Source organism: Streptomyces sp. OfavH-34-F (genome assembly GCF_022347745.1).
Taxonomy (GTDB): Bacteria; Actinomycetota; Actinomycetes; order Streptomycetales; family Streptomycetaceae; genus Streptomyces.
On the sequence record NZ_JAKRGC010000023.1, the window covers coordinates 1 to 41,589 of the forward strand.

The 41,589-nt window shown below is 69.5% G+C and carries 42 protein-coding genes; 33 read left to right on the plus strand and 9 right to left on the minus strand.

Annotation, left to right across the window (positions count from 1 at the left end):
- Positions 1–140: 140 nt before the first annotated feature.
- From rplP to truA, 23 genes are all read left to right on the plus strand, one after another.
- A complete protein-coding gene (gene rplP / locus MHW47_RS06830) occupies positions 141–560 on the plus strand; it encodes a 50S ribosomal protein L16 (protein ID WP_018101222.1) in 420 nt (139 codons plus the stop codon).
- On the plus strand, positions 560–784 hold the full coding sequence (rpmC, locus tag MHW47_RS06835; RefSeq protein ID WP_014047786.1) for a 50S ribosomal protein L29: 225 nt from the start codon (positions 560–562) through the stop codon (positions 782–784). Before rplP ends, rpmC begins: the two co-directional genes overlap by 1 nt.
- Positions 784–1,071: a 30S ribosomal protein S17 gene (gene rpsQ, locus MHW47_RS06840; protein WP_239221736.1), complete on the plus strand. Its 288-nt coding sequence runs from the start codon at positions 784–786 to the stop codon at positions 1,069–1,071. Before rpmC ends, rpsQ begins: the two co-directional genes overlap by 1 nt.
- Positions 1,072–1,171: 100 nt before the next feature.
- The gene (gene rplN, locus MHW47_RS06845) at positions 1,172–1,540 is read left to right on the plus strand and encodes a 50S ribosomal protein L14 (RefSeq protein ID WP_003966950.1); all 369 of its coding nucleotides are present in this window, start codon (positions 1,172–1,174) and stop codon (positions 1,538–1,540) included.
- A 2-nt stretch (positions 1,541–1,542) separates the two neighbouring features.
- The gene (gene rplX, locus MHW47_RS06850; protein ID WP_073786786.1) at positions 1,543–1,866 is read left to right on the plus strand and encodes a 50S ribosomal protein L24; all 324 of its coding nucleotides are present in this window, start codon (positions 1,543–1,545) and stop codon (positions 1,864–1,866) included.
- Positions 1,866–2,423: a 50S ribosomal protein L5 gene (gene rplE / locus MHW47_RS06855; protein WP_018101220.1), complete on the plus strand. Its 558-nt coding sequence runs from the start codon at positions 1,866–1,868 to the stop codon at positions 2,421–2,423. The genes rplX and rplE overlap by 1 nt, the downstream gene beginning before the upstream one ends.
- 2 nt (positions 2,424–2,425) lie before the next feature.
- Complete coding sequence (locus tag MHW47_RS06860) at positions 2,426–2,611, plus strand: type Z 30S ribosomal protein S14 (RefSeq protein WP_003948630.1); 186 nt, start codon at positions 2,426–2,428, stop codon at positions 2,609–2,611.
- Positions 2,612–2,835: 224 nt separating this feature from the next.
- Positions 2,836–3,234, plus strand: coding sequence for a 30S ribosomal protein S8 (gene rpsH, locus MHW47_RS06865; RefSeq protein ID WP_143621227.1), 399 nt, complete (start codon positions 2,836–2,838; stop codon positions 3,232–3,234).
- Between the two features lie 21 nt (positions 3,235–3,255).
- Complete coding sequence (gene rplF, locus MHW47_RS06870) at positions 3,256–3,795, plus strand: 50S ribosomal protein L6 (protein ID WP_143621230.1); 540 nt, start codon at positions 3,256–3,258, stop codon at positions 3,793–3,795.
- A 2-nt stretch (positions 3,796–3,797) separates the two neighbouring features.
- Entirely contained in the window at positions 3,798–4,181 is a 384-nt protein-coding gene (rplR, locus tag MHW47_RS06875) for a 50S ribosomal protein L18 (RefSeq protein WP_143621233.1), read from the plus strand.
- 46 nt (positions 4,182–4,227) lie between these two features.
- Positions 4,228–4,833 carry a 30S ribosomal protein S5 gene (gene rpsE, locus MHW47_RS06880; protein ID WP_239221737.1) on the plus strand — a complete coding sequence of 202 codons (606 nt, stop codon included), beginning with the start codon at positions 4,228–4,230 and terminating at the stop codon, positions 4,831–4,833.
- Complete coding sequence (gene rpmD / locus MHW47_RS06885; protein WP_003966943.1) at positions 4,833–5,015, plus strand: 50S ribosomal protein L30; 183 nt, start codon at positions 4,833–4,835, stop codon at positions 5,013–5,015. Before rpsE ends, rpmD begins: the two co-directional genes overlap by 1 nt.
- Before the next feature lies 1 nt (position 5,016).
- Positions 5,017–5,472, plus strand: coding sequence for a 50S ribosomal protein L15 (rplO, locus tag MHW47_RS06890; RefSeq protein WP_018101215.1), 456 nt, complete (start codon positions 5,017–5,019; stop codon positions 5,470–5,472).
- 224 nt (positions 5,473–5,696) lie between these two features.
- Positions 5,697–7,016 carry a preprotein translocase subunit SecY gene (secY, locus tag MHW47_RS06895; protein WP_239221738.1) on the plus strand — a complete coding sequence of 440 codons (1,320 nt, stop codon included), beginning with the start codon at positions 5,697–5,699 and terminating at the stop codon, positions 7,014–7,016.
- Entirely contained in the window at positions 7,016–7,675 is a 660-nt protein-coding gene (locus MHW47_RS06900) for an adenylate kinase (protein WP_239221739.1), read from the plus strand. The genes secY and MHW47_RS06900 overlap by 1 nt, the downstream gene beginning before the upstream one ends.
- Before the next feature lie 123 nt (positions 7,676–7,798).
- Complete coding sequence (gene map, locus MHW47_RS06905) at positions 7,799–8,635, plus strand: type I methionyl aminopeptidase (RefSeq protein ID WP_239221740.1); 837 nt, start codon at positions 7,799–7,801, stop codon at positions 8,633–8,635.
- A 177-nt stretch (positions 8,636–8,812) separates the two neighbouring features.
- A complete protein-coding gene (infA, locus tag MHW47_RS06910) occupies positions 8,813–9,034 on the plus strand; it encodes a translation initiation factor IF-1 (RefSeq protein ID WP_003956442.1) in 222 nt (73 codons plus the stop codon).
- A gap of 59 nt (positions 9,035–9,093) precedes the next feature.
- Positions 9,094–9,207 (plus strand): 50S ribosomal protein L36, encoded by a 114-nt coding sequence (gene rpmJ / locus MHW47_RS06915; RefSeq protein WP_003956441.1) that lies wholly within the window; start codon positions 9,094–9,096, stop codon positions 9,205–9,207.
- Between the two features lie 194 nt (positions 9,208–9,401).
- A complete protein-coding gene (gene rpsM / locus MHW47_RS06920; RefSeq protein ID WP_018519286.1) occupies positions 9,402–9,782 on the plus strand; it encodes a 30S ribosomal protein S13 in 381 nt (126 codons plus the stop codon).
- A 105-nt stretch (positions 9,783–9,887) separates the two neighbouring features.
- Positions 9,888–10,292, plus strand: coding sequence for a 30S ribosomal protein S11 (rpsK, locus tag MHW47_RS06925; RefSeq protein ID WP_003948617.1), 405 nt, complete (start codon positions 9,888–9,890; stop codon positions 10,290–10,292).
- Positions 10,293–10,430: 138 nt separating this feature from the next.
- Positions 10,431–11,453: a DNA-directed RNA polymerase subunit alpha gene (locus MHW47_RS06930; RefSeq protein ID WP_024755423.1), complete on the plus strand. Its 1,023-nt coding sequence runs from the start codon at positions 10,431–10,433 to the stop codon at positions 11,451–11,453.
- Positions 11,454–11,587: 134 nt separating this feature from the next.
- A complete protein-coding gene (gene rplQ, locus MHW47_RS06935; protein ID WP_073964429.1) occupies positions 11,588–12,064 on the plus strand; it encodes a 50S ribosomal protein L17 in 477 nt (158 codons plus the stop codon).
- 94 nt (positions 12,065–12,158) lie between these two features.
- Entirely contained in the window at positions 12,159–13,013 is an 855-nt protein-coding gene (gene truA / locus MHW47_RS06940) for a tRNA pseudouridine(38-40) synthase TruA (protein ID WP_239221741.1), read from the plus strand.
- A gap of 10 nt (positions 13,014–13,023) precedes the next feature.
- On the opposite strand, the gene MHW47_RS06945 is transcribed toward truA, so the two are convergent.
- The gene (locus MHW47_RS06945; RefSeq protein ID WP_239221742.1) at positions 13,024–13,890 is read right to left on the minus strand and encodes a hypothetical protein; all 867 of its coding nucleotides are present in this window, start codon (positions 13,888–13,890) and stop codon (positions 13,024–13,026) included.
- Positions 13,891–13,948: 58 nt separating this feature from the next.
- On the opposite strand from MHW47_RS06945, the gene MHW47_RS06950 reads away from it, so the two are divergent.
- The 4 genes from MHW47_RS06950 (at position 13,949) to glmM (ending at position 18,361) form a co-directional block, all read left to right on the plus strand.
- Complete coding sequence (locus tag MHW47_RS06950; RefSeq protein WP_239221757.1) at positions 13,949–15,577, plus strand: ABC-F family ATP-binding cassette domain-containing protein; 1,629 nt, start codon at positions 13,949–13,951, stop codon at positions 15,575–15,577.
- A gap of 248 nt (positions 15,578–15,825) precedes the next feature.
- The gene (rplM, locus tag MHW47_RS06955) at positions 15,826–16,269 is read left to right on the plus strand and encodes a 50S ribosomal protein L13 (protein WP_018101206.1); all 444 of its coding nucleotides are present in this window, start codon (positions 15,826–15,828) and stop codon (positions 16,267–16,269) included.
- 44 nt (positions 16,270–16,313) lie between these two features.
- On the plus strand, positions 16,314–16,838 hold the full coding sequence (rpsI, locus tag MHW47_RS06960; protein ID WP_239221743.1) for a 30S ribosomal protein S9: 525 nt from the start codon (positions 16,314–16,316) through the stop codon (positions 16,836–16,838).
- Between the two features lie 164 nt (positions 16,839–17,002).
- On the plus strand, positions 17,003–18,361 hold the full coding sequence (glmM, locus tag MHW47_RS06965; RefSeq protein ID WP_239221744.1) for a phosphoglucosamine mutase: 1,359 nt from the start codon (positions 17,003–17,005) through the stop codon (positions 18,359–18,361).
- Positions 18,362–18,443: 82 nt separating this feature from the next.
- Here the strand turns inward: glmM and MHW47_RS06970 are convergent, their stop codons facing one another.
- The 4 genes from MHW47_RS06970 to MHW47_RS06985 form a co-directional block, all read right to left on the minus strand.
- A complete protein-coding gene (locus tag MHW47_RS06970) occupies positions 18,444–20,000 on the minus strand; it encodes a PH domain-containing protein (protein WP_239221745.1) in 1,557 nt (518 codons plus the stop codon).
- Between the two features lie 80 nt (positions 20,001–20,080).
- The gene (locus tag MHW47_RS06975; RefSeq protein ID WP_239221746.1) at positions 20,081–21,055 is read right to left on the minus strand and encodes a DUF389 domain-containing protein; all 975 of its coding nucleotides are present in this window, start codon (positions 21,053–21,055) and stop codon (positions 20,081–20,083) included.
- 31 nt (positions 21,056–21,086) lie between these two features.
- Positions 21,087–22,082 carry a type I pantothenate kinase gene (coaA, locus tag MHW47_RS06980; RefSeq protein WP_239221747.1) on the minus strand — a complete coding sequence of 332 codons (996 nt, stop codon included), beginning with the start codon at positions 22,080–22,082 and terminating at the stop codon, positions 21,087–21,089.
- 63 nt (positions 22,083–22,145) lie between these two features.
- Positions 22,146–25,313: an FG-GAP-like repeat-containing protein gene (locus MHW47_RS06985; protein ID WP_239221748.1), complete on the minus strand. Its 3,168-nt coding sequence runs from the start codon at positions 25,311–25,313 to the stop codon at positions 22,146–22,148.
- A 610-nt stretch (positions 25,314–25,923) separates the two neighbouring features.
- Here MHW47_RS06985 and MHW47_RS06990 point away from each other — a divergent pair.
- The 3 genes from MHW47_RS06990 (at position 25,924) to MHW47_RS07000 (ending at position 35,458) form a co-directional block, all read left to right on the plus strand.
- On the plus strand, positions 25,924–33,108 hold the full coding sequence (locus tag MHW47_RS06990; protein WP_239221758.1) for a ricin-type beta-trefoil lectin domain protein: 7,185 nt from the start codon (positions 25,924–25,926) through the stop codon (positions 33,106–33,108).
- Positions 33,109–33,326: 218 nt separating this feature from the next.
- Positions 33,327–33,701, plus strand: a complete 375-nt coding sequence (locus tag MHW47_RS06995) for a hypothetical protein (protein WP_239221749.1) — start codon at positions 33,327–33,329, stop codon at positions 33,699–33,701.
- 896 nt (positions 33,702–34,597) lie between these two features.
- Positions 34,598–35,458, plus strand: a complete 861-nt coding sequence (locus tag MHW47_RS07000; RefSeq protein WP_239221750.1) for a hypothetical protein — start codon at positions 34,598–34,600, stop codon at positions 35,456–35,458.
- A 64-nt stretch (positions 35,459–35,522) separates the two neighbouring features.
- Here MHW47_RS07000 and argG read toward each other — a convergent pair whose 3' ends face one another.
- Positions 35,523–36,968, minus strand: a complete 1,446-nt coding sequence (gene argG, locus MHW47_RS07005; RefSeq protein ID WP_239221751.1) for an argininosuccinate synthase — start codon at positions 36,966–36,968, stop codon at positions 35,523–35,525.
- 154 nt (positions 36,969–37,122) lie between these two features.
- On the opposite strand from argG, the gene MHW47_RS07010 reads away from it, so the two are divergent.
- Entirely contained in the window at positions 37,123–37,596 is a 474-nt protein-coding gene (locus MHW47_RS07010; protein ID WP_239221752.1) for a DUF4396 domain-containing protein, read from the plus strand.
- Positions 37,597–37,609: 13 nt separating this feature from the next.
- Here the strand turns inward: MHW47_RS07010 and MHW47_RS07015 are convergent, their stop codons facing one another.
- Entirely contained in the window at positions 37,610–38,254 is a 645-nt protein-coding gene (locus MHW47_RS07015; RefSeq protein ID WP_239221753.1) for a dihydrofolate reductase family protein, read from the minus strand.
- Between the two features lie 106 nt (positions 38,255–38,360).
- On the opposite strand from MHW47_RS07015, the gene MHW47_RS07020 reads away from it, so the two are divergent.
- Complete coding sequence (locus MHW47_RS07020; protein WP_239221754.1) at positions 38,361–39,044, plus strand: IMP cyclohydrolase; 684 nt, start codon at positions 38,361–38,363, stop codon at positions 39,042–39,044.
- A 31-nt stretch (positions 39,045–39,075) separates the two neighbouring features.
- Here the strand turns inward: MHW47_RS07020 and MHW47_RS07025 are convergent, their stop codons facing one another.
- Both MHW47_RS07025 and MHW47_RS07030 read right to left on the minus strand, forming a co-directional pair.
- Positions 39,076–39,948: an MBL fold metallo-hydrolase gene (locus MHW47_RS07025; protein WP_239221755.1), complete on the minus strand. Its 873-nt coding sequence runs from the start codon at positions 39,946–39,948 to the stop codon at positions 39,076–39,078.
- Positions 39,945–41,114, minus strand: coding sequence for an indoleamine 2,3-dioxygenase (locus tag MHW47_RS07030; protein ID WP_239221756.1), 1,170 nt, complete (start codon positions 41,112–41,114; stop codon positions 39,945–39,947). The genes MHW47_RS07025 and MHW47_RS07030 overlap by 4 nt, the downstream gene beginning before the upstream one ends.
- Positions 41,115–41,247: 133 nt before the next feature.
- Between MHW47_RS07030 and MHW47_RS07035 the strand changes: the two genes are divergently transcribed.
- Positions 41,248–41,589 (plus strand): GntR family transcriptional regulator (locus MHW47_RS07035; protein WP_374230058.1); only part of this gene is annotated, 342 nt, incomplete at its 3' end.

Consider the following 41,589-nt stretch of genomic DNA (forward strand, 5'->3'; position numbering starts at 1 on the left):
GGCCGCGGTGGCCGCGGTGGCGAGCGTGGCGGCCGCGGCCGCAAGCCGCAGCAGTCGGCTCCGGCCGCCGAGGCCCCCAAGGCCGAGGCGACCGCCGCTGCTCCGGCTGCTGAGAGCACCGGAACGGAGGCCTGACCGAAATGCTGATCCCCCGTAGGGTCAAGCACCGCAAGCAGCACCACCCGAAGCGCAGCGGTATGTCCAAGGGTGGCACGCAGGTTGCGTTCGGCGAGTACGGCATCCAGGCGCTGACCCCGGCCTACGTGACGAACCGTCAGATCGAGTCCGCTCGTATCGCCATGACGCGTCACATCAAGCGTGGCGGCAAGGTCTGGATCAACATCTACCCGGACCGTCCCCTGACGAAGAAGCCGGCCGAGACCCGCATGGGTTCCGGTAAGGGTTCGCCGGAGTGGTGGATCGCCAACGTCAAGCCCGGACGCGTCATGTTCGAGCTGTCGTACCCCAACGAGAAGATCGCCCGTGAGGCGCTGACCCGTGCGGCCCACAAGCTGCCGATGAAGTGCCGGATCGTCAAGCGCGAGGCAGGTGAAGCGTGATGTCGGCCGGTACCAAGGCGTCCGAGCTGCGCGAGCTGGGCAACGAGGAGCTCCTCAACAAGCTCCGCGAGGCCAAGGAAGAGCTGTTCAACCTCCGTTTCCAGGCGGCGACGGGCCAGCTCGAGAACCACGGTCGGCTCAAGTCCGTCCGTAAGGACATCGCCCGGATCTACACCCTGATGCGCGAGCGCGAGCTGGGCATCGAAACGGTGGAGAGCGTCTGATGAGCGAGAACACTGTGACTGAGAGCAAGACCGCCGAGCGCGGCTTCCGCAAGACCCGTGAGGGCCTCGTCGTCAGCGACAAGATGGACAAGACCGTCGTCGTCGCCGTCGAGGACCGCGTGAAGCACGCCCTGTACGGCAAGGTCATCCGCCGTACGAACAAGCTCAAGGCCCACGACGAGCAGAACTCCGCCGGTGTCGGCGACCGCGTCCTCCTCATGGAGACCCGGCCGCTGTCCGCCACCAAGCGGTGGCGCATCGTCGAGATCCTCGAGAAGGCCAAGTAATTCCTGAGGGGACTTTCCCTCAGGTCAGTTCCGCCAGGCTCGGCAGGGGTTCCCGTGACGGGGCCCCTGCCGGGAACCGGCAGACGATCAGGAGATAGACGTGATCCAGCAGGAGTCGCGACTGCGTGTCGCCGACAACACGGGTGCGAAGGAAATTCTCACCATCCGTGTTCTCGGTGGCTCGGGTCGCCGCTACGCGGGCATCGGTGACGTCATCGTCGCCACCGTCAAGGACGCGATCCCCGGTGGCAACGTGAAGAAGGGTGACGTCGTCAAGGCCGTCATCGTTCGCACCGTCAAGGAGCGTCGTCGCCAGGATGGCTCGTACATCCGCTTCGACGAGAACGCCGCCGTCATTCTGAAGAACGACGGCGACCCCCGCGGCACCCGTATCTTCGGCCCGGTGGGCCGTGAGCTGCGCGAGAAGAAGTTCATGAAGATCATCTCGCTCGCGCCGGAGGTGCTGTAAGCATGAAGATCAAGAAGGGTGACCTGGTCCAGGTCATCACCGGCAAGGACAAGGGCAAGCAGGGCAAGGTCATCGTGGCCTACCCCGCTCAGGACCGCGTCCTCGTCGAGGGTGTCAACCGGGTCAAGAAGCACACCAAGGCCGGCCAGACCGCTCGCGGTTCGCAGACCGGTGGCATTGTGACGACCGAGGCCCCGATCCACGTCAGCAACGTGCAGCTGGTTGTTGAGAAGGACGGCAAGAAGGTCGTTACTCGCGTCGGCTACCGCTTTGACGACGAGGGCAACAAGATCCGTGTTGCCAAGCGCACCGGTGAGGACATCTGATGACTACCACCACCGCGCCGCGTCTCAAGACGCGCTACCGCGAGGAAATCGCCGGCAAGCTGCGTGAGGAGTTCTCCTACGAGAACGTCATGCAGATCCCCGGTCTCGTCAAGATCGTGGTCAACATGGGTGTGGGCGACGCCGCCCGCGACTCCAAGCTGATCGACGGTGCCGTCAAGGACCTCACCACGATCACCGGTCAGAAGCCGGCCGTCACCAAGGCCCGCAAGTCGATCGCGCAGTTCAAGCTGCGCGAGGGGCAGCCGATCGGCTGCCACGTCACCCTCCGCGGTGACCGCATGTGGGAGTTCCTGGACCGTACGCTGTCGCTCGCGCTGCCGCGTATCCGTGACTTCCGCGGCCTGTCGCCGAAGCAGTTCGACGGCCGTGGCAACTACACCTTCGGTCTCACGGAGCAGGTCATGTTCCACGAGATCGACCAGGACAAGATCGACCGGGTCCGGGGCATGGACATCACCGTGGTCACCACGGCGACCAACGACGACGAGGGTCGTGCCCTCCTTCGTCACCTCGGCTTCCCGTTCAAGGAGAACTGACCGTGGCGAAGAAGGCTCTGATCGCTAAGGCCGCCCGTAAGCCGAAGTTCGGCGTCCGCGGGTACACCCGCTGCCAGCGCTGCGGCCGGCCCCACTCCGTCTACCGCAAGTTCGGCCTGTGCCGCGTGTGCCTTCGTGAGATGGCTCACCGTGGCGAGCTGCCGGGCGTGACCAAGAGCTCCTGGTAATTCTCCTTCGCCCTTTGGGCGTTGGGAATCACCGGAGACTCTCGGTAAGCAGCTGGACGGCAGGAGCCCGGCCCCGCATGCCGTAGGCTTGCAGGGTTGGGCGCCTGCCGCCCATGACCGACTTACTACGCCGTAGGTCCCCGCACCGCACCCGTCCCGCCTCTGAGCGGGGAGAGGGATGGCGCATACAGGAAACCCCGGCGAGAGAGGCCGAAGGCCAACTCATGACCATGACTGATCCCATCGCAGACATGCTCACGCGTCTGCGCAACGCGAACTCGGCGTATCACGACGACGTCACGATGCCGCACAGCAAGATCAAGTCGCACATCGCGGAGATCCTCCAGCAGGAGGGCTTCATCACCGGCTGGAAGGTCGAGGACGCCGAGGTCGGCAAGAACCTCGTCCTCCAGCTCAAGTTCGGCCCGAACCGCGAGCGCTCGATCGCCGGCATCAAGCGCATCTCGAAGCCGGGTCTGCGTGTCTACGCAAAGTCCACCAACCTGCCGAAGGTCCTCGGCGGCCTGGGCGTGGCGATCATCTCCACGTCCCACGGTCTCCTGACCGGCCAGCAGGCTCAGAAGAAGGGCGTAGGTGGGGAAGTCCTCGCCTACGTCTGGTAGTCGGGAACGGAGGAACAGCTCATGTCGCGAATCGGCAAGCTCCCCATCCAGGTTCCCGCCGGTGTGGACGTCACCATCGATGGCCGTACGGTCAACGTGAAGGGCCCCAAGGGCACCCTCACGCACACCGTCGCGGCGCCCATCGAGGTCACCAAGGGTGAGGACGGCGTCCTGAACGTCGTCCGCCCGAACGACGAGCGTCAGAACAAGGCCCTGCACGGCCTGTCCCGCACGCTGGTGGCGAACATGATCACCGGTGTGACCCAGGGATACATCAAGGCGCTCGAGATCAGCGGTGTCGGTTACCGCGTCCAGGCGAAGGGCTCCAACCTGGAGTTCGCCCTGGGCTACAGCCACCCGATCCTGATCGAGGCCCCGGAGGGCATCACCTTCAAGGTGGAGACCCCCACGAAGTTCACCGTCGAGGGCATCGACAAGCAGAAGGTCGGCGAGACCGCGGCCAAGATCCGCAAGCTGCGGAAGCCTGACCCGTACAAGGCCAAGGGCGTCAAGTACGCCGGCGAGGTCATCCGCCGCAAGGTCGGAAAGGCTGGTAAGTAGCCATGGCATACGGCGTGAAGATCGCCAAGGGCGACGCGTACAAGCGCGCGGCTCGCAAGCGGCGCCACATCCGCGTCCGCAAGCACATCTCCGGTTCGCCGGAGCGTCCGCGCCTGGTCGTGACCCGTTCCAACCGTCACATGGTGGCCCAGGTCATCGACGACATCGCGGGCCACACGCTCGCGTCGGCGTCGACCCTGGACGCTTCCATCCGTGGCGGCGAGGGCGACAAGAGCAGCCAGGCCAAGCAGGTCGGCGCCCTGGTCGCGGAGCGTGCCAAGGCCGCAGGCGTCGAGGCCGTCGTGTTTGACCGCGGTGGTAACCAGTACGCCGGGCGGATTGCCGCTCTGGCTGACGCCGCCCGTGAAGCCGGGCTGAAGTTCTAGCCCCGGTTCCTACGCACAGCGGACGTAACAGAGAGAGGTAAATCCAATGGCTGGACCCCAGCGCCGCGGAAGCGGTGCCGGTGGCGGCGAGCGGCGGGACCGGAAGGGCCGTGACGGCGGCGCTGCCGCCGCCGAGAAGACCGCGTACGTCGAGCGCGTCGTCGCGATCAACCGAGTCGCCAAGGTTGTGAAGGGTGGTCGTCGCTTCAGCTTCACCGCGCTGGTCGTGGTGGGCGACGGTGACGGCACCGTAGGTGTCGGTTACGGCAAGGCCAAGGAAGTTCCCGCGGCCATCGCCAAGGGCGTGGAAGAGGCCAAGAAGAACTTCTTCAAGGTCCCGCGCATCCAGGGCACCATCCCTCACCCGATCCAGGGTGAGAAGGCCGCGGGCGTCGTCCTGCTCAAGCCGGCTTCCCCCGGTACCGGTGTGATCGCCGGTGGCCCGGTGCGTGCCGTCCTCGAGTGCGCCGGCGTCCACGACATCCTGTCGAAGTCGCTCGGGTCCTCGAACCCGATCAACATCGTGCACGCGACCGTGGAGGCCCTTCGTGGCCTGCAGCGTCCCGAGGAGATCGCGGCCCGCCGCGGTCTGCCCCTCGAGGACGTCGCCCCCGCGGCCCTGCTTCGTGCGCGTGCGGGAGCGGGTGCGTAATGGCTCGCCTCAAGATCACGCAGACGAAGTCGTACATCGGCAGCAAGCAGAACCACCGCGACACCCTGCGTTCGCTCGGGCTCAAGCGCCTGAACGACTCGGTTGTCAAGGAGGACCGTCCCGAGTTCCGCGGCATGGTGCACACCGTCCGCCACCTCGTGACGGTTGAGGAGGTCGACTGACATGGCGGAGAACAAGCCGCTGAAGGCCCATGACCTCCGGCCCGCCCCGGGCGCCAAGACCGCCAAGACCCGTGTGGGTCGTGGTGAGGCGTCCAAGGGTAAGACCGCCGGTCGTGGCACCAAGGGCACCAAGGCCCGTTACCAGGTTCCGCAGCGCTTCGAGGGTGGGCAGATGCCCCTCCACATGCGTCTGCCGAAGCTCAAGGGCTTCAAGAACCCGTTCCGCACGGAGTACCAGGTCGTGAACCTGGACAAGCTCGCGACGCTCTACCCCGAGGGTGGAGAGGTCACGGTGGCCGACCTGGTCGCCAAGGGCGCCGTGCGCAACAACCACCTCGTCAAGGTCCTCGGACAGGGCGAGATCTCCGTGGCGCTGCAGGTTTCGGTTGACGCCGTCTCCGGCTCCGCCAAGGAGAAGATCACCGCCGCCGGCGGTACCGTCACCGAGCTCGTCTGAGACAACTCGGACACATCGGTGTACTGAACATCCGACCGGGGATGCCCTCTCAAATGGGGCATCCCCGGTTGGTCGTTCCTAGGGGGGCAGGTACGCCGGTAAGGTGGCGTCCGTTGCTGTGGTAACCCCTGGGCGCCCGCCGCCCGGGGACTTTGATTGTTACGTATCCGTCGATCCTCAAGACCGTCACCTCTACGCTCTGCGCGGGGGTCGCAGGAGGCACCGTGCTCACCGGCTTCGCCCGGGCGTTCAAGACGCCCGACCTGCGCAAGAAGCTGCTCTTCACACTCGGCATCGTCGTGCTCTACCGGCTCGGGGCCCACATCCCCGTACCGGGCGTGAGTTACGAGAACGTCCAGACCTGTGTCGATCAGGCAAGCAAGGGCAACAACAGCCTCTTCGGCCTCGTGAACATGTTCAGCGGTGGTGCGCTGCTGCAGATCACGATCTTCGCGCTCGGCATCATGCCCTACATCACGGCCAGCATCATTCTCCAGCTGCTGACCGTGGTCATCCCCCGACTCGAGGCGCTCAAGAAGGAGGGGCAGACCGGCCAGGCCAAGATCACGCAGTACACGCGTTATCTGACGGTCGCGCTCGCCATCCTCCAGGGCACCGGCCTGGTCGCCACCGCCCGCAGCGGCGCGCTGTTCAGCGGCTGCCCGGTCGCCGACCAGATCGTCCCGAACGACTCGCTCTTCACGACCATCGTCATGGTCATCACCATGACCGCGGGCACCGCCGTCGTGATGTGGCTCGGTGAGGTCATCACCGACCGCGGCATCGGCAACGGCATGTCGATCCTGATGTTCATCTCGATCGCCGCCACCTTCCCGTCCGCCCTGTGGGCCATCAAGACGAGCGGCAAGCTCGCGGACGGCTGGATCGAGTTCGCCACGGTCATCCTCGTCGGCTTCGTGATGGTCGCCCTCGTGGTCTTCGTCGAGCAGGCCCAGCGCCGTGTCCCCGTGCAGTACGCGAAGCGCATGATCGGGCGCCGCTCGTACGGCGGTACCTCCACGTACATCCCGCTCAAGGTGAACCAGGCGGGTGTGATCCCCGTCATCTTCGCCTCGTCGCTGCTCTACATCCCGGCGCTCATCGTCCAGTTCTCGAACTCCACGTCGGGCTGGGCCATCTGGATCCAGGACCACCTGGTCAAGGGCAATCACCCGTACTACATCACCCTGTACTTCCTCCTGATCGTCTTCTTCGCGTTCTTCTACGTGGCGATTTCCTTCAACCCCGAGGAAGTGGCCGACAACATGAAGAAGTATGGTGGCTTCATTCCGGGTATCCGGGCTGGTCGACCTACTGCCGAGTACCTGAGCTACGTGCTCAACAGGATCACTTGGCCGGGCTCGCTGTACCTGGGGCTGATCGCTCTTGTGCCGACGATGGCGTTGGCCGGATTCAACGGCGCGGACCAGAACTTCCCGTTCGGCGGGACGAGCATCCTCATCATCGTGGGTGTGGGTCTGGAGACCGTGAAGCAGATTGAGAGTCAGCTCCAGCAGCGCAATTACGAAGGGTTCCTCCGCTGATGCGAATCGTCCTCGTCGGCCCGCCGGGTGCCGGCAAGGGAACGCAGGCCGCGTACCTTGCCAAGAACCTGTCGATTCCGCACATCTCCACGGGCGACCTCTTCCGCGCCAACATCAGCCAGGGCACCGACCTTGGCAAGCAGGCCCGCGCCTACATGGACGCCGGGCAGCTGGTGCCGGACGAGGTGACGATCGGGATGGCCAAGGACCGCATGTCCCAGCCGGACGCGGTCAACGGCTTCCTGCTCGACGGCTTCCCGCGCAACGTGGGACAGGCCGAGGCCCTGGACGTGATGCTCAAGGACGAGGGCGTGAAGCTGGACGCCGTGCTCGACCTGGAGGTCCCCGAGGACGAGGTCGTGAAGCGGATCGCGGGTCGCCGCATCTGCCGCAACGACAGCGCGCACGTGTTCCACGCCACGTACAACCCGCCGAAGACCGAGGGCGTCTGCGACGCCTGCGGCGGCGAGCTGTACCAGCGTGAGGACGACAGCGAGGAGACGGTGCGCACCCGGCTGGAGGTCTACCACACGCAGACCGAGCCGATCATCGACTACTACCGGTCCCAGGACCTGGTGGTCACCATCTCCGCGCTCGGCAAGGTCACCGACGTGACCGACCGGGCCATGGAGGCGCTCAAGAAGTCCGCGGAGGACTGAGACCGCCCCTCCCCGCAGTACGAGTCGGCCGCGGCGTCCTCGGACGCCGCGGCCGACTGCGTGCCGCCGCGTATCGTGGAACATCCGTCCCCCGTCACCGCCCTACCGGAAAGGCGCCGCAGCATGGTGCAGATCAAGACCCCCGAGCAGATCGCCAAGATGCGCGAGGCGGGGCTGGTGGTCGCTGCCATCCACGCGGCGACCCGCGAGGCCGCGGTGCCCGGCGCCACCACCCGCGATCTGGACCAGGTCGCCCGCAAGGTGATCGCCGACCACGGGGCGAAGTCGAACTTCCTGGGGTACGGCGGGTTCCCCGCGACCATCTGCACCTCGGTGAACGAGGTCGTCGTCCACGGCATCCCGGACGACAAGACGGTCCTCAAGGACGGCGACATCATCTCCATCGACGCCGGCGCCATCGTCGACGGCTGGCACGGGGACGCCGCGTACACGGCCTTCGTCGGCACCGGACACGCCCCGGAGCTGGTCGAGCTGTCCCGGGTGACCGAGGAGTCCATGTGGGCCGGGATCGCCGCGATGAAGGTCAACAACCGGCTGGTGGACATCTCGAAGGCGATCGAGTCCTACATTCGCCGCCAGCCCCGCCCCGCCACCGGCAAGTACGGGATCATCGAGGACTACGGCGGGCACGGCATCGGCACCGAGATGCACATGGACCCGCACCTGCTGAACTACGTCTCCCGCAAGCGCGGCAAGGGCATCAAGCTGGTGCCCGGCGTCTGCCTGGCGATCGAGCCCATGGTGTCCCTCGGCACGGCCCGCACGGAGGTGCTGGAGGACGAGTGGACGGTCATCACGACGGACGGCACCTGGTCCTCGCACTGGGAGCACTCGATCGCGCTGACGGAGGAGGGCCCGCTGGTCCTCACCGCCCCGGACTGCGGCCGCGAGAGGCTCGCGCAGTACGGGGTCCAGGCGGCGCCGGACCCCCTCGGCTGAGCGGCCGCACGATCCGTTCCGGCCGGGATGTCTAAGGATCTCCTCCGCTGGGCAAACTTGACGGATTCGCCTTTGGCAGTCCGCTGACGTAGACTGACTCGTCGGCTCTCGTGCATCCGTGTGTCCGCATGCGGCGGAGCGAGAGACGATCAAGGTAGCCGATTCGAAAGGCGAAGCGTGGCCAAGAAGCAAGGTGCCATCGAAATTGAGGGCACCGTGATCGAGTCCCTCCCGAACGCCATGTTCAAGGTGGAGCTCCAGAACGGTCACAAGGTCCTCGCGCACATCAGCGGCAAGATGCGTATGCACTACATCCGCATCCTCCCGGATGACCGGGTCGTCGTGGAGCTGTCTCCGTACGACCTGACGCGTGGCCGGATCGTCTACCGCTACAAGTAGATCTTGCCGCCGCCCGCCTCCGTGCGGCGTCGGCACTGACCCGGAGAACCTGACATCCCATGAAGGTCAAGCCGAGCGTCAAGAAGATCTGCGACAAGTGCAAGGTGATCCGCCGTCACGGCCGGGTCATGGTCATCTGCGACAACCTGCGCCACAAGCAGCGCCAGGGCTGACGCACGACCCCCTGCATCTCGCAGTTCTTCGCGCGACGCACGTAATACGTACATACGCAGAGCCCGTCCAAGCCACGGCTGACGGCACCTCCGGCGGGGGCCGGGGACCCGGACGTACCACCTCTCCCAGCGAGGGGTCGGCGGTCGGGAGTGGTTCTGCGGAAGACCCCCGACTTAACAACTGGAGCCATTGAATGGCACGCGTTTCAGGTGTTGACATCCCGCGCGAAAAGCGCGTGGAGGTTGCCCTCACCTACGTCTTCGGCATCGGGCGCACCCGGTCCAAGGAGATCCTCGCCACCACCGGCGTGAACCCGAACACCCGCGTTCGCGACCTGGCCGAAGAGGACCTGGTCAAGATCCGCGAGTACGTGGACGCCAACCTCCGCACCGAGGGTGACCTCCGCCGCGAGATCCAGGCCGACATCCGCCGCAAGGTCGAGATCGGCTGCTACCAGGGTCTGCGTCACCGCCGTGGCCTCCCGGTCCACGGTCAGCGCACCAGCACCAACGCCCGTACCCGCAAGGGTCCGCGTCGCGCGATCGCCGGCAAGAAGAAGCCGGGCAAGAAGTAGTCCTCAGCGGACGCACTGCGAGCGACCGGAACTCCGGGCCTCAGCAGCAACCAGCGGTCTTCGCTGTAGGACCGATCACCTCCCCTCTCCATCTGGAGTCAAGACATGCCCCCCAAGGGTCGTCAGGGCGCAGCCAAGAAGGTGCGCCGCAAGGAAAAGAAGAACGTTGCTCACGGCCACGCGCACATCAAGAGCACGTTCAACAACACGATCGTCTCGATCACGGACCCCACGGGCAACGTGATCTCCTGGGCCTCCGCCGGCCACGTCGGCTTCAAGGGCTCGCGCAAGTCCACCCCCTTCGCCGCGCAGATGGCCGCCGAGTCGGCCGCCCGCCGCGCGCAGGAGCACGGCATGCGCAAGGTCGACGTCTTCGTGAAGGGTCCGGGCTCCGGCCGCGAGACCGCGATCCGCTCCCTCCAGGCCACCGGCCTCGAGGTCGGCTCGATCCAGGACGTCACCCCGACGCCGCACAACGGCTGCCGTCCGCCGAAGCGTCGCCGCGTCTGATCCGTCACGGCCGGTGACGGCCGTACGGCAGGAGCGTGGGTACGGGCGGTATGCCCCCTGCGGGGGTGTACCGCCCGTATCCTTGTTTCATCTGTCGGGTGTCAAATAGTGGGCGCCCACGACTGAAGGATTCACATCATGCTGATCGCTCAGCGCCCGTCGCTGACCGAAGAGGTCGTCGACGAGTTCCGTTCGCGGTTCGTCATCGAGCCGCTGGAGCCCGGCTTCGGCTACACGCTCGGCAACTCCCTGCGCCGCACGCTCCTCTCCTCGATCCCGGGTGCCGCCGTCACGAGCATCCGCATCGACGGTGTCCTGCACGAGTTCACCACCGTGCCGGGCGTCAAGGAGGACGTCACCGACCTCATCCTCAACATCAAGCAGCTGGTCGTCTCCTCGGAGCACGACGAGCCGGTCGTGATGTACCTGCGCAAGCAGGGCCCCGGCCTGGTCACCGCCGCGGACATCGCCCCGCCGGCCGGTGTCGAGGTGCACAACCCGGACCTCGTCCTCGCCACGCTGAACGGCAAGGGCAAGCTGGAGATGGAGCTGACCGTCGAGCGCGGTCGCGGCTACGTCTCCGCCGTCCAGAACAAGCAGGCGGGCCAGGAGATCGGCCGCATCCCGGTCGACTCCATCTACTCGCCGGTGCTCAAGGTCACGTACAAGGTCGAGGCGACCCGTGTCGAGCAGCGCACCGACTTCGACAAGCTGATCGTCGACGTCGAGACCAAGCAGGCCATGCGTCCGCGCGACGCCATGGCGTCGGCCGGCAAGACCCTGGTCGAGCTGTTCGGTCTGGCCCGCGAGCTCAACATCGACGCCGAGGGCATCGACATGGGCCCGTCGCCGACGGACGCCGCGCTCGCGGCGGACCTGGCGCTGCCGATCGAGGAGCTGGAGCTCACGGTCCGCTCGTACAACTGCCTCAAGCGCGAGGGCATCCACTCGGTGGGCGAGCTGGTGGCCCGCTCCGAGGCGGACCTGCTCGACATCCGCAACTTCGGTGCGAAGTCGATCGACGAGGTCAAGGCGAAGCTGGCCGGTATGGGCCTGGCGCTCAAGGACTCGCCTCCCGGCTTCGACCCGACCGCCGCCGCCGACGCCTTCGGCGCCGACGACGACGCGGACGCCGGTTTCGTGGAGACCGAGCAGTACTGAGTCGCCCTCCGGCCGGGGCGCCCTTCCGGGGGCCCCGGTCCGGCGACAGCACACACACTTCCGCGCGGCGGCCGCCGCGCGGGAACTGACACCGGTACCTGATACGGCCGGTGCAGCACACAAGGAGAAAACCCATGCCGAAGCCCGCCAAGGGTGCCCGTCTGGGCGGCAGCGCCGCGCACGAGAAGCTTCTTCTCAACAACCTCGCGAAGTCGCTGTTCGAGCACGGCCGCATCACCACGACCGAGGCCAAGGCGCGCCGCCTGCGTCCGGTCGCGGAGCGCTTCATCACCAAGGCGAAGAAGGGCGACATCCACAACCGTCGCCTGGTGCTGCAGTCGATCACGGACAAGGGCGTCGTCCACACGCTCTTCACCGAGATCGCCCCGCGGTACGAGAACCGCCCCGGTGGTTACACCCGCATCACCAAGATCGGCAACCGTCGTGGCGACAACGCCCCGATGGCCGTCATCGAGCTGGTCGAGGCGCTGACCGTGGCGCAGCAGGCCACCGGTGAGGCCGAGGCCGCCACCAAGCGTGCGGTCAAGGAAGACGCGGCCAAGAAGGACGAGACCCCGGTCGAGTCCGTCGAGGACGCGAAGGACGCCTGAGCGTTCCGGAACCACTGAACGGGTCCGCACCACCCTCCGGGGCGGTGCGGACCCGTTCGGCTTGTGCGGTACGCCGAGAGAGAGGGATGCGCTGGTGAGCGACGAGGTGGAGCCCGGGTTCGTCCGGGTGCGGCTGGACCTGGCCTACGACGGCAAGGACTTCTCCGGCTGGGCGAAGCAGACCGCCCGGCGCACGGTCCAGGGCGAGATCGAGGACGCGCTGCGGACCGTGACCCGCTCCCCGCGCACCTACGACCTGACGGTGGCGGGCCGCACCGACGCCGGAGTGCACGCCCGCGGCCAGGTCGCCCATGTGGACCTGCCGGCCGAGGTGTGGGCCGAGCACGAGGAGAAGCTGCTGCGCCGGCTCGCCGGACGGATGGCGCCCGACGTCCGCGTCTGGCGGATCGCCGCGGCCCCGGCCGGGTTCAACGCCCGGTTCTCCGCCCTGTGGCGCCGGTACGCCTACCGCGTCTGCGACCGGCCCGGCGGGGTGGACCCGCTGCTGCGCGGCCACGTCCTGTGGCACGACCGCCCGCTCGACGTGGGCGCGATGAACGCCGCCGCCGCCCGGATGACCGGGGAGCACGACTTCGCCGCGTACTGCAAGAAGCGCGAGGGCGCGACGACCATCCGGACGCTCCAGCGGCTGCACTGGGTGCGCGACGGGGCGAGCGGGATCATCACGGGCACCGTGCAGGCGGACGCCTTCTGCCACAACATGGTGCGCGCCCTCGTCGGGGCGATGCTCTTCGTGGGCGACGGCCGCCGCCCCGACCCCTGGCCGGCCGAGGTGCTGGCGGCCGGGGTGCGCGACCCCGGCGTCCACGTGGTGCGCCCGCACGGGCTGACCCTGGAGGAGGTCGCGTACCCGGAGGACGGGCTGCTGGCCGCGCGGGCGGTGGAGGCCCGCAACGTGCGCAGCCTGCCGGGGGCCGGCTGCTGCTGAGCGCGGCCCCCTACGTGGTGGTGAGGTTCGCGGCGGCCGACGCCTGGACCTCGCCCCGGTGGCGGATCTGCCGGAACGTGTGGTCCGTGAGGTCGTCGCCGGTGCGGTACACGTCCTGGTCGGCCTTGGTGACGTCGCGGCCGTCCGTGAAGCCGCCGACCGTGAAGTACGCGTACCGGCCGTACGCATTCGCGGTGCGGCGGCAGATCACGCCGTCGCGGCAGAACACCGGGACGCCGGACCCGCTGAGCGAGGCCAGCCCGCCGCTCGCCTGCCGGGCGGTCCGCTTGGCCTGCGCCTCGGTGTCGAAGACCGCGATGCCCACGGTGACCGCCACCCCGTCCTTGCTGTACGTGGCCCGCAGGACCTGGTCGCAGCCGTTGGTCCGGAGGATCGAGCCGAGCGCGCCCTGCGTGGTGGCGGCGCAGTCCTCGGTGCGGTGGGTGGCGCCCCGGGTGTACGTGCGGCCGTTGGAGGTCAGCTTCGGGCCGGGGAAGAACGCCTGGACGTTGATCGGCAGCCGGTCCTTCGTCGCGTCGGAGACGTAGTCCCGGGGGTCCGGCGGGGGCGGCGGTGCCACGGAGGAGAAGGACGGCTCGGGCGCGGGGATCTCGCTGGGCAGGTCGCTCGCGGTCGGCAGTTCGCTCGCGTGCTTCCCGGCGGTGGCGTCGGAGTCGTTGCCGTTGGCCGCGACGACCGCCAGCGCCACGGCCGCGGCGACGGCCGCGGTGGCCACCGCGCCCCCGCCGATCAGCAGCCACTTGCGCCGCCTGGCCCGGGCCGCGGACGCGTCGGCCAGCGCCTCCCAGTCGGGAGTCCCGCCGTTCCCCGGCCCGCCCGGCCCCCAAGGAGAGGGCCCCCCATCCCCAAAGCTCATGCCGCGCATTTTAGACGCCCCGTAATCCGGTTGGGCCAACCCCGTGGTGCCCGTGACAATGCTGTGCATGGGACATCTCGAAGCGGGCCACCTTGAGTACTACCTTCCGGACGGGCGGGTGCTGCTCGGCGACGCCTCGTTCCGGGTGGCCGACGGGGCCGTCGTCGCGCTGGTGGGCGCGAACGGCGCCGGCAAGACCACGCTCCTGCGGCTGCTCGCCGGGGAGCTCCAGCCGCACGGCGGCTCCGTCTCGGTGAGCGGCGGGCTCGGCGTGATGCGGCAGTTCGTCGGCTCGGTGCGCGACGAGCGCACGGTCCGCGACCTGCTGGTCTCCGTCGCCCAGCCCCGCATCCGGGAGGCCGCGCTCGCCGTGGACCGCGCCGAGGAGCGCATCCTCACCGTGGACGACGAGGCCGCGCAGATGGCGTACGCGCAGGCGCTGAGCGACTGGGCGGAGGCGCGCGGCTACGAGGCCGAGACCCTGTGGGACATGTGCACCATGGCCGCCCTCGGCGTCCCGTACGAGAAGGCGCAGTGGCGGGAGGTGCGCACGCTCTCCGGCGGCGAGCAGAAGCGGCTCGTGCTGGAGGCGCTGCTGCGCGGGCCCGACGAGGTGCTGCTGCTCGACGAGCCGGACAACTACCTGGACGTCCCCGGCAAGCGGTGGCTGGAGGAGCGGCTCAAGGAGACCCGCAAGACGGTCCTGTTCGTCTCCCACGACCGGGAGCTGCTCTCCCGCGCCGCGCAGAAGATCGTCAGCGTGGAGCCCGGCCCGGCCGGCAGCGACGTCTGGGTGCACGGCGGCGGCTTCGACACCTACCACCAGGCCCGCAAGGAGCGGTTCGCCCGCTTCGAGGAGCTGCTGCGCCGCTGGGAGGAGGAGCACAAGCGGCTCAAGGCCCTCGTGCACCGGCTGCGCCAGCAGGCCGCGATCAGCCCCGACATGGCCAGCCGCTACCACGCGATGCAGACCCGGTTCCGCAAGTTCGAGGAGGCGGGCCCGCCGCCGGAGCCGCCGCGCGAGCAGGACATCCGGATGCGGCTGCGCGGCGGCCGGACCGGGGTGCGGGCGGTGACCTGCGCCGGGCTGGAACTGACCGGCCTGATGAAGCCGTTCGACCTGGAGGTCTTCTACGGGGAACGGGTCGCCGTCCTCGGCTCCAACGGGTCCGGCAAGTCCCACTTCCTGCGGCTGCTCGCGGGCGAGCCCGTCGCGCACACGGGGGAGTGGAAGCTCGGCGCGCGGGTGGTCCCCGGCCACTTCGCGCAGACCCACGCGCACCCGGAGCTGCTGGGCCGCACGCTGGTGGACATCCTGTGGACCGAGCACGCCAAGGACCGGGGCGGGGCGATGTCCGTGCTGCGCCGCTACGAGCTGGAGCGGCAGGGGGACCAGGCGTTCGAGAAGCTGTCGGGCGGCCAGCAGGCCCGGTTCCAGATCCTGCTCCTGGAGCTGTCCGGCACGACCGCGCTGCTCCTCGACGAGCCGACGGACAACCTGGACCTGGAGTCGGCGGAGGCGCTGCAGGACGGTCTGGAGGCGTACGAGGGCACGGTGCTCGCGGTGACGCACGACCGCTGGTTCGCGAAGAGCTTCGACCGCTACCTGGTCTTCGGCTCGGACGGCGTCGTCCGGGAGACCTCGGAGCCGGTGTGGGACGAGCGGCGGGTCGAGCGGGCGCGGTGAGGGGGCGCCGGTGAGGGGGGCGCGGGGGCGCGTTTTGACCCGTCCGGGGCGATGCGGGTAGGGTCGAGGACTGTTATGCGTATGGGCAGTGTCGTTTGGATGCGAGAAGCCCGTACGTAAGTTCTCTGGAGCAGTTACCAGTGGCTCGCATACGGGCATCGTCCCGGCATTGTGCGCCCCAGCTGCATGATCGCTTCAGAGGTGTCGTGTGTCTGGACCCCATCCACTGAAGAAGCGAAGGCTACGAAGTGCGTACGTACAGCCCCAAGCCCGGCGATGTGACCCGCCAGTGGCACATCATTGACGCGCAGGACGTCGTCCTGGGCCGTCTCGCCACCACGGCTGCGAACCTCCTCCGAGGCAAGCACAAGGCGATCTACGCCCCCCACATGGACATGGGCGACTTCGTCATCATCATCAACGCCGACAAGGTTCACCTGTCCGGCAACAAGCGCACCCAGAAGATGGCCTACCGCCACTCCGGCTTCCCGGGCGGTCTGCGCTCGGTGCGTTACGACGACCTCCTGGCGAACAACCCGGAGAAGGCCGTCGAGAAGGCCATCAAGGGCATGATCCCCAAGAACTCCCTGGGCCGTCAGATGATCTCGAAGCTGAAGGTCTACGCGGGCGACCAGCACCCGCACGCTGCGCAGCAGCCGGTCCCGTACGAGATCACCCAGGTCGCGCAGTAGTTCCGGCCTCCCCCCAAGACATAAAGAAAGATCTGAGGAGAATCGTGGCCGAGACCACTGTTGACACCGTCGAGGGCACCGACGGCGAGGAGACCTACGCCGAGGTGACCACCTTCGAGTCGGAGGTCCCCGTCGAGGGTGAGTACACCTCCGAGTCGCTCGCGGGCCGCTTCGGCGACCCGCAGCCCGCCGCCGGCCTGGGCCGCCGCAAGAACGCCATCGCCCGTGTCCGGATCGTCCCCGGCACCGGCAAGTGGAAGATCAACGGTCGCACCCTGGAGAGCTACTTCCCCAACAAGGTGCACCAGCAGGAAGTCAACGAGCCCTTCAAGGTGCTCGAGCTGGACGGCCGTTACGACGTCATCGCCCGTATCGCGGGTGGCGGCGTCTCGGGTCAGGCCGGTGCCCTGCGCCTCGGTGTCGCCCGCGCGCTGAACGAGGCGGACGTGGACAACAACCGTCCGACCCTGAAGAAGGCCGGCTTCCTCTCCCGCGACGACCGTGCGGTCGAGCGCAAGAAGGCCGGTCTCAAGAAGGCCCGCAAGGCCCCGCAGTACAGCAAGCGCTAAACCGCCTGCTCACCCGCGTTACAGGAACGCCCCGGCGGCACACCCCGTGCTGCCGGGGCGTTCGTTTATCGACATCCTCGGGCATATAACGACATAAGGCGTTCATAGGCTTGTTGGTTGCTTGATCTGATTTTTGCGTTTCGGAGCACTTTCGGAGGACACCAGTGGGACGACTCTTCGGCACGGACGGCGTGCGTGGCGTCGCCAATGCGGACCTGACGGCCGAGCTCGCGCTCGGCCTTTCGGTGGCGGCGGCGCACGTACTGGCCGAGGCGGGCACTTTCGAGGGCCATCGGCCCACGGCCGTGGTGGGCCGTGACCCGCGCGCGTCCGGAGAGTTCCTGGAGGCGGCCGTCGTGGCCGGCCTCGCGAGCGCGGGCGTGGACGTCCTGCGCGTCGGCGTGCTGCCGACCCCGGCGGTGGCCTACCTGACCGGCTCGCTGGGCGCGGACCTCGGGGTCATGCTCTCCGCCAGCCACAACGCCATGCCGGACAACGGTGTCAAGTTCTTCGCCCGCGGCGGCCACAAGCTCGCCGACGAGCTGGAGGACCGCATCGAGGCGGTGTACGAGCAGCACCGCACCGGCGCGCCCTGGTCCCGGCCCACCGGCGCCGGCGTCGGCCGCGTCACCGACTACGTGGAGGGCTTCGACCGGTACGTCGCCCACCTCATCGCCGTCCTGCCGAACCGGCTCGACGGCCTCAAGGTCGTCCTGGACGAGGCGCACGGCGCCGCCGCCCGCGTCTCGCCCGAGGCGTTCGCCCGCGCCGGGGCCGAGGTCATCACGATCGGCGCCGCCCCCGACGGGCTGAACATCAACGACGGCTGCGGCTCCACCCATCTGGAGATGCTCCGCGCCGCCGTCGTCGAGCACGGCGCGGACCTCGGCATCGCGCACGACGGCGACGCCGACCGCTGCCTGGCCGTGGACGCCTCGGGCCGCGAGGTCGACGGCGACCAGATCCTCGCCGTGCTGGCCCTCGCCATGCGCGAGGCCGGACAGCTGCGCCGGGACACCGTCGTCGCCACCGTGATGTCGAACCTCGGGTTCAAGCTCGCCATGGAGCGCGAGGGCATCCAGCTCGTCCAGACCGCCGTCGGCGACCGCTACGTCCTGGAGTCGATGAAGGCCGAGGGCTACGCGCTGGGCGGCGAGCAGTCCGGCCACGTCATCGTCCTGGACCACGCCACGACCGGCGACGGCACCCTGACCGGCCTGATGCTGGCCGCCCGGGTCGCCGCGACGGGCCGCCCGCTCGCGGAGCTGGCCGACGTCATGGAGCGGCTGCCGCAGGTCCTCATCAACGTCCCGGACGTGGACAAGTCCCGCGTGCACACCTCGCAGGAGGTGGGCGCCGCCGTCGCGCAGGCCGAGCGCGAACTGGGCGCCACCGGCCGCGTCCTGCTGCGCCCCTCGGGCACGGAGCCGCTGGTGCGGGTCATGGTCGAGGCCGCGGACATCGAGCAGGCCGGCGCGGTGGCCGGCCGCCTGGCGGACGTGGTGAAGTCGGCGCTGGGCTGAGCGCCACCCCGGGCGGCGCCGGGCTGAGGCTGAGCGCCACCCCCGTCCCTGGGCCTCCGCCCGGTCCGGCGCCCCGGTCGTCCTACGGCCGGGGCGCCGCCGTGTCCCCGGGCGTGCGGTCCCCTTCGGCGCGCTCCCGCTCCAGCGCGTCCAGGATGCGGGCCAGGTCGCCGGGGGAGGCGGCCAGCCGGACCGGCTCCCCGGCGTCGTCGAGCTCGGCGATGTGCCAGTCGCGGGGGACAGTGTCCCCGTCGCCGCCCCGGGCCCGCCGGACGTCCACCACGGTGAGGCGTTCGGCCGGGATGCGCCGGGCGGCGAAGCGGCCGGGACCGGGGTGCGGGGTCACGGCGGGCGGACCGCCGCCGATGACGACGTGGGTGCCGTACAGGTGCGGGTTGTACGCGGTGTGCTCCAGGAAGCGGGCGGGCAGGAAGTGGTCGCGCCCGTCCGGGGGGACGGCGGCGGGGGCCTGTCCGGGGGCCCGGACCCGGGTGGCGCGCCAGGCCAGGACGAGCGCGGCCCCGGTGACCGCCGTCCCCGCCGCCGCCCAGGACACGGTGCCGGGCGAGCCCAGCGGGTCCATGGGGTGCAGCGCGCACAGCGGCAGCAGCCAGGCGGCCGTCGCGACGAACGCGCCCGCGAACGGCAGGGACGAGGGCAGCAGCTCGTCGTCCCGCAGCCGGCGCGCCCGCCTGCGGATCAGCAGCCGCGACCCCGCGTACCCGGCGCCGAGCGCGCAGACGGCGGAGAAGACGGCGATCTCGCCGGGGCCGGTGAGGTGGTCGCGCCACACGTGCCGCTCGCCGGTCACCGTACGCGGCCGGCCGCGCCAGAACACCAGCTCGACCTTTTCGCCCGCGCGGAACGAGGCGGCGTCGTGCGACGAGACCGAGAGCCGGTGCAGGGGCCGGTCCCCGGTGAAGTACAGCCAGCTGTTGCCCCGGCCCTCGTTGACGTACGTCCGCTCGATCACCCCGGAGAGCGTCGTCAGGCACGCGCGGCGTTCGGCGGCCGGGGTGGCGTCGGTGCAGGGCACGGCCGCCCGCCAGGCGCGCTGCTGCGACGCGGCGTCCGCCACGTACGAGGCGGCGACGGCCGAGGCGACGAGCAGCACCGCACACAGAATCCAGGCGACGACGGGCCGGCGCCCCGCCGCGCGGGGCGTGATGACGGGCGCCTCCCCGTCCGACGCGGGGGTGCCGTGACGGCGGTGCAGGGCACGCAGCGACGCCAGCTCCGCGTCGAACCTCGCAAGGTCCTCGCCGCTCATCGGCAGCGGCAGCCGGAAGGACCGCCCGTCGTCCAGCAGCACGCTGACGCGGTGGATGTCGTGGTTGCGGCCGTTCTGGATGTCCCGGCGCAGATCGGCGACGCGGGACCACGGCACCGTGCGGCGGCGCAGCAGGGTCCGGGAGCGCAGCCCGTACGCGTCCGCGGTGAGCCGGGCCGTGGCCAGGTACAGGAAGATCGGCCCCATCAGCGCGATCACCGCGCACAGCCAGAACGCGACACCGAGGATGTCCGGCCGCTGCCACACGAGCAGCGCGGCCACGACCGCCGCGACCGCGCAGACCCCCGTACCCCACCACGACACGTTCCGCGCGGGAACGCGGCAGATCACTTCCCCTGGTTCGGCCATGCCCGCATCGTGTCAGCGGTCCGGCGTCCGGTGCTTGTGCGGGTTTCGGCAGTCCGGACGGCCCCGATCCTGCCGGTCCGTCACCGCGAGCCGCCGCCCTTCGCCGCCTCGGGAGGCTCCTGGGCACGCTGACGGCGCTGGGCCGCGCGCCACAGCACCTTCTGCGCGAGCAGCGTCAGCGTGCCGGCGAGGACGATGCCGCCGAGGTTCTCCGCGAGCTGGCGCGCCGAGCCGGACATCTGGGCGTAGTCGCTGTAGCTGAACGCCACCGCCGCGTTGGCGGCGGCCGGCACGGTCGTCACGGAGATCGCGACGCCGATCAGCGCACCCGACTTCGCCGAGGTGAGCGAGAGCGTGCCCGCGATGCCCGCCAGGAACGCCACGACGAACGACAGCCAGTCCGGCTGCCAGACGAACGAGGTGTTGGGCCGGTCCGCCTTGATCATGGCCGCGTCGAACAGCCCGAGCAGGTCCATCAGCCAGGAGAAGCCCGCGGTCAGCGCCATGGCCGCCGCGAACCCGCCGACCAGCGCCGACAGCGAGCGCCACACCAGGTGCGGGGCGCGCTGCACCAGGGCCGTGGAGATGCCGGCCAGCGGCCCGAACTCGGGGCCGACCGCCATCGCGCCGACGATCAGGATCGCGTTGTCGAGCATCACACCGCAGGCCGCGAGCATCGTGGCGACGGCGAGGAACGCCAGGTAGGTGATGCTGAACGTGGACTCCTCGTGGGTCGCCTCGGACAGCTCCTCCCACAGCACCGCGTCCGCGCCCTCGCCGGGCGCCTCCTCCTCGGCCCGCTCGGCACAGGCGGAGAGCGTGAGGTCCAGGGCGTTCACCGTGATCGCGCCGAACCGGTCGACGCCGAGCCGCCGCAGCGCCCCGATCAGCTCGTCGCCCGCCTCGCGCGCCACGTCGCACAGCACCACGTCGCCGGACGGCTCGCGGGCGACGCCGGGCAGCACGGCGAGATGGGCGGTGCCGGGCGTCCCGTCCAGCAGGCGCATCACCTCGTCCGTCCGGTCGGCGGGCACGATCAGGCGCAGATGCAGCACGGAACACCCTTCCAGGAGCCGGACCCAGGGGTCAGAGCTTGCGCAGCGACAGCCGCTGGACCTTGTGGTCGGGCCCCTTGCGCAGCACCAGCGTGGCACGTCCGCGGGTCGGCGCCACGTTCTCCACGAGATTCGGCCGGTTGATGGTCCGCCACATGGTGGCCGCGTACTCCATCGCCTCCGCCTCGGAGACCTGGGTGTACTTCCGGAAGTACGAGGACGGGTCCTGGAACGCCGTCGCGCGCAGCTTGCGGAAGCGGTTGAGGTACCAGGACTCGATGTCCTCCGTCCGGGCGTCCACGTACACGCTGAAGTCGAAGTAGTCGGCGAGCCCGACCCTGGTGCGGCCGTCCTTGCCGGGGAGGGCGGGCTGCAGGACGTTGAGCCCCTCGACGATCAGGATGTCCGGCCGCCGCACGGTGAGCCGCTCGCCGGGCACGATGTCGTAGATCAGGTGCGAGTAGACGGGGGCGGTCACCTCGTCCTTGCCGGCCTTGATGTCGGCGACGAAACGGGTGAGGGCGCGGCGGTCGTACGACTCCGGGAACCCCTTGCGCGACATCAGGCCGCGCGCCCGGAGCTCCTTCATCGGCAGCAGGAACCCGTCGGTGGTCACCAGCTCCACCCGGGGGTGCTCCGGCCAGCGCGCCAGCAGCGCCTGGAGGATGCGCGCGGTGGTGGACTTGCCCACGGCGACGCTGCCCGCGACCCCTATGACGAACGGCGTCCCGCGCTGCGCGCCCTGCCCGTTCCCGGCGTCCCCGAGGAAGGTGTTGAGCGCCCCGCGCAGCCCGGAGGTGGCCTGCACGTACAGGTTCAGCAACCGGGACAGCGGCAGGTAGACGTCCCGCACCTCGTCGAGGTCGATGACGTCCCCGAGCCCGCGCAGCCGCTCGACCTCCTCGGCGCTCAACGGCAGCGGCGTCCGCTCGCGCAGCGCGCTCCACTCCGCCCGCGAGAGATCCACGTACGGCGTCGCCGCATGCTCGGCGCGTCGGCTCGTACCCCGTGTCGGCGAAGTGATCACGCCTACATTGTCGCGGGCGACGCCGGTACGCGGAGGGTGGGCTCGGTCACGTGGGGGACGGGGTCAGCCGAAGGCCCTGACGTTCTCCCATCCGCCGTAGATCACGGTCTTCGCCGCGGGGTTCGTATTGGTGGCGGACGGGTGGTAGACCTTCACCGATCCATCGGCGGTGAACCGTGCCCAGATGTCGGGGATGCGGTCGCCGTTGACGTCCGGGATGCCCATCGCGATGTCGATCTTGGCGCCGGTCCACCCCGTGCCGTACGAGGTGTCCTTCCCCTCGCGGGAGGCGGCGGCCGTCTTCAGGGAGTTCAGGTCCACGCCGCCGGAGACCGCGCCGGCCTTGCCGTGCCGGATGTACATGTTCCCGTTGGACGTGTTCCGCCACAGGAGGTCGGGGGTGCCGTCCAGGTCGATGTCGGCGACGTTGACGATGTCACGCGGCTCCCACGCGGTGGCGCTCAGCTGGACCGCTTCCTGGAAGGTGCCCCCGGTGTAGCCGAGCAGCACCCAGAAGGCGTCACCGGTGCGCAGGAACACCTCGGGACGGCGGTCGCCGGTGACATCGCCGACGGCCTTGAGCTGGACCCAGCTCGCCGGGTCGGGGGCGCCGGCGGGCAGCCGGACCTCCATGCGCTTGCCGACGTCGAAGCTCCCGTAGCCGTCGCCGGGGTAGAGCCAGAACCCACCGTCCGGGGTGCGGGCGAACAGGTCGGTGACACCGTCGCCCGGGTACGCGTCGGCGTAGTGGGTGATCAGCGCGGCCTTGCCGGTGGCGAGGTCGTACCAGTGCCCGGTGGGATTGAGGCTCCCGTCGGAGGTGTAGCCGGCCGCGAGCGAGGTGTAGAGCTCGCCGCCGGACAGGCCGGGGTAGGAACGGAGATCGCCGCTCGGGTTGATGGTGAGCAGGTCGGCGCGCCCGTCACCGCTGAGGTCGCCCGGAGCGTCCTCGGTGTCCCGCGGCGGAACGTAGAAGGTGTAGTCGGTGGACTCCTTCGACTTGTTGCCGACCGCGTCGTAGGCGTAGACGCGCATGCTGTTCGGCCCGGCGGTGGGCGGGGCCAGGGTGAGGGTCAGTACGCCGACGGGGTTGCCGCCCTCGTCCGTGGCGGCGGTGGCAGCCTTGTCGATGTAGTCGGCCCCCGTGAGGGTGTAGGAGAACTTCACGGCACCGGGCGAGCTGAAGGTGAAGACCCCGGGCGTGCCGAACTTCTTCTCGGACCAGGTCAGACCGTCCGGCGTGGCCTCGGGGAAGTCCACGCTGGCCACGTCGGGGGAGGGTGGCGCGGAGCCGTCCACGGTGAACTGACAGGGCTGGTCGCCGGGCGGGAAGTAGGTCGAGACCGCGCCCGCGCTGTCCTCCGACCGGACGTCCCACTTGTAGGTGGTCTTGTCGGCGAGGCTGCTGGAGGGGATCGTCAGCGTCGCCTTGCCGCTGCTGTTGGGGGTGACCAGGGTGCCGGCGGGGGCGGTGGCACCCGACTTCCACCAGCGGAAGCGCAGCTTGGAGAGGTTGCCGTCAGGGTCGGTCGCGGTCGCCGACAGCACGATGTTCGTCTTGGCGACGGCCCGGCTGGCCGGAGCGGCCAGACAGGCGCCGCCCGGAGTGGTGGTGCCGCCGGTCGGCTCCTTGGGCTTGCGGTTGTAGTCCACCTCCAGGACGGCCGACTCGGCGTGGAACTTGCGCCAGGTGTAGACGCTGGTCTCGGTGTTGGCCCGCATGCCGAGCGTGAGGGTCGAGGCGCCGTTGTCGGCCGCGTACTGGGCCCCGGCCCGCACGTTCCACTTGACGTAGTCGTCCGAGCAGGAGCTGTTGTAGCCGTGGGCGAATGACTGGGACTGCAGCAGCGACGACCAGCTCGGCTGCTTGTTCCAGGTGGTGCCGGAGGAGATGGCCCCGGTGCGGTAGAGGTGGAACTGCCGGACCTCGCACGACCACGCGTGGTTGTTGAGCACCTTGAACGTCGCCGAGGTGATGTCAGCGCCCTTGAGGACGCTGGAGAAGTTCATCGCCCAGAACGAGCGTGCCAGTCCCTTGGTGTCGCTCTCGTAACCGACGCGGGCGTCCGAGGTGCCGGAGCTGAAGTTGGTGCCGTTGTAGAAACTGGAGTTCGGGTACGGCTTGTAGGCGACGGTCCAGGACTTCGCGGGCGGCATGATCGACGGGTCGATGAACAGCGGGTAGCGCACGGCGTCGTTCTGCAGCAGGCCGGTGCCGGCCACGTCCAGAGCGAGTCGCACACCGTTGTCGTCCTCGTGGACAGCGGTCCGCAGCAGGCTGCTCTGCGCACCGGGCTCGATACCGCCCAGACCGGACAGTGCCAGGACATCGTCACTGGTAGCGGTGGCGGTGTGCGCCTCGGCGCCCGGCTCCAGTTCGGGGTCGCGGCCCGAGGAGTCCCAGGCGAATGGGGTCGGCACGGAACCTATCTCCCGGCCCTTCTTCGAGTCGAGCACGCGGAGGGTGTCGGTCGTGGAGTTGTGCTCGAACCGCGCGGTCGCGGACCGCAGACCGAAGGTGAGGGTCTTCAGCTCCTCGTTCCGCGCGGCCTCGGGCGTCTTGACGATGAGCAGTTGGGCGAGGCCGCCCTCCTCGCGGGCGACCAGCAGCAGATCGACGCCCGGGAAGACCTCCTGGTACAGAGCCCGGGGGCCGTCGAGCACTGGTACGGGCAGCGGTCCGGGCCAGGTGTAGGCCACGGTGTGGCCCTCCAGCTCGACCTCGGCCAGGATGCTCTCCCCGGCTGCGGGCGTGTCCCGGCGGAAGCCGCGGTCGGCTCGCTCGGTTCGGCTTCCGGCCGCGAAGCGGACCGGTGTCACCGCGTTCGCCGGGGCGATGCCGTCCTCGGTGCGGCGCAGCGTCGTGTCGATCGGGGCCCACTCGCCGTCGGCGTTCCTCGCCCGTTGCGGGGTGGCGTGGATCTGCTGGCGCATCTTTCCGCCGGGCAGCGCCCAGGTGAGCGTGGTGGCGGTGGTGGCCGCCTCGACGAGGACCTTCTTGCCGGTGCGGCGGGCCGCGTCGATGGCTTCCGCCTCGGTGCGTGGATGGTCTCCGGCCTGCGACGCCTTCGTGCCGGCCCCTCCGGACCGGGGCGAGGCGTTCCCGCCGCCGGGCCAGCCGGTGAGCAGCGGGAGCAGGGACGCGGTGAGCGCGGCCACGAGCAGGCCGAGGGTGACGGACAGCCGTGTGCGGCTGCGCACGAACGGTCTGAGCGGGCGTGGCACGGTCACGGGGTTCTCCGAGGGGACCGGACGGATGGGCGTGTTGCTATGTCGGAATCCCGTCCCCGACGAGTGCGGGTACAGGCGCCCGCACGATCGCATGCGATCCGGTCAACCATCCAGAAGTAAAAACTTATGGGTTCGTGATCAACACGCAGCGTGGCAGGTGTGAGGGAGGGGGTCGGTCGCCACCCCGCGGCCATCCGGGGTGAATCGCTCCGGAGTGGTGTGCCGTGAGGGAAAGATCCCCTTCGGTTGGTTGGGGAGGTTCAAGATCCATTTCGACTGTGGTGAGAGTCACAGGTGACGCGTGTCAGTCACGCTCCGTGTCTTGATCATTCTTTGTATTTCCTGTGAAGATTCCCGGCGCGCGCGCCCACATCGGGGCGCTGCTTGGCGTTCCCAATGTCCGCCGTCCTATGCCCGAGGTGGGAGTCGACGCATGCGTGCAGCAGGTCCGGGGTCCTGGTGGGAGCCCCGCCGACCGGCCTTGTCCGGAAGAAGCCGACGGAGACGCCGGCATCTCCGTACGGCCGTGGTCGTCTCGTTGGCGTCGGCGCTCACCTGGGGGAGTCTGACGCTGGAGGCCGTTGCCCTCCCGCCGAAGCCCCGTCAGGAAATGGCGGTCCAGCTCCCCGACCTGCCGGAGAGCACGCGGACGGACCAGGACGACAGCGCGGAGAAGCACCTGACGACCGCGCCCGAGCAGGACACCACTCCCTATGCCCCGCAGGCGGTGGAGGAGTGGTCGCCGGGCGTGGGCACCGCCGATCTGACGGACGTGCAGCCGGGGCAGACGGTCCCGGTGGAGAACGTACCGACGATCTCGCTCGGCGTACCCGAGGAAGGTGATCCGGCGGCGCTGGCGGGTGAGTGGACCGTCGACCTGAAGGCACCGGAGGACTCGCAGGCCGCCGAGGTCGACGGGCTGTTGATGGAGATCACCCCGCCGGCCACCGCCGACCCGGAGGCCGAGGTCACCGTCGGGGTCGACTACACCTCGTTCGCCGACCTGTACGGCCCCCAGGCCGCCGACCGGTTCGGCGTCGTCCTGCTGCCCAACTGCGTGGTCGACGCGCCCACCGAAGGCGATTGCGCTCCCGACGAGTCGGCGGAACCGGCGGACGGCGCGACGGCCTCGGCGCAACCGCTGGCCAGCGAGATCGAGGTGGTCCGCCCGAAGGCCACCGCCAAGCTGCTCGCCGCCGCGGAGAAGCAGGGCGAGACCTTGCGGACCCGCAGGGTGGTCTCCGCCTCGGTGCCGGTGTCCGAACTCCTGGGCTCCGGCGCCGCTCCCGAGGCATCCGGCGCCATGCGGGCGGCCGCGTCCGGGGAGACCGGCTCCCGCGCCGTCGGCGTGCTGGACACCGGAGCCTCGGCGGCCGGTGACTTCACGGCCACTCCGCTCCAGTCGTCCGGCTCCTGGGCGGCCGGATCGTCCTCCGGGGCCTTCACCTACGGCTACCAGGTGCAGGTGCCCGAAGCGGCGGGCGGCCTGACTCCCCAAGTGGCCCTCTCGTACTCCTCCCAGTCGGTGGACGGCCGCACATCGGCCACCAACAACCAGGCATCCTGGATCGGTGACGGCTGGGACTACAACGCCGGCTCCATCACCCGGAGCTACGCCTCCTGCCGCCAGGACGCCAAGAAGGCGGGCGCCAACAACGCCACTCACAAGACGGGTGACCTGTGCTGGGGCTCGGACAACGCGACCCTGACGCTCGGCGGAACCACGACCGAACTGGTGTGGGACACCGACCAGAAGAAGTGGTTCACCGCCAACGGCGACGGCTCCCGCGTCCAGGTCGTCAAGGACACGTCCAAGGACAACAAGGACGCCGACGGCGAGTACTGGATCGTCACCACCCGAGACGGCACCAAGTACCACTTCGGCCTGAACCGCCTGCCGGGCTGGACCACGGGCAAGCCGGTCACCAACTCCACCCTGACCGTCCCGGTGTTCGGCAACCACGCGGACGAGCCCTGCTACAAGGCCGGTGACTGGAAGGGCTCCGAGTGCAAGCAGGCGTGGCGGTGGAACCTCGACTACGTCGAAGACCTCCACGGCAACGCGATGTCCCTGTGGTGGAAGAAGGACGCCAACTACTACGCCCGGAACTTCAACTGGAAGGCTCCGGTCGCGTACGACCGCGACGGCTACCTCCTGCACATCGACTACGGCCAGCGCAAGGACACCCTCTTCTCCGCGCCGGCTCCCGGCCGCGTCGCCTTCGAGGTAGACGAACGGTGTTATGCCGAAGGCTCCCTCACTTGCAGCCAGGCCAACTTCACGTCCAAGGACCCGGGCAAGTACCGCATCTGGTACGACACCCCGGCCGACCTGCGCTGCACCGCGGGCAAGATGTGCTGGAACGCCGCACCGTCGTTCTGGTCCACCAAGCGCCTCGACTCGATCCGGACCTTCGCGCAACGGCGCACCGACACCACCGAGCGCCAGCTGGTGGACCGCTACCAGTTGAAACAGTCCTTCCCCTTCCTGCGGACCGGCCCGAACACCGCGCTGTGGCTGGAGACCATCACCCGTACCGGCTACGCCCGCAACGGGGAGACCGACGCGAAGGTGCAGCTGAACCCGGTCCGGTTCGAAGCCAACGTGGACGACATGCCGAACCGCGTGATGCGGGGCGCCGACGACCCGCGACCGGGCTTCTCCCGCCTGCGCATCGGCCGGGTGATCAACGAATACGGCGGCGAGACCGTCGTCAGCTACAAGCAGCCCGCGGGACAGTGCGCCACCGGCCAGGACCTGCCCGGCAAGTCGGACAAGGCCGCCCTGAAGAGCAACACGCGCCTGTGCTACCCCGTCTTCTGGCACCCGGACCCGGAGAAGGAGGACATCGACTGGTTCCACAAGTACGTGGTCCACGAAGTCGAGGAACTCCCCAACGTCGCCGGTGCCTACTCGACCAGCACCAAGTACACCTACGGCACGGCCGGCTGGAAGATGGCCGACCAGGAGTTCACCAAGAAGTCCACGCGTACCTACTCGCGTTTCGCGGGCTTCGACCGGACCACCGTCATCACCGGCGCCGACGACAAGGCGATCGGCAGCAAGCGGACCAAGGCCGTCACCCGGTTCTTCCGCGGCATGGGCGACGACGTGGCGGTCAAGGACATCACCGGCGCGCACATCGCGTACGACCGTGAGCCGTTCGCCGGCCGCATAGCCGAGGAACTCACCTACGCCGAGGCCACCGACGCCGACACCGCCTGGAAGACCCGGTCCGTCACGGTTCCCGAGGCCACCGAACTGGCATCCCGCACCCGGGGCGACGGTCTCGACCCGCTGAAGGCATGGCGGGTCACCGAGCCCCGTCAGCTGGCCTACAGCAAGGACGGCCAGGGAACCGTCCACACCTCGGAGACGAAGACCACCTACGAGTCCACGTACGGCCTGCCGGTCCGGATCGAGACGCTGGAGGACGCGGCCGACCCCGGCCTCCTCGGGGACGTCTCCTGCACCGACCTGTCCTACGTCCACCGCACGGACAAGAACCTCATCGGTTTGACCAAGCAGACGCTGAGCTCCGCCACCTCCTGCTCCTCGGCGAACTTCACCGACCTCGCCTCGCTCGCCTCCGGTTCGCGCACCGCGTACGACGGTGGTGGGTACGGCGCCTCGCTCGGCGAATCCACCCGGGGCCTGGTCACCCAGACCTGGTCGCTGAAGGCGGACGGGTCCGGCTTCCAGTCCGACGGCACGGTCGCGTTCGACTCCCTGGGCCGGGTGGTGAAGACCACCGACCCGGACGGTAAGTCGTCCACCACGTCCTACGCGATGACCAACGGCCAGACGTTCGGCGTCACCGAGACGAACTCCCTGGGCCACAGCTCCATCCAGGAGATCGAGCCCGGCCGCTCCACCGCGACCACGAGCACCGACGCGAACAAGCACGTCACCCGGTTCGTGTTCGACGCGCTGGGCCGGATCGTCGAGGCATGGGCACCCGGCCGTGACCCCGCGTCGTCCGCGGTGCCGGACTTCGCCGCCGAGTACCACATCTCGAAGAACGACCCGGGAGAGGAAGACCGGTTCCCGCCCTACGTCGTCACCAGGAGCCGCGGGCACAAGGATCGAACAGAGACCTCCGTCACGATCTACGACGGCCTGGGCCGCGAACGCCAGTCGCAGGAGGAAGCGACGGGCAGCGGGCGGCTGATCACCGACACGCTGTACAACAGCTCGGGCGAGGTCTGGCAGACGAACAACGCCTACCTGGCCACCGGTACGCCGAGCGGCCGGCTCTTCACCCCGCTCGCCGACACCGTCGTACCGAACGCGACCCGTTACACCTACGACGGCCTCGGCCGCGTGCTGACCGAGCTGCCGATTCTCAACGGCAGCGAGATGCCGGCTCGCGCCACCCGCTACGAGTACGGTGCCGACTGGTCCACGGTCATCAACCCCTCCGGAGCCGCCTCCTACCGGGTCCGGTCCGACTCGATGGGCCGCACGACCCAGGTCGACACCTTCACCGACGCCGAACGGACCGAGTACACCTCGGTGAAGTACCAGTTCGACGACCACGGCCGGCTGGCGAAGGCGTACAGCGCGCAGAACCCCAAGCGGAGCTGGACCTGGAAGTACGACGGACGCGGCCGGATGGTCTCCGCCACCGACCCGGACGCCGGTACCACCACCACGACGTACGACCACCGCGACCGCCCCGTCACCACGACCGACGCCCGCGGGGTCACCGTCTGGACCAAGTACGACGAGCTGTCCCGTCCCACCGAGCAGCGCCTCGACGGCTCCACCGGCGACCTGCTCACCCGGAGCACGTACGACACCGCGCCCGGCGGCAAGGGCCTGCCGGCCACCGCCGTCCGCGTCACGGACGGCCAGGAGTACACGATGTCGGTCGGCGGATACACCGCCGACTACCAGCCGCGCTCCACCACGCTGTCCCTGCCGGACGCCCTCGCCACCACCTGGGGCCTGCGGAAGTCCTACACCTCCACGTACAACTACAGCGACACCGGGCTGCTGCTGGACGCCACCCTCCCCGCGGCGGGGGCGTTCGACAGCGAGAAGCTCGTCGTCCGCTACAACGAGGACGGGCTCCCGCTCTCCGTCTCCGGCAAGGACTGGTACGGCTCCGAGGCCAGGTACTCCCCGTACGGCCAGCTGCTGCGCGCCACGCTGGGCGCCCAGCCGCACCGGGTGTGGGCGCTGTCGAATTTCGACGACGCCTCCGGCGCCCTCACCGACCAGCAGGTGTACCGGGAGCAGAACGGCGACACCTCCCTCGTCGCCGGCAAGCTCGCCTCCCACCGCTCCTACTGGTACGACGACGCGGGCAACGTCACCGGCATCCGGGAGCGTTCGACCGGCATCCAGGAACGCCAGTGCTTCACCTATGACCCGATCGGTCAGCTGACCGAGGCGTGGACCTCCGCCGACCTCGGCAGCTGCGCCGGCGGCCCGGTCAAGCCGGGCGGCACGCTCAACGTGACGGCCGGCCCGGACGACTCCGGCTACTGGCAGCGTTACGAGTACGACCTGCTGGGCAACCGGACGAAGCTCACCGAGAAGGACCTCACCGGCGCCACCGCCAAGGACACGGTGACGACGTACGGCTACGGGAAGGCGGACGGCTCCCAGCCGCACACCCTGACCAAGGTCACCAAGAAGTACACCGCCCCGTCCGGTGCCCAGGTCACGGCCGAGGCTGAGCGGCTCTACGAGCTCACGGGCGCGACCAAGCAGGTCACGTCGCTGGGGAACGGCGACACCCAGGACATCAGGTGGACCTGGGACGGCCAGGTGGAGCGCCTCACCGGCCAGGGCAGCGGCGGCAAGACCTCCTACGTCGGCCTCGGCGGCAAGTGCCTCGACCTGAACGGCGGCAAGCCGGAGGAGAACCGGCCGGTCAATCTGTACTCCTGCAACGGAGCGGCCTCCCAGAAGTGGTCGTTCCAGGTGGAGCCGGGGCAGTCCGATCCGAACCTGGGCACGCTGACCTTCCACGGCGACACGTGGTGCGTCGCGCCGGCCGCGGCCGGCGCGGGAGCCGGTATGCGGATCAACGCGTGCGACGGCTCCGCCGGCCAGAAGATCAAGCGCAACGCGTCGGGCCAGCTGGTGCACGTCGCCACCGGCCTGTGCGTCGCGGTCCAGGACGGCTCCACAGCCAACAGCGCCTCCACCGTCCTCACCACCTGCGCGGCCGGTTCTGCCGCGCAGAAGTGGGAGGCACAGAACGAGACCCGGTACATCTACGGTCCGGACGGCAGCCGTCTGCTGACGGTGCAGGGCAAGCAGGCCACGCTGCACCTGGCGGAGACCGAGGTCACCACGCAGGCGGCCGGCAAGCTGGTCTCCACCCAGCGCAATTACGCCGCCCCCGGCGGCAGCGTGCTGCGGCACCAGTACGGCTACCAGACGACCAGCACACTGGCCGCGGAGGTCGGTGACCACCAGGGCAGTACCTATGCCGAGGTCGCCATGACCGACGGGATGCCCGTGCGGGTCCGCAAGCAGGACCCGTTCGGCAACGAGCGCGGCGCCGCCGCCTCCGGGACCGGTCCGCGCAACCGGGCCGGCTTCCTGGGCGTGTCCCCGGACGACGCCTCCGGCTACACGCAGCTGGGCGCCCGCATGTACGACCCGGCCGTCGGACGCTTCCTGTCGGCGGACCCGGTGCTGGACCTCGCGGACCCGCTGCAGGCCAACGGGTACGCCTACGCCCACAACAACCCGGTCACGCTCTCTGACCCGACGGGTCTGGCGGTCTCCCTGACGGCCTCTGAGATGGCCGCGGCCCTGGCGGGGGCGGGGCTGACAGCTGCACAGGTGTCCCAGGCGAAGTCGACCATGGGAACGAGCATCACCTCGGTGATCCTGTCAGTTGCCTGGGATCAACTGGGTGGACTCATCGGTAAGGATGATGCTTTGGGCTGCTTCGGGGGGAGCGTGAAATCCTGCATCAGTCTCGTTATCAGTGCGACTCCTGTGGGAAAGCTCGGCCGCCTTCCGTCCGCAATCAAGGCCGTACACCGTACAGCCAAGGCTATCCAGGCACTCAACAGGGCCAAGAAGAAGGCCGAAAAGGTGATCGCCGCGGCCAGAGCTGCGGAGAGGAAGGCGATCGCCGCGAAGAAGGCGGCGATTGAGAAGGCCAAGAAGGCGGCACAGGCCGCGAAGAAGAAGGCGGCGGAGAAGAAACAGACAACCAGCAACAAAGCGGTCAACGAGACCAAGAAAACCGGTAACCCGGTTCAGAAGCGGGCTCAGGCTGATTCGGCTCCGAAGGTTGCTTCCACTTCGGCCACCCACAAGAGCTCCGCCGGTGGTAAGGCAGGTTCCGGGAAACCTGGTGGCTCGGCCGGTGGTTCCTCACGGAGCAAGGGTGGCAGCAGCGGAGACGGCGGCGCCGGCAAGGCGAGTCGTGGCAGTGATGAGGGATCAAGCCTCTCCCGCTCTAGCGGGCGTCCCGATAATGAGGAAGTTTTCGCCGGGCATGGTGACTGGTCGTTGAGGGACGGCTGGACGAGAATTCCCGAAAATACCTCTCTGGCTGTGTACGGGGAAAAGGGGCGCACGATCAGTGATTACACCGGTTTCCGAGTGGAGGTGGGAGATCCCTCGGTTTTGCCCACCCGGGTCTACGGTCCGGGGGAGTGGGTAAGGAATTACCAGCTTCATCCAGTCACTCCGGACCTGGTGGTACACAGTGCATCCACTACTGTGGACGCCAGAACGTCGCTGTCCGGTCTCCTGCGTCCAGGCATGGGCAGGGTGCATTGGGCGGCTTGCTTGGGAAGCAAGAGGCCATCGTGACCTACTATCGCGACCTGTCGCCGTACACGTATTCAGAATCTGCGATTCCGAATCGCAATGCCGGTTGGCTCGGATGGGGGCGCCCCTTCCGGAGAGGGGAGCTCCCTGGAGGATTCCTCGAATCACTAGGGCGTCATGTGTTGATTCCGAGGAGTAAAACAAGGGGGTTTCATTCCTGTCGCCATTACGGGTGTCTCCGTAAAAGCAAGAACGGCGTCATGGCTGAAATCGGTGGCGCATCTGTCGCGCTGGGAAGTGCTGAGATTCATGTTTTCGTCGAGAGTGGGGAATGTTTCGCTTCGCCCGACCTCATCTATCATTACGTGGAGAAGCACGGATACCTGCCTCCTGACGACTTCGTCAGAGCTATCACGAATGGATTGTCTGCGGCTGCGAAGCGCAGCGTAGCGACCAGGCTGCGGTCCATTGCGTTTGATGCGTCGAGGGTTGAGGATCGCGTTGATGCGGTAGCGGATCTCTTTGCTTGGGTGCCGGAGTGCGCGGCGGAACTGGCGACAGAGCTGATTGAGTTGCCAGAGTGTGATCCGTACGCGCGTGTGAAGTTTCAGGAGTTGCTTGAGCACCGACGATGAGTTGGGAGGGGCCCAGACCGGCGGTGCTGCGTCGTGCTGTCCTGCTCCAGCGCGGTCCAGCATTTCGTCCCGCGTCCGAGACTTCGCCGTGCGAGGCAATCGCTTCGGCGCTGATTTTCGGGCGGGGACCGATCAGGCCGGTGAAGCCGGACGTGAATGTAGACGGTGACGGTGACGCCGATCTGGGCGTGGTCGAGGAGCTCCTTGATCACGGCGAGTACGACTCCCTGCTCCGGGAACAGGTAGCCGGTGGAGTGCCTGATCCGGTCGAAGCGCTCGCCGACGGCATGGGGCGGGGATCTTCAGGAGGTCCTCGGTGAGATCTGGGAGACGGACGCGGGCGCCTGACTGTTCAGGGTGGCGGCAGGCTCGGTGGGCCAGGATTCTTCGGGGTGCTGGATGGGCCGGAAAGTCGTGTCTTCCCCAGGGAAGATCGGCACGCCGGATGACGGCCGGGTGTGGCCAGACGTTGTCCGGTGGCATGGGGCTGTCGGACTCGGGTTCGAGGAAGATCACGTACTGGGCCGGCCACCAGGCTTCGGCGAAGTTGTGTGACGTCCGGTTCCTGGCGGTCTGTCAGGCGGCAGTGCAACTTGAACGTGACAGGAGCGGACTTCCAGGATCATGGAGTTCTCCCCGCCCCGTGATCCGAGTGGAAGACCGTGCCTGCCGACGCTTGTCGGCCGCGTTCTTGCGGGTGGTGCCGTGTGTCCGGCCTCGATGGCGCGCGTGCAGCCCAGGCCCGAGCTGACCGAGGCACGGCCACCCTGCCGGTCCTTCGAAGGCTGCCGCCGGCCGTACCGGGGGCAGGGGGAAGATCACATACTGGTGGGGCCGCTGTCCCGGGGGTTCGGGTGGGGCGGTGTGTCTTTCATCCACGCAGCGACGAGGTACGTATGAGATCAGGCAGAACCGGCGCCGTGGCCGCGCTCGTGGGGGCGCTGGCCCTCTCGGCGCTCACGGCACCGACGGCGCGGGCCGCCGACACGGGGATCGAGGTGTCGCGGATCGTCATCAACGGGGGGAAGCCCCTGGTGGTGGGCGCCATGATGAAGGAGGAGCCCGCGGTGACGTTCCGGATCACCCTTCCTCCCGGCTACACCACGGAGGACCCCTTCGCGTACGACGGGGAGCCGTTCCTCTACCGCGGGAGCACACCGGCCAGGGGCTACGACGAGGACGGGCTCCGGATGGGGCTCTACACCTGCTACGAGACGGCCCGCCGGATCGCGGACTGCGAGGGAACCCTCTCGTTCGACCACTTCCAGTACCGGCTGAGGTCCAACAGCGACGCGACGACGTGGAAGATCGGCGTCATGAAGCGCCTCTGGAAGGACAGCGGAGGTCTCCTGGCCGAGGAGTACCGGGACACGTCCGCACGCGTCCAGGTCAAGCGCTACGCCAAGGCCACCGTCGACGCCGGGCCGGAGCCGGTGAAGAAGGGGAAGCCGATCACCGTGACGGGAAGCCTCAAGCGGGCGGACTGGGTGAAGCACACGTACACCGGGGTCGCGGACGCGGCGGTCCGGTTGCAGTTCCGGCCGAAGGGGACCACCTCGTACAGCACCGTGAAGACGGTGCGGTCCAGCTCCACGGGCGCGCTGAAGGCCACCGTCACGGCGACGCTCGACGGTGACTGGCGGTGGAACTTCGCGGGCTGGTCCACCACGGGCGGCGCCGTGTCGTCCGGCGACTACGTCGATGTGAGCGGTGCCGGCGGGATCGTCCGGAAGATGAGCGCCCACCGGAGCCGGTGACGCGGTACGGCGAAGGGCCGGGCGCCCCCCTCGGGGGTGCCCGGCCCTTGCGTGTGCCGGGGGGTCAGTCCGTGCCGGACTCCATCGCGGCGCGGTCCAGCATCTCGTCCTTGTCCGAGACCTCGCCGCGGGAGGCGATCGCTTCGGCGCCGCCCTCCGGGAGGGAGCCGATCAGGCCCGTGGCGGCGGCCTGGGCCGCGCCGATGGCCGGGCTGGCGTTGCCGATCATGCCCAGGCCCGCGTACTGCTCCAGCTTGGCGCGGGAGTCGGCGATGTCCAGGTTGCGCATGGTGAGCTGGCCGATGCGGTCCACCGGGCCGAAGGCGGAGTCCTCGGTGCGCTCCATCGACAGCTTGTCCGGGTGGTAGCTGAACGCCGGGCCCGTGGTGTCGAGGATCGAGTAGTCCTCGCCGCGCCGCAGCCGCAGGGTGACCTCGCCGGTGACGGCCGTGCCGACCCAGCGCTGGATCGACTCGCGGACCATCAGCGCCTGCGGGTCCAGCCAGCGGCCCTCGTACATCAGCCGGCCCAGGCGGCGGCCCTCGTTGTGGTACTGGGCGAGGGTGTCCTCGTTGTGGATCGCGTTGACCAGGCGCTCGTACGCGGCGTGCAGCAGGGCCATGCCCGGCGCCTCGTAGATGCCGCGGCTCTTGGCCTCGATGATCCGGTTCTCGATCTGGTCGGACATGCCCATGCCGTGCCGGCCGCCGATGGCGTTCGCCTTCATGACCAGGTCGACGGCGGTCTCGAACTTCTCGCCGTTGATCGTGATCGGCCGGCCCTGGTCGAAGCCGATCGTGACGTCCTCGGTCTCGATCTCGACCGACGGATCCCAGAACCGCACGCCCATGATCGGGTCGACGGTCTCCACGCCCGTGTTCAGGTGCTCCAGCGTCTTGGCCTCGTGCGTGGCGCCCCAGATGTTGGCGTCGGTGGAGTACGCCTTCTCCGTGCTGTCCCGGTACGGCAGGCCGTGGGCGACCAGCCACTCCGACATCTCCTTGCGGCCACCCAGTTCCGTCACGAACGCGGAGTCCAGCCAGGGCTTGTAGATGCGCAGGTGCGGGTTGGCCAGCAGGCCGTAGCGGTAGAACCGCTCGATGTCGTTGCCCTTGTACGTCGAGCCGTCGCCCCAGATCTGGACGTCGTCCTCCAGCATCGCCCGGACCAGCAGCGTGCCGGTGACCGCGCGGCCGAGCGGCGTCGTGTTGAAGTACACCCTGCCGCCCGAGCGGATGTGGAACGCCCCGCACGTCAGCGCGGCCAGGCCCTCCTCGACGAGCGCGGCGCGGCAGTCCACCAGCCGGGCCAGCTCGGCGCCGTACGCCTGGGCGCGGCCCGGCACCGACGCGATGTCGGGCTCGTCGTACTGGCCGATGTCGGCGGTGTAGGTGCACGGGACGGCACCCTTGTCGCGCATCCACGCGACCGCGACCGAGGTGTCGAGGCCGCCCGAGAAGGCGATGCCGACGCGTTCGCCGGTGGGCAGGGAGGTGAGGACCTTAGACATGGGAAGAGTATGCATCTTCTCGCATGGTCATGCAACGTGGATCGAACAACCCGTGGAAAGAGGCTGCGGGAATACCCCTAGGGGGTATACGGTTATGGGTGTGCGGCCGGGACATCCGTCCCGTGACCCGCTCGCACCGACGGAGGGAAACGCGATGGACCACGCACACGCTCACCACGGCGACCACGCGGGGCACACCTCCTGGCGCATGGCCGCGCAGGCCACCCTCCACTGCCTCACCGGCTGCGCCATCGGCGAGATCCTGGGCATGGTGATCGGCACCGCCGCCGGGCTGCACAACGGCGCCACCGTCGCCCTCTCCATCGCCCTGGCCTTCGTCTTCGGCTACGCGCTCACCATGCGCGGCGTCCTGAAGGCGGACGTGCCCCTGCGGCAGGCCCTCAAGGTGGCGCTCGCCGCCGACACCCTGTCGATCGCCGTCATGGAGATCATCGACAACACCGTCATGGTGACGATCCCCGGCGCCATGGACGCGGGCCTGTCCAGCCTCCTGTTCTGGGGCGCGCTCGCCGGCTCGCTGGCCCTCGCCTTCGTGATCACCACACCGTTCAACCGGTGGATGATCGGCCGGGGCAAGGGCCACGCCGTGGTGCACGCCTACCACTGAGGGGCGTACGGGCTCACTTGCGCCAGAAGAGGTGGTGCGTCACCCCGCTCGGGCTCGGTACGACGTCCAGGTGGAACCGGTCGCGCAGCTCGTCCGGGGACTCCCACAGCCGCAGCCCCGACCCCAGCTCCACCGGGGACACCGCCACGTGCAGGGTGTCCACCAGATCCGCGTCCAGGAACTCCCGGACCGTCGTCACCCCGCCCCCGAGGCGGACGTCCTTGCCCTGCGCCGCCTCGCGCGCCCGGGCGAGGACGTCGGCGGGTTCGCCGGACACGAAGTGGAACGTGGTGTCGGAGAGCGTGATCGAGGGGCGCTCGTGGTGGGTGAGGACGAACACCGGGGTGTGGAAGGGCGGTTCGTCGCCCCACCAGCCCTGCCACTCGTAGTCCGTCCAGGGTCCGCGCTGGGGGCCGAACTTGTTGCGGCCCATGATCTCGGCACCGATGTTGTGCGAGAAGTCCCGCGTCATATAGTCGTCCAGACCCCGGCTGCCGCCCGGCTCGGTCCGGTTGGGCCAGCTCGCCGTCGCCCCGGCCCAGGCGAACATCCTGTCGGGATCGACATGGCCGAAGGGCCGCTCCAGGGTCTGGTCCTCGCCGGCGGCGACACCGTCCGCCGAGACGTTGAAGTTCTGCACCCGCAGCAACTGGGCCATGGGATTCCTTCCGGTCTTCCGCTGATGACGAAAGGATGACCCATCGGGCGGCCCCGACTCATCGGCACGCCCCGACGCGACGAAGGAAAAGAACGGACGTGGCACCATGACCGACCTCACCGGCCTGCTCGCCGGCAACCGCTACCCGGGGCGGGGGGTGCTGTGCGCCCGTACGCTCGCGGGCGACGTGTACGGCGCCTACTTCCTGACGGGCCGCAGCGCCGCGTCCCGCGAGCGCACCCTGCTGCCGCGGGGCGACGAGCTGGTGGTGGCCCCGGCCGCCGCGACCGAGCACGACGCGCTGCGCCACTACGTCGCCGCCCGGCGGACCGCGGACTGGCTGGTGTTCGGCAACGGCGAGCAGGTGTCCACCGTCGCGGACCGGCTGGACGCGGGGGCGTCCGCCGCCGACTCGCTCGGCGACCTCTCCTACGAGCCCGACCCGCCGATCCTCACCTCGCGGATCACCGCGCTCCTCGGCGTACGCGCCCCGCACCCCGTCGTGTTCGGCGCGGCCCGGCCGAGCCGGTCGTCCCGGACCAGCGCCAACGTGATGACGCTGGCCACCGACGAACTCGCGCCGGGCGACGCCGTCCTGCTGACCACCTACGTGTCGGACGGCGTGGACGTGGCGACGGCCCCGCCGTACACCGAGGCCCGCACCGGGGCCCGCAGCGCGGCGGAGCTGCTCGACGAGGTGTGGTCCTCGCTCAGCGCCGACCACCGGATCGCCGCCGCCGTGCTCGACCCGGCCGAGGGCCCGGCGGGGGCCCTGCTGCGCTCCGCCTGACGCGAACCGGGCCGGCGGCCGGCCGGGCGTTCTACCGGGGCGGTTGTTCCGCCGGGCCGGTGAGGAGGGAGGCCGCCGCCCGGACCGCCTTGTGGTGGCAGGCGCGGTAGAACGCCCTGGCCCGGTCGGACAGTTCGGCGGTATCCGGGAACACCGCCTCGAACTCCGGGCCGCCGGCGCGCACGGCGTCCGCGTACCGGCCCGTCAGGCTCGCGAAATAGCGCAGGTTGCGGTCGAGCAGCGCCGGGTCCGTCGTACCGCCGTGGCTGGGGAGCACATGGTCCGGCGCCAGGGCCCGCAATTGGTCCAGCGAGGCGGTGAGCCGCGCCAGCGACGACGCGTCGCCCTCCCACAGCTCGGGCAGCGGGTCCTCGGCGGCGTCCCCGGCCAGGCACACGCGCAGTTCCGGAATCCACACGGCGACGTGGTCCGGGGTGTGGCCCGGGGTGTGCAGGAGTTCCAGGGTGAGATCGCCGCCGTCCAGGGTCAGCGAGGTGTCGAACGTGACGGTCGGGGCGACCAGCCGCACCCGGGCGAAGCGGTCGTCCGCCGCGCGCTTGTCGCGCAAGGTCCCCAGCGCCTCCGCCGAACCGGCGCGGGCGGTGGCCGAGCGGTGGCCGATGACCGGCGCCCGCCCCTCGACGGCCGCGTTGCCCCACACGTGGTCCCAGTCGGCGTGCGTGTTCACGACCAGGAGGGGGCGCCCGGCGGCCTCATCGGCGATCAGGTCCAGGGCCTGCTCGCACAGTTCGGGCGTGGCGAGGGTGTCGATCAGGGCGACGAACCGCTCCGTGCGGACGACGAAGGCGTCGACCTCGTCCGGTACCCGCAGCGCGAAGATCCGGGGATCGACGCCGGGCAGCGCCCGCCGGTGGACCCGGGGACGGGCCGGCGGGGCCGTCACGGCGCGCCGATGCGGTGGGCGCGCACCGTGTCCAGATGGCCCTTGAGGTACCGCATGAAGGGCGTGCCGCCGGTGCCCACCGAGTTGGAGTTGGCGGCGGACCGCTGCGCCTGCTTGTGCACGTACATCGCCGCGTACCGCAGATGCAGCTCGCGGAAGTCGGCCATGGCCGCGACGCACGCGTCGTAGGCGTCCACCGCCCCGGCCGGGCGGTGGCGCAGCAGGAAGCCCCGCAGATCGACCCGGGGCCCCACCTTCTCGATGAACGCCCGGTGCCCCGGCGGGATGTAGGCGCGCAGCGCGTGCATGTACGCGGCGAGCGGGTCGTCGTCCCCGGCCAGGCCGAGGACCTCGTCCAGGAACGGGATGATGGCACTCTGCGCGCCGGTCTCACCGCCGAACCGCTGCGGCCTGCCGCCGTAGGCGTCCACGCCCTCGTAGACGAGCCCGTCCGGCAGCGCCGGGTTGTTGTCCCAGCCGAAGAGGAAACTGCGCACGCGGTGGTAGTAGACGTACGGATCGCAGCGCTCCGGCATCCGCGCCAGCGTGCCGCTCATCACGCCGAGCCCCGCGGCGACCTCGCCCAGGGCGTGGGCGAGGGCGTCGCCGTCGTCGTCGAGGACGGCGTCCTGCGCGGCGAGCGAGGCGCGGAGCACCGGCGCCGCGGCGGCCTCGATCGCCACGTGGACCAGTACGAACCAGTCGTCGTCCATCCCCCCGAGGAAGTCCTGGAGCCGGTACAGGTTCCCCAGCTCGATCCGCGGATCGTCGGTGAGGCGGCCCCAGTTGTGCAGCTGCTGGGTGGCGTACGACAGGATCGGCGGCCGGCCGAGGAGCCCGGCCGCCCGGTGCCAGGGCACCGCGATGTTCGCCGGGCAGACCGTCGCCGGGACCTCGCCGCCGAAGACGTACGCGTGGCCGAAGTAGGACAGCAGCAGCATGGCCCGCTCGCGTTCCGCCGGAGCGGTCAGCGTGCCCGGGTCGAGCGGGGCGACACCGGCCAGCAACTCCCGGGCCCGGCCCGCCGCCAGATGCTTCGGCAGCTCCGCGCCGATCTCGTCCCACTCCGCGAACCGGCCCGGCAGCCGGGTCAGCGGGGCGGCGTCGGGCAGGAAGCCGTTGCGCTCGCTGACCCCGTACTCCTGCGGCGACACCCTGGCGCCCATGCCGTCTCCACCCTCCGGGACCGGCGCCCCCCACGGCTCGGTACGCCGTCGCCTCGAAGCGCCGAACGCCGAAGCTACCCTCGGAATGGACCTCGACCAATGGCCAATAGAAGGCAGACCGAAGATGCCACCTGTGGACCGCCCGTTACCCGCCCAACGGGCCAAACCCCATCTGGCCGTGCCGGTCGCCCTCGACCGCGACGGCGGCCGGCCCCTGGTGGCCCAGCTCGTCGACGCGCTGCGTGAAGCGGTGTTTTCCGGGCTGTTGCCGCCCGGTGAACGGCTCCCCTCGACCCGTACGCTCGCCCAGGACCTCGCCGTGTCCCGCACGGTGACCGCCGAGGCGTACACCCGGCTGGAGGCCGAAGGGCTCCTGGCGGGCCGCACCGGCTCCGGCACCTACGTCGCGCGGCTCAACCGGGCGGCCAGACGGGTGGGCGCGACCCCGGCGACCCCGGCGGCCCCGGCCCCGGCC

Excerpts from the sequence above, each read along its gene's own strand:
- MHW47_RS06990 (WP_239221758.1), top strand. The coding sequence starts at position 25,924 with ATGGCGGTCCAGCTCCCCGACCTGCCGGAGAGCACGCGGACGGACCAG.
- rpsQ (WP_239221736.1), top strand. The coding sequence starts at position 784 with ATGAGCGAGAACACTGTGACTGAGAGCAAGACCGCCGAGCGCGGCTTC.
- rpsM (WP_018519286.1), top strand. The coding sequence starts at position 9,402 with ATGGCACGCGTTTCAGGTGTTGACATCCCGCGCGAAAAGCGCGTGGAG.
- rpsH (WP_143621227.1), top strand. The coding sequence starts at position 2,836 with ATGACCATGACTGATCCCATCGCAGACATGCTCACGCGTCTGCGCAAC.
- rplR (WP_143621233.1), top strand. The coding sequence starts at position 3,798 with ATGGCATACGGCGTGAAGATCGCCAAGGGCGACGCGTACAAGCGCGCG.
- MHW47_RS07000 (WP_239221750.1), top strand. The coding sequence starts at position 34,598 with ATGAGATCAGGCAGAACCGGCGCCGTGGCCGCGCTCGTGGGGGCGCTG.
- MHW47_RS06995 (WP_239221749.1), top strand. The coding sequence starts at position 33,327 with ATGGCTGAAATCGGTGGCGCATCTGTCGCGCTGGGAAGTGCTGAGATT.
- MHW47_RS07020 (WP_239221754.1), top strand. The coding sequence starts at position 38,361 with ATGACCGACCTCACCGGCCTGCTCGCCGGCAACCGCTACCCGGGGCGG.
- MHW47_RS07015 (WP_239221753.1), bottom strand. The coding sequence starts at position 38,254 with ATGGCCCAGTTGCTGCGGGTGCAGAACTTCAACGTCTCGGCGGACGGT.
- rpsE (WP_239221737.1), top strand. The coding sequence starts at position 4,228 with ATGGCTGGACCCCAGCGCCGCGGAAGCGGTGCCGGTGGCGGCGAGCGG.
- rpmJ (WP_003956441.1), top strand. The coding sequence starts at position 9,094 with ATGAAGGTCAAGCCGAGCGTCAAGAAGATCTGCGACAAGTGCAAGGTG.
- rplX (WP_073786786.1), top strand. The coding sequence starts at position 1,543 with ATGAAGATCAAGAAGGGTGACCTGGTCCAGGTCATCACCGGCAAGGAC.
- argG (WP_239221751.1), bottom strand. The coding sequence starts at position 36,968 with ATGTCTAAGGTCCTCACCTCCCTGCCCACCGGCGAACGCGTCGGCATC.
- rpmC (WP_014047786.1), top strand. The coding sequence starts at position 560 with ATGTCGGCCGGTACCAAGGCGTCCGAGCTGCGCGAGCTGGGCAACGAG.
- rplF (WP_143621230.1), top strand. The coding sequence starts at position 3,256 with ATGTCGCGAATCGGCAAGCTCCCCATCCAGGTTCCCGCCGGTGTGGAC.
- rplE (WP_018101220.1), top strand. The coding sequence starts at position 1,866 with ATGACTACCACCACCGCGCCGCGTCTCAAGACGCGCTACCGCGAGGAA.
- MHW47_RS06945 (WP_239221742.1), bottom strand. The coding sequence starts at position 13,890 with ATGAGCTTTGGGGATGGGGGGCCCTCTCCTTGGGGGCCGGGCGGGCCG.
- MHW47_RS07010 (WP_239221752.1), top strand. The coding sequence starts at position 37,123 with ATGGACCACGCACACGCTCACCACGGCGACCACGCGGGGCACACCTCC.
- rplP (WP_018101222.1), top strand. The coding sequence starts at position 141 with ATGCTGATCCCCCGTAGGGTCAAGCACCGCAAGCAGCACCACCCGAAG.
- rpsK (WP_003948617.1), top strand. The coding sequence starts at position 9,888 with ATGCCCCCCAAGGGTCGTCAGGGCGCAGCCAAGAAGGTGCGCCGCAAG.
- rplQ (WP_073964429.1), top strand. The coding sequence starts at position 11,588 with ATGCCGAAGCCCGCCAAGGGTGCCCGTCTGGGCGGCAGCGCCGCGCAC.
- MHW47_RS06900 (WP_239221739.1), top strand. The coding sequence starts at position 7,016 with ATGCGAATCGTCCTCGTCGGCCCGCCGGGTGCCGGCAAGGGAACGCAG.
- MHW47_RS06930 (WP_024755423.1), top strand. The coding sequence starts at position 10,431 with ATGCTGATCGCTCAGCGCCCGTCGCTGACCGAAGAGGTCGTCGACGAG.
- MHW47_RS07030 (WP_239221756.1), bottom strand. The coding sequence starts at position 41,114 with ATGGGCGCCAGGGTGTCGCCGCAGGAGTACGGGGTCAGCGAGCGCAAC.
- map (WP_239221740.1), top strand. The coding sequence starts at position 7,799 with ATGGTGCAGATCAAGACCCCCGAGCAGATCGCCAAGATGCGCGAGGCG.
- rpmD (WP_003966943.1), top strand. The coding sequence starts at position 4,833 with ATGGCTCGCCTCAAGATCACGCAGACGAAGTCGTACATCGGCAGCAAG.
- MHW47_RS06970 (WP_239221745.1), bottom strand. The coding sequence starts at position 20,000 with ATGGCCGAACCAGGGGAAGTGATCTGCCGCGTTCCCGCGCGGAACGTG.
- rplO (WP_018101215.1), top strand. The coding sequence starts at position 5,017 with ATGGCGGAGAACAAGCCGCTGAAGGCCCATGACCTCCGGCCCGCCCCG.
- MHW47_RS06950 (WP_239221757.1), top strand. The coding sequence starts at position 13,949 with ATGCTGTGCATGGGACATCTCGAAGCGGGCCACCTTGAGTACTACCTT.